Annotated in this window: 51 protein-coding genes, 2 pseudogenes and 2 riboswitches (2 of these 55 cut by a window edge); of the genes and pseudogenes, 40 read left to right on the top strand and 13 right to left on the bottom strand. The window is 43.8% G+C overall.

The window, feature by feature from the left end:
- Positions 1-587, top strand: the 3' portion of a protein-coding gene (locus BGM23_RS18750) for a type-2 restriction-modification system methylase BsuMB (protein ID WP_003242904.1). It extends 583 nt beyond the left edge of the window; the window shows 587 of its 1,170 coding nt (coding positions 584-1,170); its start codon lies beyond the left edge, outside the window; the stop codon is at positions 585-587.
- Positions 588-682: 95 nt separating this feature from the next.
- Here BGM23_RS18750 and BGM23_RS21955 read toward each other — a convergent pair.
- Positions 683-2,223 (bottom strand): annotated as a pseudogene (locus BGM23_RS21955) (phospho-sugar mutase).
- Positions 2,224-2,513: 290 nt separating this feature from the next.
- Between BGM23_RS21955 and ydiR the strand changes: the two are divergent.
- The 5 genes and pseudogenes from ydiR to BGM23_RS21605 all read left to right on the top strand — a co-directional run.
- Positions 2,514-3,455 carry a type-2 restriction-modification system endonuclease BsuRA gene (gene ydiR / locus BGM23_RS18730; protein ID WP_003244216.1) on the top strand — a complete coding sequence of 314 codons (942 nt, stop codon included), beginning with the start codon at positions 2,514-2,516 and terminating at the stop codon, positions 3,453-3,455.
- 31 nt (positions 3,456-3,486) lie between these two features.
- Positions 3,487-4,518: a type-2 restriction-modification system deoxyribonuclease BsuRB gene (gene bsuRB / locus BGM23_RS18725; protein ID WP_003234052.1), complete on the top strand. Its 1,032-nt coding sequence runs from the start codon at positions 3,487-3,489 to the stop codon at positions 4,516-4,518.
- Positions 4,519-4,520: 2 nt separating this feature from the next.
- Positions 4,521-5,918 (top strand): type-2 restriction-modification system enconuclease BsuRC, encoded by a 1,398-nt coding sequence (locus BGM23_RS18720; RefSeq protein ID WP_003234050.1) that lies wholly within the window; start codon positions 4,521-4,523, stop codon positions 5,916-5,918.
- Positions 5,919-6,491: 573 nt separating this feature from the next.
- A complete protein-coding gene (locus BGM23_RS18715; protein WP_010886428.1) occupies positions 6,492-6,827 on the top strand; it encodes a hypothetical protein in 336 nt (111 codons plus the stop codon).
- A 214-nt stretch (positions 6,828-7,041) separates the two neighbouring features.
- Positions 7,042-7,560, top strand: a pseudogene (locus BGM23_RS21605) (alpha/beta hydrolase); the annotation flags it as partial.
- A gap of 105 nt (positions 7,561-7,665) precedes the next feature.
- Here the strand turns inward: BGM23_RS21605 and gutR are convergent.
- Positions 7,666-10,155, bottom strand: a complete 2,490-nt coding sequence (gutR, locus tag BGM23_RS18705) for a glucitol operon transcriptional regulator GutR (protein WP_046664346.1) — start codon at positions 10,153-10,155, stop codon at positions 7,666-7,668.
- Positions 10,156-10,356: 201 nt separating this feature from the next.
- On the opposite strand from gutR, the gene gutB reads away from it, so the two are divergent.
- From gutB to BGM23_RS18670, 7 genes are all read left to right on the top strand, one after another.
- Positions 10,357-11,418, top strand: a complete 1,062-nt coding sequence (gene gutB / locus BGM23_RS18700) for a sorbitol dehydrogenase (RefSeq protein ID WP_015715423.1) — start codon at positions 10,357-10,359, stop codon at positions 11,416-11,418.
- Positions 11,419-11,491: 73 nt separating this feature from the next.
- Complete coding sequence (locus tag BGM23_RS18695) at positions 11,492-12,883, top strand: MFS transporter (RefSeq protein ID WP_029726587.1); 1,392 nt, start codon at positions 11,492-11,494, stop codon at positions 12,881-12,883.
- 94 nt (positions 12,884-12,977) lie between these two features.
- Positions 12,978-13,940, top strand: coding sequence for a carbohydrate kinase family protein (locus tag BGM23_RS18690; protein ID WP_029726586.1), 963 nt, complete (start codon positions 12,978-12,980; stop codon positions 13,938-13,940).
- Between the two features lie 194 nt (positions 13,941-14,134).
- Entirely contained in the window at positions 14,135-14,818 is a 684-nt protein-coding gene (locus BGM23_RS18685; RefSeq protein WP_015252672.1) for a PspA/IM30 family protein, read from the top strand.
- 65 nt (positions 14,819-14,883) lie between these two features.
- Positions 14,884-15,909, top strand: a complete 1,026-nt coding sequence (locus BGM23_RS18680) for a TFIIB-type zinc ribbon-containing protein (RefSeq protein WP_046664345.1) — start codon at positions 14,884-14,886, stop codon at positions 15,907-15,909.
- Complete coding sequence (locus BGM23_RS18675) at positions 15,909-16,673, top strand: TPM domain-containing protein (RefSeq protein ID WP_046664344.1); 765 nt, start codon at positions 15,909-15,911, stop codon at positions 16,671-16,673. The genes BGM23_RS18680 and BGM23_RS18675 overlap by 1 nt, the downstream gene beginning before the upstream one ends.
- A gap of 30 nt (positions 16,674-16,703) precedes the next feature.
- Complete coding sequence (locus BGM23_RS18670) at positions 16,704-17,675, top strand: SPFH domain-containing protein (RefSeq protein ID WP_046664343.1); 972 nt, start codon at positions 16,704-16,706, stop codon at positions 17,673-17,675.
- Positions 17,676-17,722: 47 nt separating this feature from the next.
- Here the strand turns inward: BGM23_RS18670 and BGM23_RS18665 are convergent, their stop codons facing one another.
- Positions 17,723-18,748: a potassium channel family protein gene (locus BGM23_RS18665; RefSeq protein WP_046664342.1), complete on the bottom strand. Its 1,026-nt coding sequence runs from the start codon at positions 18,746-18,748 to the stop codon at positions 17,723-17,725.
- Between the two features lie 584 nt (positions 18,749-19,332).
- Between BGM23_RS18665 and iolT the strand changes: the two genes are divergently transcribed.
- Positions 19,333-20,754, top strand: a complete 1,422-nt coding sequence (iolT, locus tag BGM23_RS18660) for a myo-inositol transporter IolT (protein ID WP_019712787.1) — start codon at positions 19,333-19,335, stop codon at positions 20,752-20,754.
- A 47-nt stretch (positions 20,755-20,801) separates the two neighbouring features.
- On the opposite strand, the gene bdhA is transcribed toward iolT, so the two are convergent.
- The gene (gene bdhA / locus BGM23_RS18655; protein ID WP_003234015.1) at positions 20,802-21,842 is read right to left on the bottom strand and encodes a (R,R)-butanediol dehydrogenase; all 1,041 of its coding nucleotides are present in this window, start codon (positions 21,840-21,842) and stop codon (positions 20,802-20,804) included.
- Between the two features lie 437 nt (positions 21,843-22,279).
- On the opposite strand from bdhA, the gene walM reads away from it, so the two are divergent.
- Together walM and BGM23_RS18645 are read left to right on the top strand one after the other, a co-directional pair.
- The gene (gene walM, locus BGM23_RS18650) at positions 22,280-22,651 is read left to right on the top strand and encodes a cell wall metabolism protein WalM (RefSeq protein ID WP_003234013.1); all 372 of its coding nucleotides are present in this window, start codon (positions 22,280-22,282) and stop codon (positions 22,649-22,651) included.
- Between the two features lie 65 nt (positions 22,652-22,716).
- Positions 22,717-23,763, top strand: a complete 1,047-nt coding sequence (locus BGM23_RS18645; protein ID WP_019712788.1) for a PD40 domain-containing protein — start codon at positions 22,717-22,719, stop codon at positions 23,761-23,763.
- Between the two features lie 33 nt (positions 23,764-23,796).
- Here BGM23_RS18645 and BGM23_RS18640 read toward each other — a convergent pair whose 3' ends face one another.
- The 7 genes from BGM23_RS18640 to BGM23_RS18610 all read right to left on the bottom strand — a co-directional run bounded on the left by BGM23_RS18640 (position 23,797) and on the right by BGM23_RS18610 (position 29,780).
- Positions 23,797-23,955 (bottom strand): hypothetical protein, encoded by a 159-nt coding sequence (locus tag BGM23_RS18640; protein WP_019712789.1) that lies wholly within the window; start codon positions 23,953-23,955, stop codon positions 23,797-23,799.
- A 189-nt stretch (positions 23,956-24,144) separates the two neighbouring features.
- Positions 24,145-24,354: a cold-shock protein gene (locus tag BGM23_RS18635; protein ID WP_003234008.1), complete on the bottom strand. Its 210-nt coding sequence runs from the start codon at positions 24,352-24,354 to the stop codon at positions 24,145-24,147.
- Positions 24,355-24,436: 82 nt separating this feature from the next.
- Positions 24,437-25,252: an alpha/beta fold hydrolase gene (locus tag BGM23_RS18630; protein ID WP_019712790.1), complete on the bottom strand. Its 816-nt coding sequence runs from the start codon at positions 25,250-25,252 to the stop codon at positions 24,437-24,439.
- 12 nt (positions 25,253-25,264) lie between these two features.
- Positions 25,265-26,254 carry a DUF4003 domain-containing protein gene (locus BGM23_RS18625; protein ID WP_026009853.1) on the bottom strand — a complete coding sequence of 330 codons (990 nt, stop codon included), beginning with the start codon at positions 26,252-26,254 and terminating at the stop codon, positions 25,265-25,267.
- A gap of 98 nt (positions 26,255-26,352) precedes the next feature.
- Positions 26,353-27,894, bottom strand: a complete 1,542-nt coding sequence (gene cotA / locus BGM23_RS18620) for an outer spore coat copper-dependent laccase CotA (protein ID WP_014479048.1) — start codon at positions 27,892-27,894, stop codon at positions 26,353-26,355.
- A gap of 151 nt (positions 27,895-28,045) precedes the next feature.
- A complete protein-coding gene (gene gabP / locus BGM23_RS18615; protein WP_014479049.1) occupies positions 28,046-29,455 on the bottom strand; it encodes a GABA permease in 1,410 nt (469 codons plus the stop codon).
- A 37-nt stretch (positions 29,456-29,492) separates the two neighbouring features.
- Complete coding sequence (locus BGM23_RS18610; RefSeq protein WP_032722969.1) at positions 29,493-29,780, bottom strand: hypothetical protein; 288 nt, start codon at positions 29,778-29,780, stop codon at positions 29,493-29,495.
- A gap of 73 nt (positions 29,781-29,853) precedes the next feature.
- On the opposite strand from BGM23_RS18610, the gene mneS reads away from it, so the two are divergent.
- The 22 genes from mneS to purD all read left to right on the top strand — a co-directional run bounded on the left by mneS (position 29,854) and on the right by purD (position 54,302).
- Positions 29,854-30,726, top strand: coding sequence for a manganese transporter MneS (gene mneS / locus BGM23_RS18605; protein ID WP_015382984.1), 873 nt, complete (start codon positions 29,854-29,856; stop codon positions 30,724-30,726).
- Between the two features lie 349 nt (positions 30,727-31,075).
- Positions 31,076-32,038, top strand: a complete 963-nt coding sequence (locus BGM23_RS18600; RefSeq protein WP_003233978.1) for an AAA family ATPase — start codon at positions 31,076-31,078, stop codon at positions 32,036-32,038.
- Complete coding sequence (locus BGM23_RS18595; RefSeq protein WP_046664341.1) at positions 32,038-33,234, top strand: DUF58 domain-containing protein; 1,197 nt, start codon at positions 32,038-32,040, stop codon at positions 33,232-33,234. The genes BGM23_RS18600 and BGM23_RS18595 overlap by 1 nt, the downstream gene beginning before the upstream one ends.
- A gap of 21 nt (positions 33,235-33,255) precedes the next feature.
- Positions 33,256-35,463 carry a DUF4129 domain-containing transglutaminase family protein gene (locus BGM23_RS18590; RefSeq protein ID WP_003233974.1) on the top strand — a complete coding sequence of 736 codons (2,208 nt, stop codon included), beginning with the start codon at positions 33,256-33,258 and terminating at the stop codon, positions 35,461-35,463.
- A gap of 162 nt (positions 35,464-35,625) precedes the next feature.
- Positions 35,626-37,167 carry a glutamine-hydrolyzing GMP synthase gene (guaA, locus tag BGM23_RS18585; RefSeq protein WP_003233970.1) on the top strand — a complete coding sequence of 514 codons (1,542 nt, stop codon included), beginning with the start codon at positions 35,626-35,628 and terminating at the stop codon, positions 37,165-37,167.
- A gap of 143 nt (positions 37,168-37,310) precedes the next feature.
- Positions 37,311-37,412, top strand: a riboswitch (purine riboswitch).
- A gap of 135 nt (positions 37,413-37,547) precedes the next feature.
- Positions 37,548-38,870: a hypoxanthine/guanine permease PbuG gene (gene pbuG / locus BGM23_RS18580; RefSeq protein WP_053581897.1), complete on the top strand. Its 1,323-nt coding sequence runs from the start codon at positions 37,548-37,550 to the stop codon at positions 38,868-38,870.
- Positions 38,871-39,080: 210 nt separating this feature from the next.
- On the top strand, positions 39,081-39,884 hold the full coding sequence (locus tag BGM23_RS18575) for a hypothetical protein (RefSeq protein WP_046664340.1): 804 nt from the start codon (positions 39,081-39,083) through the stop codon (positions 39,882-39,884).
- Between the two features lie 158 nt (positions 39,885-40,042).
- Entirely contained in the window at positions 40,043-40,210 is a 168-nt protein-coding gene (locus BGM23_RS18570) for a Fur-regulated basic protein FbpA (RefSeq protein ID WP_003244066.1), read from the top strand.
- A gap of 213 nt (positions 40,211-40,423) precedes the next feature.
- Positions 40,424-40,978, top strand: a complete 555-nt coding sequence (locus BGM23_RS18565) for a DUF2179 domain-containing protein (protein WP_015482896.1) — start codon at positions 40,424-40,426, stop codon at positions 40,976-40,978.
- Positions 40,978-41,175: an NETI motif-containing protein gene (locus BGM23_RS18560; protein WP_003219403.1), complete on the top strand. Its 198-nt coding sequence runs from the start codon at positions 40,978-40,980 to the stop codon at positions 41,173-41,175. The genes BGM23_RS18565 and BGM23_RS18560 overlap by 1 nt, the downstream gene beginning before the upstream one ends.
- Positions 41,176-41,254: 79 nt before the next feature.
- A riboswitch (purine riboswitch) is annotated at positions 41,255-41,356 on the top strand.
- 141 nt (positions 41,357-41,497) lie between these two features.
- Complete coding sequence (purE, locus tag BGM23_RS18555; RefSeq protein WP_003244134.1) at positions 41,498-41,986, top strand: 5-(carboxyamino)imidazole ribonucleotide mutase; 489 nt, start codon at positions 41,498-41,500, stop codon at positions 41,984-41,986.
- Positions 41,979-43,121 (top strand): 5-(carboxyamino)imidazole ribonucleotide synthase, encoded by a 1,143-nt coding sequence (gene purK, locus BGM23_RS18550; RefSeq protein ID WP_009966735.1) that lies wholly within the window; start codon positions 41,979-41,981, stop codon positions 43,119-43,121. The genes purE and purK overlap by 8 nt, the downstream gene beginning before the upstream one ends.
- Positions 43,118-44,413, top strand: coding sequence for an adenylosuccinate lyase (gene purB, locus BGM23_RS18545; RefSeq protein WP_015715438.1), 1,296 nt, complete (start codon positions 43,118-43,120; stop codon positions 44,411-44,413). The genes purK and purB overlap by 4 nt, the downstream gene beginning before the upstream one ends.
- A gap of 73 nt (positions 44,414-44,486) precedes the next feature.
- The gene (purC, locus tag BGM23_RS18540) at positions 44,487-45,212 is read left to right on the top strand and encodes a phosphoribosylaminoimidazolesuccinocarboxamide synthase (protein ID WP_015715439.1); all 726 of its coding nucleotides are present in this window, start codon (positions 44,487-44,489) and stop codon (positions 45,210-45,212) included.
- A complete protein-coding gene (gene purS, locus BGM23_RS18535) occupies positions 45,205-45,459 on the top strand; it encodes a phosphoribosylformylglycinamidine synthase subunit PurS (protein WP_003219409.1) in 255 nt (84 codons plus the stop codon). The genes purC and purS overlap by 8 nt, the downstream gene beginning before the upstream one ends.
- Positions 45,456-46,139 carry a phosphoribosylformylglycinamidine synthase subunit PurQ gene (purQ, locus tag BGM23_RS18530; RefSeq protein WP_015715440.1) on the top strand — a complete coding sequence of 228 codons (684 nt, stop codon included), beginning with the start codon at positions 45,456-45,458 and terminating at the stop codon, positions 46,137-46,139. The genes purS and purQ overlap by 4 nt, the downstream gene beginning before the upstream one ends.
- Entirely contained in the window at positions 46,123-48,351 is a 2,229-nt protein-coding gene (purL, locus tag BGM23_RS18525; RefSeq protein ID WP_015715441.1) for a phosphoribosylformylglycinamidine synthase subunit PurL, read from the top strand. Before purQ ends, purL begins: the two co-directional genes overlap by 17 nt.
- Positions 48,327-49,757, top strand: coding sequence for an amidophosphoribosyltransferase (purF, locus tag BGM23_RS18520; RefSeq protein WP_003233947.1), 1,431 nt, complete (start codon positions 48,327-48,329; stop codon positions 49,755-49,757). Before purL ends, purF begins: the two co-directional genes overlap by 25 nt.
- Before the next feature lie 101 nt (positions 49,758-49,858).
- On the top strand, positions 49,859-50,899 hold the full coding sequence (purM, locus tag BGM23_RS18515) for a phosphoribosylformylglycinamidine cyclo-ligase (RefSeq protein WP_003233945.1): 1,041 nt from the start codon (positions 49,859-49,861) through the stop codon (positions 50,897-50,899).
- Positions 50,896-51,483 carry a phosphoribosylglycinamide formyltransferase gene (purN, locus tag BGM23_RS18510; protein WP_015252651.1) on the top strand — a complete coding sequence of 196 codons (588 nt, stop codon included), beginning with the start codon at positions 50,896-50,898 and terminating at the stop codon, positions 51,481-51,483. Before purM ends, purN begins: the two co-directional genes overlap by 4 nt.
- Positions 51,480-53,018, top strand: a complete 1,539-nt coding sequence (purH, locus tag BGM23_RS18505; RefSeq protein ID WP_038427478.1) for a bifunctional phosphoribosylaminoimidazolecarboxamide formyltransferase/IMP cyclohydrolase — start codon at positions 51,480-51,482, stop codon at positions 53,016-53,018. Before purN ends, purH begins: the two co-directional genes overlap by 4 nt.
- A 15-nt stretch (positions 53,019-53,033) precedes the next feature.
- Positions 53,034-54,302 carry a phosphoribosylamine--glycine ligase gene (gene purD, locus BGM23_RS18500; RefSeq protein WP_029726602.1) on the top strand — a complete coding sequence of 423 codons (1,269 nt, stop codon included), beginning with the start codon at positions 53,034-53,036 and terminating at the stop codon, positions 54,300-54,302.
- Between the two features lie 39 nt (positions 54,303-54,341).
- On the opposite strand, the gene BGM23_RS18495 is transcribed toward purD, so the two are convergent.
- The gene (locus BGM23_RS18495) at positions 54,342-54,761 is read right to left on the bottom strand and encodes an Lrp/AsnC family transcriptional regulator (protein WP_024572877.1); all 420 of its coding nucleotides are present in this window, start codon (positions 54,759-54,761) and stop codon (positions 54,342-54,344) included.
- A gap of 143 nt (positions 54,762-54,904) precedes the next feature.
- Between BGM23_RS18495 and BGM23_RS18490 the strand changes: the two genes are divergently transcribed.
- Positions 54,905-56,179 carry an APC family permease gene (locus BGM23_RS18490; protein WP_029726603.1) on the top strand — a complete coding sequence of 425 codons (1,275 nt, stop codon included), beginning with the start codon at positions 54,905-54,907 and terminating at the stop codon, positions 56,177-56,179.
- 14 nt (positions 56,180-56,193) lie between these two features.
- Here the strand turns inward: BGM23_RS18490 and BGM23_RS18485 are convergent, their stop codons facing one another.
- Complete coding sequence (locus tag BGM23_RS18485) at positions 56,194-56,421, bottom strand: YgaP family membrane protein (protein ID WP_003233931.1); 228 nt, start codon at positions 56,419-56,421, stop codon at positions 56,194-56,196.
- 128 nt (positions 56,422-56,549) lie between these two features.
- Here BGM23_RS18485 and BGM23_RS18480 point away from each other — a divergent pair, with 128 nt between their 5' ends.
- On the top strand, positions 56,550-57,671 hold the 5' portion of the coding sequence (locus BGM23_RS18480; RefSeq protein WP_003233929.1) for an adenine deaminase. 621 nt of this gene lie beyond the right edge of the window; 1,122 of the gene's 1,743 nt are visible here — the first part of the coding sequence; it begins with the start codon at positions 56,550-56,552; its stop codon lies beyond the right edge, outside the window.

Here is a 57,671-nt window from a genome sequence, read left to right as displayed (position 1 = left end):
ATGGTTTTTATTGGACGGAAGGGTTAAGAGGTGTCGGCTGGGCACGTGAAGCAGTTCCACCTATAAAATGCGGATCGTCTGTAGGTATAGCCTCTCCACCTGCAGTTTGGTCTCCTTACGAGGATATAGTAGGGACCATTAATATAAGGGATGCTGAGCGCCTACAAGGATTCCCGGAAGATTGGACAAATATCACTACTGAAACAGGTAAGGATATAAAAGAAGGTGCCAGATGGAGATTGGTGGGAAATGCTGTTTCGGTAAGGGTTTCTAAATGGATTGGTGAAAACTTAAGTCAGCCAAAAGGGTCGATATCAGATTTTGAAGGTGAATTAGTGACCAAGACTTGGCCAAGTGCAGCATGGGGGTACGGAGATAAAAAGTATAAAGTTCCCGTATCAAAATGGGTTGCAAACACAGAACAAATAGCTATTTCAGAGTTTTTAAATCATCCATTAAAACCTTTATCTGCTAGGGCATTAAACGGTTTTTTAGGTAGAGCAGCCAGGTGTACAAATGTAAATTATTCGGATGAATTTATTAACTCGTTAGAACGTTGTAAGGATAGGCAACTTCAAAAGGTTTAACTTTTCACATTAAAGAGAGCATACTAAAAAGTATCGGAGCTGGATAAAACCAGCTCCGTTTTTTATCTTTAATTTTTTTTGCATTATTCCATCTTTTATTCGACCAGTTCCATAAACTCCTTTTCAATTCTTTGGGGGTTTCGGGTCTCGGCAAGACTTTCATCTACCCTGAAGTAGAATTTGATTTTTGGTTCTGTTCCTGAAAGTCGCAGGCACATCCAGGGATCCGACTTCAAGAAAACATTTAAGAACATTTGACTGTGGAAGGCCCCATGAGTTCCTCAGGGCCTTCCACAGTCTCTCGATTCCGGTCAAGTAATCCTCAACAGTGGTAACCTTGACGGAACCAAAGCTGGCCAAATTCAGAACGGAAGGCAGCGAGGGTCTGCTGAATCAGTTCTGCCCCTTCTTTTCCCTTTAGTGTTAATGAGCGCAGGCCTTCCTGAAAGTAGCCATATTCTTCAATACTAAGGAGAGCTTCGTATAGTGAAATCCTTTTTTCTTATAGTAAGCACATACCTCAACTGCAAGGACATCCGTCTGAACAGCATCCTTGTCTCGGACAAAGTCGCCAATCAGATAGCCATAGCTCTCTTCGTACCCAAAGAGGAAATTATGTTCTCCTGTCTTGTAGTAGCCATTAATCTTTCTGGCAATGAACTTAAATCCCGTTAATACACCGATTGTTTCGACTCTGAAAGAGGTTGCAACTTCCCTCCCAAGCTCCGAGGTAACAATCGTTTTAAGAACGATCCCATTAGATGGAAGTGTTCCTTTCTTTTTTATTTGGGTTAAGATATAGTGGAGCAGAAGTGGCTCGGTTTGATTTCCGGTTAAAACCGTATACTCACCATTTTCATTTTTAACAGCAATTCCAAGCCTGTCTGCATCGGGATCTGTTGCAATTAAATATCGGCGTCAATTTGCTGCCTTCCCTGATGGCCAGCTCAAACGCGGCATGTTCTTCAGCATTTGGACTGGTGATAGTGGAAAACAGAGGGCAGGCTGCTCCTGTTCTTTTCCCACCGCTACATGCTTGTAGTTCATTGCCGCCAAGGCCATTGCAGTAGATTTGCTGTACCATGAAGCGGCGTAAATACAACCTTGATGTCTGTTTCATCTTAAATATTTGAGTTTTCTGAAATAGTTCAAGGTATGCCTTGTCCACCTCTGCGCTATATTTTGATCAGGCCCTTTGCTAGGAGGAAGCTGGCCGCCATCTGGCCCATAAACTTTATATCCATTGTATTCAGGCGGGTTATGGCTCGCAGTCACAACAATACCGGCAAAACCATGAAGGTGACGTACTGCAAACTTAACACGGTTGTAGGCCTTAATGACTCGAAAACGTATGCGCTGGATGCCAGTGTCCTGGCGGCTTCCATTATAAAAGCCGCCAACCCAGCAGAAACTTTCCTTAACGTATAGATGTCATCCGGTTTGTTCCAGCTCCAATTTCCCCGCGCATGCCTCCTGTTCCATATCCCAAATTCCTTATAAAAAGCATCTTCCAGGTCTTTCTCATTCCTTCCTGATTTACCCAACCCCGATTTTAGCTCGGTGCAAGTTGACTAAACTGTAGCCATTTTTCTGTTTTGTTTTTCCAGCCTATGATTGACCTACAATAAAATAACATTATTGTTCATTATAATATAGTCTAGAGGTTTTCGAACGACGACTTTCTGACATAAATCGAGTGCTCTTGTCTGATTATGTCTAGTTATAGTTGGTTTTTTTTATTTTGTCTCTAAATTTGATGAGATCATGGTGGCGAGGAATTTCTTTTTCGACAGCCCCAATCAGTACCAATTCGATATTTGAATTGGTCTCTCAAACAATTCCATCCTCTTTATTTATTATGATACAATTATATTAATTAGAAAATACATACATATTAGCTTGTGTGATTTTATGGGGGTAAAATCAATGACTTTTATAAAAAGATTAGAGGACGCTTATGAAACTCTATTAGGGAATTACCCTGCCGGAGTATCTAGTACCAGTACTAGTAAGTATAACGAAATACGAAAGATTGTTTCAGAAGCCTTCTTGATCGGTGAAAATGAAGTGTATGTAACGGGAACATCAAGAAGGATTAGCAATTTGGACACTCGGTTTGCTCAAGGAAATCAACGGAATAAACATACCCGGATGGCAGTTGCTTTTATTTCTATACCTTCTGTGGACGATTCGGAATTAGATGAACTAATTATAAGAACGAGAAATAGTGCAATTACAACCTCATCTAAATTCTGTAACGGGGAAGAAAGGGGCACGATTTTTGACGGAATATTACTTTTTTTAGTATTTGAGGGTGAAACCAAAGTGTATCCGCTAGCATTCTTAGTTTTCGAGAACGATTTTGAATTAAAGGAAAAGGCTGAGGAATTGATTCCAGGAATTGAACTCAAAGAATACCCGCGAGCTAATCAATCCCCAGCCCAGGAAAATAACAAAAGCGCTAAAAATGAAGATGAGGAAAGTGCAAAGAGCTATGTAGTCTTCCTTGATATTGAGGAAGATGGTTCTATTGTGGAATTTGTAGAAGATAAAGACAAAACCTATAGAATTGGTGATATGATTTGGACGGCTTCACATACTAATGGTTCATCAGCTATCACACGCAGACTGGAAGTAATTGAAGTCGTTGAAAATCTTGTGGTGTGTAAGATAAAACATAAATATAATGAACCTGTTGATAAGAATTCACTGCTTAAGTTTGTAAATATTGAACAAGATTTGATTTCATTTCTAGACTTACATCCAAATGTCCAAAATGGAAGTGAGGGATTTGTATCTGGGGACATTGTTGATGAGAACGCTACTACATCATCGGATGACTTACCGGAAGACTTTGAAAATAACTAAGCGATAAACTTTAAATAGGGGAAATGAACTGATGGAAATATCCAAACAAACTTCAGATTTATTATTGAGCCTAGAAAAGAAAAAAGGCACTTTACCAAAATTCAGCGTTTTACGCAGTATTCCTAGGAATAGGATTATTTATGGTGCACCAGGAACAGGGAAGAGTAATTATCTAGAAAGGGAAGTGGGAAAGATCTTTGGTGATAATCCATATGTATTCACCCGAGTTACTTTTTTCCCTGGTTATACATATGGACAATTTATAGGTGCTTATAAACCGGTTCCTATATATAAAAAATTAAGCGGTGAGGAAGAGATATTTAGTTCAAACTTTAGGGATAAGATGGAAAACTTTGAGCCAATGATTGATTATCAATTTGTTCCTGGCCCATTTATCGATGTATTAATTAAAGCTCTGAAAAATAGATACACTAATTTTATATTAATTATCGAAGAAATTAATCGTGCCAATGCAGCAAGTGTTTTTGGTGATATTTTTCAATTATTAGACAGAAATAAAAACGGTGAAAGTGATTATCCTGTTACATTCGGGCCGGACATTATGAATTATTTAGCGAGAAACGGAATTAAAGATGAAATGATTAAGCTACCATCCAATTTCTTTATTTGGGCAACTATGAATAATGCGGATCAGGGTGTTTTACCGCTCGATACCGCTTTTAAGAGAAGGTGGTCATTTGAATATTTAGAGTTGGAAAAGTATAGAAAGGCAGTGGACTCTTGGAAGCTGAGCCTCAGATATAAAGGTCATAATAAAGTAATTATGTGGAATGATTTCCGAGACATTATTAATAAGCGTCTTAAAGGAAAAGTACCAGAGGATAAGCTGCTTGGACCTTTTTTCCTGAAAGAAAGTGAACTGTGGAATCAGAATGTATTTAAAAATAAACTGCTTTATTATTTGAAGGAAGATGTTTTCAAGCATAATCCAACGATTGATTTTTTAAATGCTAGTACTTTCTCTGAGCTAATTGAAAAATATGATGGCTCGGATAACATTTTTACTTTTGACATAGATGATTCGTCTTTTGTGAGTGATTAACTATGGATAAGTCAAGTAAGTTCTTCTTTGAAGATCAAAAATACAATAAAGAAAGGATTGTACGTGTACTCGGTGGTAATTTAGCTTTACTCAAAAGTAAAGGTATATTATATGAAGATTCTAGTGGGGATTTAATATTTAACTATGTAGGTGTTATATCTAATGGGCGCAATGTAATATTCATTTTGCCTAAATACTGTAACAGGCACTTAGATGAACATTCAAAGCGGACTTTGTTTAATAAGTTGCTGAAGATTTTTAAAAAATATTCAGGTTTAAATAAAAGCCGGGAATCTGATTATTTCGTATCGGAGCTAGATAGTGATGAAGTCTCCGACTTTATGATAGCAGATTATTTGCTTAATGATTTCTCATTGAATGGGTATTATCAAAAAAAATTTACTGAATATGAAATTGATGGAGAAGGAATTATAGATTGGAGTAAGACAGTTAATGAAATTACCCCAGTATTCTCAAAGGGAGTTCCATATTATTTCAGTACTTATAATGAAGTGGTACAAAAAGACGAGTATCACTTGATAGTTAAAATTCATAAATGGGCTTTAAGTAAATATTTTAATGATTTCGGAGTCATTTTAGGTTTTACGGGACTAGAATTTGATAAATCCTGTGATGGTATGAAAATTTTGGACTACGCTGATTTTTTTGGCTCAGTAATAAATAAAGAAATCGTGAACACATATGTTGATCGTGACGTTAAATTGTTAAAGGCATTGAAAACCGCAATTGATAGGGAAGAGAATCAGTTTTCTAAACGACCCACTCTTTCTCTGTATGGAACAAAATACTTTCACAGAGTATGGGAGGAAGTATGTAAGACCGTATTTTCCCATGTTAATGAATACGTAAAAAAGATATCAAGGCCAAATTGGATTAACTTTACGGATATAGAGGTTAATAAAGAGAAAAAAACACTAGAACCCGATATTATTAAGGCTTTCGAATACCGTTCAAAAGAATACTTTTTAATATTAGATGCTAAATATTATAATATAAATTTTGACGGAAAAAAGCTGGAGGGGAATCCTGGGGTTGAAGATATAACTAAGCAGCTGTTATATGATAAGGCACTTGAAAAACTGTCCAGAGGTAAAACAAAACATAATGCTTTTCTGTTTCCTTCCTCTAATTCAACCAATACCTTTAAAGTATTTGGTTCTGTTGATTTTGATTTTCTTGATATAGCCGCTGTAACTCTTGTTTATATTTCTGCTGAACAAGTTTATAACTTATATCTTGAAAATAAAACATTTTCCACTGATGACTTATTTAAATTTGTAAGTGAAATTAATAAGTCAAAAAAACGACATAGCGTTATAACTTCAACATTGTATGGTAATATGTTTTTGTTTACAAAAAGATTAAGTGATAAAAATTAGTTCTAGAAGGTTAAAAGCCGATAACATAATACTTGTCCTCGGTTTTGTCCTCCTATAGTTTTAAAAATATTTATCAGCATTAAATGTTAAGTCTAAAAAACAGTATTTTGAGCTGGTTTTTTTAATACTATTTTCAACTGTTATTAGTCGGAATGAATGGGTTGCATGATGTAAAACCGACAAAAAACTCTTGATAAACAGGGGTTTGTCGGCAACGGACTTTTATTTTTGATGCCCTTTTGGCCATTTGCAAATTTTCAAGGCTTCTCATGAGTTCACCGAACTTGTGAGAAGCTTCTTTTTTGATGTATAAATAAACATGTGTAGTGTGTACAAGCTTACATGGCATTTCATTTATGGACCGCTTCTCTCTCTATTGCAGACAGGATACCCTATTGGTATACTCTCATACGACACAAAAAAGACCCAGTTATCTAAATAAGTAGTGCCACCCACTCTTAGACTGTTTCCCCTAGAAAAGCACTGTCAAAGAGGAATCCTGTTAAATCTTGTGCTTCTTTGCTTTTTTAGCTAAAAGACGATGTTTTCCTTGCAATAAGGAACTCGTCTTTTATGTTAAATATAAAGAGCGACAGAATAATGACATCTGATCCCCAAAAATTCACTGTCGATGGAGTTAGATTCTTCCAACAGTACCTTAATAAAATCCGTCCCGACGCTATGGAGATAGACAACCTAATTATCAACTCTGATATTATCAAGGAGGACTTAATAGTGCATGTCTCAAAAATGATAGATCGTTTGGCTTTATATGATTTACACAGAAAAAGAAGCATAGATAAACATTTTTCTGCTGCTTTTACAGTCGATATCAATGATAGAGAGGAATTTTACAGTGCAAATATAGCTGATGTTTCAATTGATTTGAATGAATCTAGTGGTGTTTAATTGAATCTCATATTCTTCAGAAGAACCATTCAATACTTCTTGAACAATATTTAAAGTATTCATCAGCTTCCTCTACTGAAACAATATCTTCAATGAAATCGGAAAAGTATTCTAGTTCTGTTCTTGTTGGAAGAACTATTCTTAAGTATCCTAAAGGGTCTCTTTTAAATGAATATACCATGATAAATCAGTCTTTCCTTTCTGTTTATTCTTAGTTAATATTGATCGTACAATTGAGTCGACAAGACAGGCTATTGTAGATTTACGGGCGTTCATTCACTGGATAAAAGCAAATAAAAAAGGGCCTGTTATCATAGTCGGAGTAAGCCTTGGGGGATGGGTTACTAATCTAATTGCTACCCTGGAATCGAAAATTGATGTAGTGGTATCTATCTTTTATGCCAATCGCCTTTCTTATTCGATATGGAACACGATCCCAGGTAAATACATAAGAGAAGAATTAGAACAAAATGGTGTGACCTATAATGAGTTAATAAAATATTGGGATATCACAGATCCTAGTCAAGCCTTGCCGAAAGTTAATAAAGATAACGTACTGCTGATTTCTGCTAAACATGATCAATATATTGACTTGAAAGATGCAGATTATTTATGGGAAAGTTGGGGGAGACCTACAAGATATGTCTACAATTGTGGTCATTCCGGTATTGTTCTTTGTCGCAAAAAGCTGGCAAATGATACGCTTTCCTTTATACGAGAAAAACTGGTTTGATACATTTGTAGACTTTAATAAGAAACGAAAGGCCAACTGCGACTTCAGTTGGCCTTTCCTATTTATAATAAAGAAATTGAGTGAGATTGCTGACAGAACTACGTACTACTCGTTTTCTTTAGTTGCCCTTGCTAATCGTTCAACCTCTCCCCGAATCCCAATCGCAGGCTCCCACGAATCAATCAAACGAATCGCCTTCTGATTAGATTCCACCGCTTTCGTTTTCTCTCCTTTACGATACAACAGCTGCGCCATTCCGTAGTGATAGTAGATCAGTTCAACTTGATTGGCGTTATGTTTGTCATAGAGCATTTGCTCAAAGGCTTCTTCCGCTTTTTCAAACTGATCACATTTCACGTAAGCGACACCCAGATTGAAATAGGCTTCTATCGTTTTTTCGCCGCCGTATGTGGAGCTGATTTCATTTGCCGCTTCGTATAATTGAATGGCTTCTACATGATAACCTCTCGCAAAGCTTAAGTCACCGCGAACCAATAGAACTCTGTGTTGAATGGTAGGGGAAATCGGTTGATTTTCGATTTCGTTTAAAATTGTCTCTGCTTTTTCCTGTTGCCCGTCTTTTAAAAACAGCCTTGCTTTGAGTGCATGTCCCCAAACCTTTAGATCATAGGCATCGTGAGCGTCTGATTGTTCAAGAATCTTCAGCCCGGCTTCTATTTGCTGAAGCGCTCCGTCTAAATCATTGACTTCCATCAATGCCCAGCCTGAGGTGTCGATTCGGAAGTACGCTTCTCGTGTGTGTTGGCCTAAGTGATGGGCGGCGTCGGCCGCTTTGCGTCCGTATTCGATTCGCAGGGGCAGGTTGATTCTGCTTAGAAAATGGCTAATGCGGGTGATGAGTTCGATTAGGATTTCTTTTTGTTCAGTTTCACTTGCCCATTGGATGACCTTTAAGATGTTTGGCCATTCTTGTTTCATTTGATCTAAGTTCCGTCCCAGCAGGTAGCTCCAATAGATAGAGTTGGGCTGTTCCCGCTTTAAATGGGTTTCGGCATAATCAATATAATAGTGCGCCCAGCGATTGCGGGCTTCTTTTTCATATTCGTGCTGTTCGGACAAGTGCTGTTCTCCGTAAGCGACAACGGTTTGGTGCGCTAAGTATTGTGTCCTGCCTTGGCTTCGTTCCGGCTGAATCAGCGCATATGACCGCATTTGTTCCATAGCGTAATGAAAACGGCGGGCGTCTAATCCGGCTGCTGCCGCCAGGCTTTTTTCATCAGGCGGCTTGCTGAAAAAGCAAAGCGTCTGCCAGAGCTTTCGCGTATCTTCATTGCATCTATCCCAGGTGCGGCCAAAGAGGAATTCAAACAATTCCAGCAGTGAGTAGCCTGCTTTTCCAAGCTCATGAATCAGCTGCTGAGCGGGGATGTCATCGTCTGACATATAGGCAATGCTGAGTGCCATGGCTTTCGGGTTTCCGGCAGTCGCTGAAATGAATTCGTTTTTCAGGTCAGATGATAGATGTAACAGCTGCTCCAGCTTTTCCCGCTTATGTGGGAGGTTGCATGTTTGTAAGCAGCGGTGCACTTCTTGCTGGAAAAATTTCAAGGCATCTGTTTGGTTAAGGCCGCTCAGCTGAATAGCTGTCATTTCTCCGAAGCTTTCCCGATAAGTTTGCTTTACGTTTTCCCGCGCTGTGAGGAGAACTTTTACGCCTTGCGGAAGGCTGGTGATAAATTCATGAATGTCACGTTCTGCAGTATCAATGCTGTCAACGATCAGCAGGATCGGTTTTTCACTAGTGTAATTGGCTAACGCATTGCGGACGACAAACCGTTTTTCATTGATTGATTTATCGATTTGTTCTGTGCGTCCGAGCTGATAGGCGATCGTATTTAAAAAATCGCTAAAGCTCAATCCTTTCCAATCAGCGCTGACCCAAATGATACTGTTGAACGCCGGCCAATCTGAAGTATCGTCGACACAGGAATAGGCTGCTTCAAGAGCGATTGTGGTTTTACCCATACCAGCCCAGCCGGTGATTAAACAGACTGGTGACGGAGAAAGCATCCATTGCCGTATCGCTTCCATATCAAAGCTGCGTCCGATAAAGCGTCCGGACCAGCGTGAGGGTAAATTATGAGTGATAGGCTGTTCTGTAAGCGCATTCGTTTCATGGCCGGGTCTGTCATGAAACAGCCGTTTTACTACATTTTCAATTTCGTCTTCACTCGGAGCCCCGAATAATCCGTCTTTTCGCAGTATTTTCGCTTTTTTCAAACAGGATGCTGCCCATACAGGCAATGCGGGTTTGATGACTGGGATAGTGGTGGCTTCCAGCAAGTCGGTCAACCACTCGATATCCAAGTCGGTCTTTTCGAGAATGATCCAGATCATTCCGAACAGTTTTCCGTCGTCGATTCTTCCGGGAATGTAGTTTGCTCCCATCTGTCCGATCCAGCTTTTGATCGTGTTTGGGGAGACTCCCAGCTGGAGTGCGATTTTATCTATGTAAGACTGTCCTGTTTTTTCATTCTTTTTCCTTCTGATTTTATAATCAGGATGAAGTTTTAGCGTTTTGACGCCAGGTGCCAGCAGTTGTGCAAATTGTTTTCGGTTTTCAAGTTCAGCCATAAGCCTGCACCTCCTATTAGTACTATTTTATCAATCCAGCGTTTTTTGTATATGAAAAAATAAAAGTACAGTGCCGCTGTCCTTTTATACAGCAGGAAAGGCTGTTGAACGTGTTGAAAAGCAGATAAAATGGGGGCAGTAACAGAGAAAACAAAAATGTATGCACTTACATTTTATTTTCTAAAGAAAGGAACTTGCCAAATGACTCACACAGTACCTCAAAACATGAAAGCGGCTGTTATGCACAACACAAGAGAGATCAAAATTGAAACATTGCCTGTGCCTGATATCAATCATGATGAAGTGTTGATTAAGGTGATGGCTGTCGGAATTTGCGGATCTGATCTGCATTACTATACAAATGGCCGAATAGGCAACTATGTTGTGGAAAAACCATTTATCCTTGGGCATGAATGTGCGGGTGAAATTGCCGCTGTCGGATCATCTGTCGATCAATTCAAGGTGGGAGACCGCGTCGCTGTAGAGCCGGGTGTTACGTGCGGACGCTGTGAAGCGTGCAAAGAAGGGCGCTATAATCTTTGCCCGGATGTACAGTTTTTGGCTACACCGCCGGTAGACGGCGCGTTTGTCCAATATATTAAAATGCGTCAGGACTTTGTTTTTTTAATCCCAGACTCACTTTCTTATGAAGATGCTGCTTTGATCGAGCCGTTTTCTGTCGGCATCCATGCGGCGGCCAGAACGAAGCTACAGCCCGGATCAACGATTGCGATTATGGGGATGGGCCCTGTTGGGTTAATGGCTGTTGCCGCAGCTAAAGCATTTGGGGCAGGCACAATCATTGTCACCGACTTAGAGCCGCTGCGGTTAGAAGCTGCGAAAAAAATGGGAGCGACTCACATTATTAATATACGTGAACAGGATGCACTTGAAGAGATTAAAACGATCACGAATGATAGAGGCGTTGATGTTGCTTGGGAAACAGCAGGGAATCCAGCGGCATTGCAATCCGCACTGGCTTCTGTGCGCCGGGGCGGAAAATTGGCGATTGTCGGTTTGCCTTCACAGAACGAGATTCCGCTCAACGTGCCGTTTATTGCGGATAATGAGATTGATATTTACGGGATCTTCCGTTATGCCAATACGTATCCAAAGGGAATCGAATTTCTTGCTTCAGGCATTGTGGACACGAAGCATCTAGTAACGGACCAATATTCGCTGGAGCAGACGCAAGATGCGATGGAGCGGGCGCTTCAATTTAAGAATGAATGTTTAAAAGTGATGGTGTATCCAAATCGCTGAGTGAACAGGGAGGATCTTCGTATTCTCCCTCTTGTTTACTGGAAATGAAAACGGATTCTTGGGGTGGGAAATGATGATTGAAACAGAAAAAGTAACGGCAATGAAAGTGAAGCATCAGTCAAAATCGAGTACCGGACTGTCCTGGTTTGAACGAATCGGCTATGGATTCGGCGATATGTCGTATAATATTATCTTTCAGTTTGTAAACGCATACTTATTATTCTATTATACAGACGTCGGCGGCATTCAGCCTGCGGTGATCGCAACTTTGTTTCTTGTTGTGCGTGTGCTGGATGCTATTTTTGACCCGATCATGGGATTGATTTTAGATAAAACGAATACAAGGTGGGGAAAAGCAAGGCCCTATTTGCTGTGGGTGGCATTTCCTTTTGCGCTATTCACATTCTTATGTTTCACGACGCCTCATTTCGGTGAGACCGGAAATATGGTATATGCGTATGTCACTTATATTCTGCTTGGGATGTCCTTTAGTATGCAAACGATCCCGGTGAACAGCTTAACGGGGCGGATGACGAATTCGGTGGAGGAACGGACGGTTCTAACCACAACCCGGATGATTTTGGTGTATATCGGCATTCTTTTATCCATTTCCTGTGCGACACCGCTTGCAACTGCTATCGGAGGAGAGGATCAGGCGTTTGGATTTCAGATGACGGCGCTCATCTATGCGGCTGTCAGCATCGTTTTGAATCTATTTAGTTTCTTTACTGTACGGGAGCGAATTCAGCCTAAAAAGAGAAAAAAACAAGGGATCAAAAAGACGTTATCCGTTTTATTCCGAAATAAACCCTTGCTTATGTTAATTTCATCATTTTTGGCTTTTGCGATCGGGTTTAATATTAAGCTCAGCACGATGGTGTATTATTTTACGTATAACGTCAACCATAAAGAGTTCGTGTTTATGGGCACCGTTTTATTTTTCGGGGCAGCGCTGATCAGTAATTTGTTTATTCCTTTCTTTTCTGAGAAGTGGGGCAGAAAACAAGTCATGATCATCACGGCAGCTCTATCGCTTATTTCTTATGCCGGCCTGCATTTTACGCCGTATTCTTCAATTCCACTCATTTTCATTTGGCTTTTCGCTTCGGGATTTTTCACAACGCCTTTAAATACGCTTGCTTGGGGAATGGTTGCGGATTGTGTCGATTATGCGGAATGGAAAACCGGAATTCGCGCGGATGGTGTGGTGATTTCGAGCATGAGCTTTATCAATAAGCTGGGTGTGGCGTTGGCCGGGTCATTTTCGGCCATCTATTTAGGAATCGCCGGGTATGTGGCGAATACAGACCAGACAGTTGCGTCATTGAATGCGATTAAAAATATGAATGCTTTGATTCCGGGATTTTTCATTTTGCTTTCTATTATTCTTATCGCCTTCTATCCTTTAACGGAAAAAAGATATAAACACATCATCTCTGAGCTGGAGCAAAGGTCTGCGAGATAAATATATGTAAAATTTTTAATATTCAATGTTGTATTTATGGCAGAAAGTAATATACTGAGACTGTAATCTAGACTTTATAAATGAGTGTGATAATATGCGTAGTCATTCTGTAGTTTGTATTGGAGAATTGTTAATTGATTTCTTTTGTACCGATGTCGACGTTGATTTAAAGGAAGGGCGCCATTTCTTGAAAAGTGCCGGGGGTGCACCGGCGAATGTGTCAGCAGCGATTGCCAAGCTGGGCGGAGACGCCGCTTTCAGCGGAAAAGTAGGCAAGGATCCGTTTGGGTATTTTCTCAAGCAAACATTGGACGCTGTACAGGTGGATACCTCAATGCTTGTCATGGATGAGAAAGCGCCTACAACGCTTGCTTTTGTTTCATTAAAACAAAATGGAGAGCGTGACTTTGTTTTTAATAGAGGCGCGGACGCTTTGTTTACGCTGGAGGATATTGACCAGGAAAAACTAAACGAAGCGAAAATTCTTCATTTCGGCTCTGCGACGGCACTGTTATCGGATCCGTTTTGCTCAGCCTATTTACGGCTGATGTCGATTGCGAAAGACAATGGACAGTTTATTTCGTTTGACCCTAACTACCGTGAAGATTTATGGAGGGGAAGAGTCTCAGAGTTTGTAAGTGTTGCGAAAAAAGCGATCGCTGTAAGTGATTTTGTGAAAGTCAGTGACGAGGAGCTTGAGATTATAAGCGGTGTGAAGGATCATGAAAAGGGAGTTGCGATCCTTCATGAGATCGGAGCCAACATTGTCGCTGTGACACTTGGGAAAAGCGGAACGCTTCTTTCCAATGGAAAAGACCGTGAAATCATTCCAAGCATTCCTGTGACATCAATTGACTCAACAGGGGCGGGAGATGCTTTTGTCGGTGCGGCTTTATATCAATTGGCAAACACGGATCAGATTCAATCTGTAGATGCTGATTTTGTGAAACTGCGTGAGATTGTGGCGTTTGCCAATAAGGTCGGAGCTCTTGTCTGCACTAAAATTGGAGCGATTGATGCACTGCCAAGCATGGATGAGATTGAAGTTTCTTTGTAAATCATTGAAGATGTCTCTTGAAAGTCTTTGGACTTTTGGGGGCATCTTTTTTTATTACTTACATTTTTGTTCAGGTAAAAAGTTGTATATTTTTCGTTTGAAATGTCATTTTTTATTAAAAAAGTGAAACTTTTAACGATAATAAATAGTATATGTAACAAGGGTTACCGAATAGCTTTAGGAGGAACGATATGATGAGTATAATTGGAAGATTTAAAGATATTATGTCTGCGAATATCAATGCTTTATTGGACAAGGCTGAAAATCCGGAGAAAATGGCAGATCAATATTTAAGAAACATGAATAGCGATTTGGCTAAGGTTAAGGCAGAAACAGCAGCTGTTATGGCCGAGGAGCAGAGAGCAAAAAGAGAATATCACGAATGCCAGGCGGATATGGAAAAGATGGAAAGCTATGCAATGAAGGCGCTGCAAGCCGGGAATGAGGGCGATGCGAGAAAGTTCCTTGAAAGAAAAACATCTTTGGAATCAAAGCTTTCTGAGCTGCAGGCGGCGAATCAAATTGCTGCAACCAATGCCGCACAGATGCGAAAGATGCATGACAAATTGGTATCTGACATTGGAGAGCTGGAAGCACGCAAAAATATGATCAAGGCGAAGTGGGCAGTAGCGAAAACGCAAGAAAGAATGAACAAACTAGGCGGTTCTGTTTCAAGTACAAGCCAATCAATGTCTGCATTCGGCCGAATGGAGGACAAAGTAAATAAGGCACTTGATCAGGCCAATGCAATGGCTGAACTGAACAGCGCTCCGCAGGATGATATGGCTGATCTGACTGCAAAGTATGACACTGGCGGTTCAAGCCAGGTTGATGATGAACTTGCGGCGTTAAAAGCGAAAATGATGCTCGATAAGTAATACATAGGAGGCCGCAGCTTTCGGCTGCGGCGTTATTTTATCATAAGATGTGAGAGGGAACGGTAATGATAATATCTTATAAGTGTCCGAACTGCGGCAGTGATATGGCATTTGACAGTGAAACCGGCTCGTTATCCTGCAGCAGCTGCGGAAGACAGGACAATATTGAAAGCCTTCCGAAAGAAAACATTGCGGCACGGTTTTCTGATGATGAAGCAAAAGAATATCAATGTGAAAACTGCGGTGCCATTTTGATCACGGAAGCTGAAACGACAGCAACGACGTGCAGCTTCTGCGGAGGTGCTGCAATACTTGCCGATCGTTTATCAGGACATTTGGCGCCGGCGAAGGTCATTCCATTTACAATCAGCAAGCAAGAAGCGGAGCAGGCATTTCGAAAGTGGTGCAAAAAAGGCCTTCTGACACCAAGAGGTTTCATGTCTGCTGATCGTATCAAAAGCATCACCGGCATGTATATTCCATTTTGGATGTTTGATTTAAATAGTGAAGTACAGGTGAGAGCAAACTGTACCAGAGTCCATCAATATGAAGAAGGGGATTATATTTGCACGGAAACAGAGCACTTTGAAGCGTTTCGTGATATCAATCTCGATTATTTGAAAATCCCTGTCGATGCCTCTGAAAAAATGAAAGACGAATTAATGGACAAATTGGAGCCTTATTCATACGAAGAGCTGAAGGACTTTCAAATGGCATATTTGGCCGGTTATATTGCGGAAAAGTACAATTATACCGATGAGGAGCTTTTTCCGAGGGCAAAAGAGAAAATCAGCAGTTATATAGATTCATACATCCATTCTACTTTTTCCGGATATACGTCAGTCAATGTGAAGGACAAACATATTCACACGAAAAATGTGAACAGCTTTTACGTTTTGCTTCCTGTTTGGATGGTCAGTTACGATTATGAAAGAGCGGAGCATATCTTTGCGATGAACGGGCAAACAGGAAAGGTTGTTGGAAAGCCGCCGATCAGTCGAGGAAAAGTGGCGGCATGGTTTAGCGGAATAGCAGGCGGGACATTTCTTGCGTTGAAGCTCGTCTCATTGATGATGGGAGGCGGATTTTGATGCGTAGATTTTTTGGAAAAGCGATCTTTGTTGTGCTGGCTGTTTTCATCATGATGCCTTTACTGGGTATCGAAGCGGCAAGAGCCACTGAATCACAGCAGCATGTGTACGATCGCGCTCATCTATTGTCAAAAACGGAGATCGGAAAACTTGAATCTCTCTCGACAGAGCTGGGTGCAAAGAGAGACACTGATTTCATCATTATTACGACCAAAAGCACAAACGGTGAAGATATTGCAGACTATACCGGCAATTTTTATGATCGTTACGGAAAAGGCAGTACAGCTATTCTGACGATTGATATGACAAACAGAGAAGTGTTTATCGCAGGCTTCAAAAAAGCCGAACAGTGTTTGGACAACAGCAGGCTCAATAGCATCAGAAATACGATTTCATCTGATTTATCCAATGAAAATTATTTTAAAGCTTTTGAGACATATATTCAGCTTTCCTATAAAGATATGGGCATAAAACCGGGAGTAAACCCCGACAACATATTCTTTACATGGTGGTTTCAGCTGATTGCTGCCATCGCAGTCGGGGGAATTGCGGTTTCAATCATGCTTTATCATGCAGGCGGCAAAGTAACGGTTAATGGAAATACATATATGGATCAGCGTACGTCTGATGTGATTGATCAATACGACACTTATATTAGAACGACTGTAACAAGAGAAAGAAAACCATCAGATAAAGACAGCGGCAGCGATGGCGGTGTTACGAAAGGCGGCACGTCATACAGTGGGAGCCGGGGCAGTTTTTAAATGTAAGAAATAGAGAAAGGGAGAGGCGTAATGTCGTTTTTCAGAAATCAATTAGCGAATGTAGTAGAGTGGGAAGAATTTAGAGATGATATGATTTTTTATAAATGGAACAATCGTGAAATCAAAAAAGGGAGCCGTTTAATCATTCGTCCCGGACAGGATGCTGTCTTTTTGAACAATGGGCGGGTTGAAGGAGTCTTTCAAGATGATGGCGATTATGATATTGAATCAGAAATTATTCCATTCCTTTCAACGTTAAAGGGCTTTAAGTTTGGCTTTAACAGCGGCATGCGAGCTGAGGTGCTGTTTGTCAATACGAAGGAATTTACCGTAAGATGGGGAACAAAACAGGCGATAAATATTCCGGCAGCGGGAATGCCAGGCGGGATGCCCATTCGCGCAAACGGCACATTTAATTTCAAGGTGCAGGACTATATCAGCCTGATTGATAAAATCGCTGGCGTGAAAGATCAATATTTTGTAGAGGATATTAAAACCCGTATCATTTCTATTCTGGATCAGCTTCTCATGAAGTGGATCACAAGAGAAGGGAAAGATATGTTTAATCTTCAAGCAAACGCTTTTGATATTGCCAAGGGAATTCAAGAGGACTTAGATATGCAATTAATAAGCGACGGGATGACGGTCACTGGTTTTCAAATCATGAGCTTTAATTATCCTCAAGAGGTTCAAGATATGATTACAAAGAACGCTTCCTACGGTATGGTTGGGGATGTGAACAGATACCAGCAAATATCAATGACGGATGGAATGGCATCCGGAAAGATGAGCGGAGGCGGAGCGGCTTCGGATATGGCTGGAATGATGATGGGAATGAATATGGCCAATCAGATGATGAGCCAAATGAATCAGAATCAGCAGGCACAGTCATCAGGCCCACAGTCAACTGGCAGCGGAAGCAAACCGAATTTCTGTCCAAACTGCGGAATAAAAACGGGTGAAGCCAATTTTTGTCCGAATTGCGGCCAGAAGCTTGTATAAGAATCATACAGTGAAAAGTCCGGAGTGATCAGACACTCCGGACTTTTTTATTTAGGAGAATAAGCGTTACCTATTGCTTGCTCCTGAACAGGCCATTTTCGAGCACCCGCTTGGATAATTCCCAGCAGCAATTGACGACGTTCCTTTATTGAATTGACGGCAATTTGAAATGTTTGCTTTGATAAAGCCGGTATGCCTGATTGTTGAAGCTTTGAGATGTCTGGTTCCGGCGGCGCTTGTTCTGCAGGATGGATATAGGCAGTATGAACGGTATCCAGATAGTTTTTGATACTTGAGCGCGCTTCTTTGATATGAAGCTGATTCGGCTGATATTGTTCAGGAATACCGTATTTGAAAATGGTTAGAGCCTCATCCAATACAGCAACAGCTATAATGGATGATTCCTGATGCTGCGTGCTGTGGTAAAAATGAAGGATGGGGAAGGCGTTATGCTGAGCGGTCAGCTTTCCCAGTTCTGATGAGGCAGCGACAAGAAGAATATCAATGTCGTGAAAATCTTTGCCATTCCATGCATTATGGACGATTTCTGTTCCGTCATGCCCTAGACTTAATACACTTTGGGCAAAGGAGCGTTTTTGATTAACCGCACTCAAGACGGAAATCAAATACGTGACAGAAAACGTGATGGTAAGCAGTCCTTGAGCTGTTTCAATAATCGTGACAAGCTTCCATAGGCCTCCGTTCGGAGCGAGGTCGCCATTTCCTAATGTAAACATGACATAGCCGGAAAAATAAATTCGGTCTGACCAGGAAGCCGGTTCTTTTGATTGAGTTTCCATAAGTGAGTGAGGGTCACTCGAGTAAATCAAAACCCACCCGCCCCAAAACAGACTGATCCATATCACTAACGTCAGGCATAACAGCAGAGGACCAGCCATACTTAGAACCTTTGCGTGGTCACCGCTGATTTTGCGGCAGCCCTTCCACAGCCAGGCAGACAGGCATCTTGTGATCGGGCCTGCACCGCTCTCTAACCATAACGTGGTCCATAAAAAATCAATCATCCCCGCTGTCAATAATAAAAGGCCTGCAATGATATAACCCTCATTCATTTTGGTTGCCTCCCTTAAGCCAGCCTTCTTTTATTTTTCTTTTCTATTTCCTTTTATCTTGAGTCTGAAACAATTGAACGAATGTTTGATTTTACAGAGAAAAACAGGTGAAGTTACCCAAAACTTACTCATTTATCGATATGAATAGAAAATCACAGGATTTTTGACTTGATTCACACACTTTCATGAAGAAAAACGTCCATTTTCCCCTTGAATTGGTGATTTTCCTTTTATAGAGTAAAAAATTTTCAGAAATTTATATTGACTGAAAGCGTTTTTATAATTATGATAATATCAGATATAACAAAAATGTCACTATCATATCACTACAATTGAACTATCAAGTGACTATTAAATGCCAAATTTACAAGGTTATGCACAAAGAAATGACCATTGCTCTTTTAGCTAGAAATGAAATCGCTTCCATTGGGACTGACATGCTAAGAAGAAGGGAAGGTTATGAGGTTATTGGATAAAAACATGAATAACTATTTTCTGAAGCCTGCTTACGAAATGTGAGGAAGGCAGCAGCCCTGGAATAAGTTTTTGACATACGCATTTTGAAAAAGACTGGGGGAAACAGTATGAATAAACAAGGCAATCAAATGTCATTTTTACGTACAATTATTTTAGTCTCCACTTTCGGCGGGCTTCTTTTTGGCTATGATACCGGTGTGCTCAATGGAGCTTTGCCGTATATGGGAGAGCCGGATCAGCTTAATCTCAATGCCTTCACAGAGGGCCTTGTCACCAGTTCACTTCTTTTTGGAGCGGCACTGGGTGCTGTGTTTGGCGGCAGGATGTCTGATTTTAACGGCCGCCGCAAAAATATTTTGTTCCTCGCTGTTATATTTTTTATTTCAACGATTGGGTGTACGTTTGCTCCAAATGTTACGGTCATGATTATTTCCCGTTTTGTGCTCGGTATTGCGGTTGGGGGTGCATCCGTAACGGTGCCTGCCTATTTAGCAGAGATGTCTCCTGTGGAAAGCAGGGGACGGATGGTGACGCAGAACGAATTGATGATTGTATCAGGACAGCTTTTGGCCTTTGTTTTTAATGCGATCCTTGGAACAACAATGGGAGACAACTCCCATGTGTGGAGGTTTATGCTGGTCATTGCGTCACTTCCAGCCTTGTTCCTGTTTTTCGGCATGATCAGAATGCCCGAGAGTCCCCGCTGGCTTGTTTCTAAAGGAAGAAAAGAAGATGCTTTACGTGTATTGAAAAAAATCAGGGATGAAAAACGGGCAGCAGCTGAGCTGCAAGAAATTGAATTCGCTTTCAAAAAAGAAGATCAGCTTGAAAAAGCGACATTTAAAGATCTTTCAGTCCCATGGGTGCGCCGTATTGTGTTTATTGGATTAGGGATTGCGATTGTACAGCAAATTACAGGTGTAAATTCGATTATGTATTATGGGACTGAAATTCTAAGAAATTCCGGTTTCCAAACGGAAGCCGCTTTAATCGGAAATATTGCGAATGGCGTGATTTCGGTATTGGCAACATTCGTCGGAATCTGGCTGCTGGGAAGAGTGGGGCGCCGGCCGATGCTGATGACAGGCTTGATCGGTACGACAACAGCATTATTGCTAATCGGGATATTCTCACTTGTACTTGAAGGATCACCGGCACTTCCGTATGTAGTCCTGTCATTAACGGTCACATTTCTTGCTTTTCAGCAGGGCGCCATTTCACCAGTGACTTGGCTGATGCTATCTGAAATTTTCCCGCTTCGCCTTCGCGGACTGGGAATGGGTGTTACGGTATTCTGTCTGTGGATGGTGAATTTTGCAGTCAGTTTCACGTTTCCGATATTGCTGGCAGCTATCGGGCTGTCCACAACGTTCTTTATCTTCGTTGGATTAGGAATTTGCTCAGTCCTGTTTGTGAAGAAGTTTTTACCGGAAACGAAAGGTCTTTCGCTTGAGCAGCTGGAGGAAAACTTCCGCGCTTATGATCACGGCGGGGCAAAGAAGGATTCTGGGGCTGAAGTGATTGGATAATTAAAAAAAGAATCCGCACCCGAGTGCGGATTCTTTTTGGTTTCAAATTAGTTAGGTCTGACAAGGATTTTGACTTGGCTTTTCTCTTTAATAAGAGCCCCGAAGCCTTCCTCGATCAAATCATCTAGTACGATTTTTTTCGTTACGAGTTTGTCGGCTGAGAAATAGCCTTCTTTCATTAATGACAATACAGCCGGGAAGATGTCGCGGTATCCGATAATTCCTTTTACTGTACGTTCTTTGATTACGATATCGTTCGGATGGATTTCAGCACCTTTTTCCCAAATGCTGACGATGACGGTTTCACCGGCAATTGTAGTGGACTGGATGGCTTGTCGTAACACCACTGGGACACCAGTGACTTCGAATGCTACGTCAACACCGCCTCCTGTACGTTCTGCAATCTCAGCGACTACATCGTCTGTTTTAGACGGATCAACGATGATCGCGCCAAGCTCCTCAGCTTTTTGCTGGCGTTCAGGAGAAAGCTCAACAGCGTAAATATCAGTTGCACCGGCAGCCTTCAGCGCTTCAATGACAAGAAGTCCGATCGGGCCGCAGCCGAATACAGCCGCTTTGTCGCCTGCTTTGAGTTTGCTTGAGCGGACAGCGTATAGAGCAACTGCAGAAGGTTCAACGAGCGCGCCTTGTTCATATGATAATTCATCAGGAAGTTTGAACAAAAGCTCTTCATCCACAGAGACGTATTCAGAGAAACCGCCGCCTCCGCCGGCTAAGCCGAGGAATCCCATTTGTTCATCAAGGTTGTAGGCGCCTTGGTGGCCGTGTGTAGCAAAAATCGGCTCGACTACAACGCGGTCTCCAACCTTATAATTTTCAACGCCTTCTCCGACTTCGACAACTTCACCGGAGAATTCATGCCCCATTGTGACTGGTGCCGTTTCATTTGTTAATGGGTGCGGTTTGTCAACCGGAATAAAGATCGGGCCGCCCAGATATTCGTGTAAATCACTTCCGCAGATGCCGCACCATTTGACTTTGATCTTTACTTTTCCCGGCTCCGTTTTTGGCTCTTCGATATGTTCAATACGGATATCCTTTTGGTTATGCCATCTTGCTGCCTTCATGGATTACCACTCCTATAACTTTTGATGTGAGTAATTCCGCACCGGTCAATATGAACTGTTCACAAAATCGCCATTTTTAAAACCAAAAAAGAAATGAAATTTTTATATAATATAATCTACGTTTTTTTGAAAAAAAGAAACTTTAAAGAAAAAAGGGTCTCGCACACTCTTTTTTCTTTATATGAGAGTATCAATCGTTTACATAGCTATGAATTTGGTTTGAACAATACGGTAATGGTTCGTTCATATTGAATGCGACAACTACTCTATCAATAATTATAACGCTAATACCGCTATTATAATAGGATAATCTTCCATGGTTTAATTTAGCAGAGGTAACTTTTTGACTTTGTAACATTACTGTAAGGATATTGAAATAAAAAATAGCTGGTTGATCGTGTATAATCTTCCTAGATGTTAACAAACAGGGGGACGAAATGTTGAAGAAAGTCATTTTAGCCGCTTTTATCTTAGTAGGAAGTACTTTGGGAGCTTTTAGTTTTTCATCAGATGCCAGTGCGAAACATGTGAACGGAAATATTACTTGGTATAATGGAGTCGGGAAAAAAGGCTCTTCAGGTAAGAAACTTGGACATTGGGATTGTGCGACCAAAATCGGATTTGATGTTCCTAGAAACGGGACAAAAATCAGAGCTTATGCAAAAGCGAAGCCTAAAAAGGTGATTACGGTTTATAAAAATGATGTTGGCAGAATGCCTAATGCAGTGCTGGATGTTAGCCCTAAAGCGTTTAAAGCGCTTGGATATCCATTAAGCAAAGGTAAAGTAGCGGGGCATTACAGCTATTAATGTACATATATAATCTGGAAAGCAAGAAGTCACATTCTTGCTTTTTCTATTGGTGGAGATAAAAGATGAAAAAAAGAATCATATTATTGTTAGCAGTGATAATAGCGGCAGCTGCCGCGGGGGTTGCGTTTTATGTTGCAAAGGATAAAGGCCATGAGAAGGCTGCTGATGTTTCAGTCAATACCGAAAGCGGTGATGAGCTGCTGGTTTCAATTACAGATACGGATCTGCTGACAAAGTATTATGAAAATGACAAGGTGATCCATGAGGAGAAGCTGACCAGCTATCCGGCATTTGCCTTGGATCAAAAACAGCAGGTGCTCTATTATACGGGCAATAATGAACAGAATGAAATGAGGCTTTTTAAATTGGATCTGAAGTCTCATAAAAAAACGATGCTTTATAAAGGCGCGGAGAGTGCGGACAGTTTATTTTTATCAAAGGACCGTTCAACCATCTATTTCCGCTTAGGAAAAGCGGACCAAAGCAATTTTCGGATCGCCGCTTTTGATCTGAAGACGAAAAAGTATAAAAATCTTTATCCTGCCGCTAATGATCAGGATGACACCGTCAGCAGCTTCTTTTATAACCAAAAAAACGATTCATTTGCATTGCTTCATTATTCTGTAGAAGAAGACTACAAGAAAACAGATGAAGCAAACGAAAAGGGCATCGACCCTGAACCGACAACGATTCATTTTGCGGAAGGCCGTCAACATAAATTTAATGAGCTGAAAAGCCTGAACCAATTTATCAGCGATATTGCTGTTTCTGATGATGATAAACGTATTTTATTCACATCATATACGCAGAAAGGAACGGAGCAAACCGCTTCTATTCAGATGCTCAATGCGGATACGAAAAAGTATGAAAGCATCATCTCAAATCAAAAATCATTTAAGCTGTTAATTGACGCACAGCCTCAGTTCTCTAAGGATGGAAAGAACATTTATTTTCTTGCCGAAGCTAAGGGGGCTAAAAAGCTGAAGGACGAAACAGGGCGTGAAGCTAAGGTGCGGACGATTTATTCCTATAGCCTTGAAAATAAGACCTTCAAAAAAGTATGGGAAAATCCAAACGGCATCATCAACAGCTTTTCTGTGATTAACTAATAAAAACCACTCGGCATGAGCTGAGTGGCTTTTTTAATGGATGAGGTGCAGAGCTAATGATCCGAGCCATTTAACGATATGAATCAGAGGTACCGACAAAAACAGAAGTTCAACATATGAGTTCATTGCAACATTCAGCTTTTTGAACGCAGCTCTTTTTTTCAAGTCTTTTTGCTGCTGGTTTGAGATCACGTTATCACTCCTCTTATATCCATATTATACCATTAAAACAGACAAAAAAGCCCTAAACGTTTACAGTTTTGGGCTTCTTTCTTCGTATTTGGCCTCTTGCAATGAGAGGTTTTTATTCTGAAATATAGAATTTTGTCTCCGTTCGGAGTTTGTTTGCTTGCAGGAGACTGCATTTGTTATAGGGAAGAACTAGCTTGTTTTCGTTTGGCTGTTGTTTTGGAGATTCACTAATGAACGGATGCCGTCGACCATTTTACTTCCGCACAAAGGGCACAATGGCGTATCACTGCTGGCGAAGTTTTTTCGGGTCCAGCCATTACAGTCTTCTTTTGTGCATTCCCAAGTACTCACATCTTCTTTTGGCAGCGGTTCTTGATTTCGTTTGTTATAGTAAGACATAAAGTCACTTCTTCCCTCATGTATTTTACTGCACATTTCTTATTGTCTCATACTTTTCCCTAATCTCCTAATTCCTTTTTCTTTATGACTTTCCAATAACCCCATCTAAAAAGGAGAGGAGTGTGCTGTTAAAAGCATCTGGCTCTTCTAAAAACGGGCAATGGCTGCTTTTAGGAAAGGTAACGAGTGTCGCGTTTGGAATATTGCTCCGCAAGTGTTCCCCAGCTGCTGTAGAGAAAAATTTCTTGTCTTCCCCGAAGCACATCAATGTCGGCACATTGATGTTTTGGAGGGTGCCCCGGTAATCAGCGGCCGTTTGGTTAAATAAAATCGTGCTAGAAATGGCAGCCGGCTGTTTGAGGATTTCTGCCAGCATCCATTCTGTTTCGGTCTCGGCAGGCGGTTCTGCGAACATATTTTGGATGAAGCTTTCGTAGAAAGGCAGCGGGTCAGTTTGAATGGCGTGCATCGCTGTTTTTAAGCCGTCAAAATCAAATGGACCGTGTTCCCAGCCCTCCCATTGATAGTCGGAAGCGGATTGATCGATGATCACAGCGGCTTGAATATTATCATTCCCAAATTGATTGAGATAATCCCATACGACAAAAGCGCCCATTGACCAGCCGGCAAGAACGACATGGTCAAGCTCCATTGCATTTAGAAATTCCCTTATGTCACGTGCATATTGGGAAATGGTGTGGCCGTGAAGCACTTTGTCAGATTCGCCGTGTCCTCTAAGATCAAGACGAATACATTGATAATTGGCAGAAAGTGCCGAAAATTGTTTGTGGAAAAATTGTCCGCTCATCAGCACCCCATGTATAAACAGGATCGGCGTCCCTCTCCCGTGTGTTTCATAGTAAAGGCGTGTCTGATCTTCTAATGTGATGTATGGCATGTTTCTCCTCCTTTAGTTTCCATCATGAGTATGGCTGGCTGCTGTTGAGCTGATGATGACAGCTGTCGCGGCTGCCTGCTGCGCTTGAATGGCTGTTTCGATAGCGGTGTATAGTCCTGATTCCATCAGCAGATTTTTCTCCATATGCTCACTGAGATAGAGGCTGACAGCAATTTTAAAATTCATTTCCTTTTGCCATTTAAAAGCTTTTTCCTGGTTTAATTCGTCAGTGATGCACAAAACCGTTTTGATATCTGGCTCTTCCAGAAATGTGAGGAGAGCAAGGTCTGGATAATGATAATCCTTTGGTTTTTTGACAGATTCAGTGATCGATTGATATATCTGTTTGCAAGCGGAAACAAGCATTTCGGGCTCTTTTTCACTTTGCAAGGCCAGAATATGGCTGACCTGATGTAAGTACTGTCCTTTTTTAAAGCCGTTGGCTGCCAGCAGCTGATAGCATGTTTCCGCCTTCTGTAGCGCCTGCAAACCTTTTTCGTTTTCTCCAAGCAGTATGGCAAGCGGAACATTCTGAGTTGAAGTGAGGAAATAATGATTTTTCTTCATCTGCTGATAAACTGCTAGCCCCATGTTCATCTGTTCTTTTTGGTTTGTCGTTTCAGATTTGCCGGTGAGCAAGATCAGAGCGGAAAGGTATGTGAACATATCCCGCTTATATCCTAGCTTCACCATTTCATTGTATACATCGATGAAAGTATGAAATGTTTGTTTTGCCTTATGCTGAAAATGAATGTCCAGAATAGATGCAACAGTAAAGCGGTGGTGTGAATTGAGTGTTGAGAAGCTGCCGATGTTTGATTTGATATAGCTGCTCAAATCATAAAAGCGCTGAAAATCAAACTCTCTTTTATTCACAATATATGCAGAAGAAATGAGCATTAATATCTGATCGTGTGAAACTTTCCATTTTAATTTTGATTTTAATTCAGCATAAATGGAAATGTATTGCTTTATTTTTTCATGTAGGTCGTGTGTCAGCATAAAAAGCAGCTCCTTTTTGCTGTTTTTACGTAATACGATAAATAGGGCCAAAGGTTTCACAAAGAAAAAACTTGCCTGCTAGAGGCAAGTTTGTCGGGTTATTTATGGGGATCAGTTATATCCATCGGTCTCATCATGTCATAGTCTTCATGCTCTAGAATATGGCAATGCCATACGTATCGTCCGCTGTACGGACCGAATGTCGCCGCGATTCTCAGGACTTCACCTGCATGCGCTTGAATGGTGTCTTTCCAGCCCTTTTCACTTGGCGGCGGCGGGACAGCCGGACCGGTATAGGACAATTCCCCGCTTTCTTGATAACGGGCGATATCAAACGGCCGACGGTCTAATACACGGAAGGAGACTAGATGCAGGTGAATCGGATGTGTTCCGCGTGTCGGGTTGATAATGGACCATATTTCAGTTGTGCCCACTTTTGGTGCTTCTGTGACGGGATCGTGCCAGCGTTTGTTATTAAGCAGAAGGACGGGTCTGCCGTATTCGTCCTGGGTGCCTGCCAGTTTTAACGTTCTGATGTTTTGTATTCTTTCATGCTGTACCGAAGGGTATGAGGCGAGGTACTTCGGCTTTCTGCTTTCGTCTTTTTGTGCCAATGGTTTTGTGACTCTGAATTGCATGATATTCGCATCTGTTTCAGGATTGACGTCACCGCCGCAGCCCGCGCTGTTTGCCAAAATGATTGATTCTCCTTCATATGCTGTGAAGTCAATGATGATATCATAACGTTCAGCAGGCGCAAGGCTGAAAGAATTCAGTTTAACAGATCGCGGCAGGAGCCCTCCATCTGAACCAATCTGAATAAACTCTCCGCCATTATCGAGTGACAGGTTATAGGTTCTTGTATTGGAGGCGTTGATGACACGGAATCGGTATTTCCTTGGCTCGACTTCCAAGTATGGCCATACCTTCCCGTTGACGAGTATGGTTTCTCCGCAAAAAGCCGGAACGATTGAAGGATTAGGCAGTGACGGAGAAGGGTTTTCCGGTGCGCTCGGATAAAACAAAGAACCATCCTCATTGATCGTGCGGTCTGTGATAAGAAGCGGCACATCGTATTCGTCTGAAGGCAGTTTTAAGCGTTTTTCCTTTGGGTCATGAATGATATAAGCACCGACAAGTCCGGCATAGACATTTAGCCTGGTGAGCGCCATGGCGTGATCGTGATACCACAATATAGCCCCGCGCTGCTGGTTCGGATAATGATAAACCTCTCTTTTGAAATAAGGTCCTGTTTGTTCAAAGTCTTTGGAAAACCAAGCCTCCGGATACCCGTCACTATCATCTGGCGTGACGCCGCCGTGTAAATGAACAACAGTCTTTACCTCGGGCTCTTCATGCTGGCTGTCACTGTGATGAATGGTATGATCAATCGGAAGGAAATGCGTGGAAGGAAGGTTATTCATCCATTTTACATATACGTTTTCATTTCTTTTAACCTCAATGGTCGGTCCCGGAAATAAGCCGTTGTAGCCCCACAGGCGGGTTGGAGGGAGATCGCGATGGAGCTGATGAGTGCATTCCTCCATGGTGACTTCGTAGTATGTTTTTTCTTTTGATTGCTGTACTGGCTTTAGTGTATCTGGGATTGGGAGAGCATCCACAAATTTTTCAAGTGTCATTTTCATCTGTCCTTATCTAAATTTTCCAAATTGGTACTATAGTTAATGACAATAAGGACGTGATGGTTACAAAAAATCTTCGTGTTGCAGACTGCCCGAGAAAGAAAATAACAAAATCCTAAACGGCAGTCCGTTTAGGATTTGATCAGCATTAAGGCAGGATATCGGGTTGCTGCTGTGTGACTGGGTTGGCAGCCGCTTTCTCGCTCACCTTGCGTTTTCTGAACACAAGGTAAGAAATCAAAACGATTCCCGTAATGACGCCTGTCAGCAGCAGCTCGTCTCTCATGGAATCAATAAACGCCATGGACACTAAAATTCCGCAAATGGCGAGGATGGTCAAGTAGGTTAGGAAAGGGAAGAGCCACATTTTGATCTTCAATGCTTCTGGGTTTGTTTTTTCGAGTTTTTTCCGCATTTTCAGCTGGGAAACGGCGATGACAAGATAGACGAGTAAAGCGATTGCGCCTGATGAGTTGACTAAGAATAAAAAGACGGTATCCGGTGAAAAATAGTTCATTACGACCGCGATATAAGAGAAAAATGTCCCGGCCACAATGGCTTGTACGGGAACGCCTTTTTTGCTCAATTTCATAAAACGGCGCGGCGCTTCGTTTCTTTCTGCAAGTGAATACAGCATTCTGGATGTGGTATACAAACCTGAATTCAGGCAAGAGAGTACGGCTGTGAGGACGATAAAGTTCATAATCTGTGCGGCTGCGGGCACTCCTATATGCTCAAGTACAGCGACGAAAGGGCTTTCTAAAATATTTGCTGAATTCCATGGCAACAGCGCCACGACAATGGCGATTGAGCCCACGTAAAAGACGATGATGCGCCATACAACGGATCTGGTGGCTTTTGTCACAGATTCGATCGGGTTGGATGTTTCCCCTGCTGCAATGGCAACGATTTCAGTTCCCATAAAAGAGAAGATGACAACGACAATGCCGAGCAATACGGAGCTGATGCCCTCCGGGAAAAATCCGCCTTTGCCTGTAAGATTCGAAAAACCGACTGGCTCACTGCCCGGTGCAAAGCCAAAAATAAAGGCAAAACCAACGATTAGAAAAGCAATGATAGTCACAACTTTAATGAGGGAGAACCAATATTCAAACTCACCGAAAGACTTAACAGAGTAGACGTTTGTCAGGGTGAGCACAATGGTCAAGATCAAACTTGTCAGCCACAGCGGAATATCATGGAACCAGTATTGAATAATGCCAGCACCGGCAATGGCTTCGATCGCTATGACGATCACCCAGAAAAACCAGTACAGCCAGCCGATTGTAAATCCTGCCCACGGTCCGATGGCGTCGTGAGCGTATTGAGAAAACGATCCGCTCGTCGGGTTTACGGCAGACATCTCACCGAGCATTCTCATAATAAAAATCACCAATAATCCGGCTAACGCGTAAGAAACAACGGCACCCGGACCGGTCGAGTGAATCACTGAACCGCTGCCTACAAATAGGCCGGCTCCGATTACACCGGCAATCGAAATCATTGTCATATGGCGGGTCTTTAATTCCTTTTTTAATCCTGATTGAGACTGGTTCATAAGTTACCTCCTTTTAAAATGCAATCATTACTGAATATTATGATAATTGAAACTCTATCATAAATATACAGTTTGTCGAAAATTCGTGTAAGAAAATATACCAGCTTATTTCAAATTTGTAGTGTTTTGTTTGCGCTTTCAGCGAATGTGTGGAAAAAATGTTTCGTTTTTTATTCGCTGTGTAATTTTGTGTACTATTTACAATTCGATAGAATGCGAGAAGCGCTGGTGTCATTGGATTTGATGGGCTTTTTGGCGGAGCAAATAAATTGGATGGGAGAAAAAGTGTTCCATCATCACTATTTTTCTGTGGCGGGTGAATCATGTTTCTGTAGACCCACTGCGGTTCAGCTTTGTAAGATAATAATAGGAAAATGTGAGCGGGGAGGAGGTTTTGTATGGAGAGATATGATGAACTGAAAAAGGGAGAATCCGGAGCGCTGGTCAGCATTGCCGCGTATCTAGTTCTTTCCGCAATTAAACTGATCATCGGTTATCTTTTTCACTCGGAAGCACTTACGGCAGACGGGTTAAATAACACAACTGACATTATTGCTTCTGTTGCTGTGCTGATTGGCCTGCGCATCTCTCAAAAGCCTCCTGACGAAGATCATCCATACGGCCACTTTCGAGCGGAAACGATTGCATCGCTTATCGCATCGTTTATTATGATGGTTGTCGGACTGCAAGTGCTGTTCAGCGCGGGAGAATCTATTTTTTCTGCTAAACAAGAGACGCCGGATATGATTGCGGCTTGGACGGCAGCGGGCGGGGCAGTCCTGATGCTGATCGTTTATCGGTACAATAAAAGGCTGGCCAAAAAGGTGAAGAGCCAGGCGCTCCTTGCTGCGGCTGCTGATAATAAATCAGACGCATTCGTCAGTATCGGCACATTTATCGGCATTGTGGCTGCTCAATTCCATCTTGCTTGGATTGATACGGTCACTGCGTTTGTGATCGGTCTGCTTATTTGCAAGACCGCATGGGATATTTTTAAAGAGTCATCTCACTCTTTGACAGATGGATTCGACATAAAGGACATTTCCGCTTATAAACAGACAATCGAAAAAATCTCCGGTGTGAGCCGTTTAAAAGACATAAAAGCAAGATACTTGGGCAGCACGGTTCATGTTGATGTGGTGGTTGAGGTATCAGCAGATTTAAATATTACGGAAAGCCACGATATAGCCAATGAAATTGAGCGGAGAATGAAGGAGGAGCATGCGATTGATTATTCGCATGTTCATATGGAGCCTTTAGAACACAAATAATTGAGCTTCCTGCCACAGGAAGCTTCAGCGTGTCGACAAACCCTCGCATTCGTTGTCAGGTCTGCGCTTCGGTGCTCACGAATTAGAACATTCGCTCCGCTCCTATGCTCGTCCTTCCTAGACTTCAAGGGTTTTCAATCACGCTGAAAAGATGACAAAACCCTAAAATGAAAGCCATTTTAGGATTTTGTCAACAATCTGGAGCTTCCTGTCACAGGAAGCTTTTTTGTGTGTTTTGGCCAGCTTTATTGGAAACAATTTGCTAGAATCGTTTTTTTATACAGATTGCTTTTTGTGGTAAAGTTAGGTTACATTATGATGAATTTTGTAGATGACTAGGAGGAAAAGAATGGCATATCAAGAAGACCTGCATCCTTTGCTGGGGAAAGCAGTTGAACATATTAATAGAGTAATGGTTGGAAAACGAGACATCGCCATACTCAGCTTAGCAGCCCTTCTTGCCAAAGGGCATGTGCTGCTTGAGGATGTACCCGGAGTCGGAAAAACGATGATGGTCCGCGCGCTGGCAAAGTCAATCGGCGCCGATTTCAAAAGAATCCAATTCACTCCGGATTTGCTGCCATCTGATGTAACAGGGGTATCTATCTATAATGCGAAAACGATGGAGTTTGAATATCGTCCCGGCCCAATTATGGGAAATATCGTGCTGGCAGATGAAATCAACCGTACCTCTCCGAAGACACAGTCGGCTTTGCTCGAAGCGATGGAAGAGGGGAGCGTCACGGTAGATGGCCATACGATGCAGCTTGCCGATCCGTTTTTTGTGATGGCAACGCAAAACCCGGTCGAATATGAAGGGACCTATCCTTTGCCGGAAGCTCAGCTTGACCGTTTTTTATTCAAACTTCGGATGGGTTATCCGTCCTTTAATGAAGAGCTTGACGTCTTATCTCTTCAGGAAAAAAGCCATCCGATTGAGACGCTTGAGCCGGTTATTGCAAAAGAAGACTTCATCTGTTTACAGAGGGAAGTGCAAAATGTCCGTGCTGATGACAGCATTAAGGAATATATCGTTGAAATTGTGCAGAAAACGAGACAGCATCCTTCTGTTCAATTAGGCGTCAGTCCGCGCGGCTCAATCGCCCTCATGAAAGCGGCACAGGCATACGCGCTGCTGCATCATCGCGACTATGTCATACCGGATGATATTCAATATTTAGCTCCTTTCACGCTGCCGCACCGGATGATGCTTCATCCTGAGGCAAAATTTGAAGGGATTCAGGCAGAAGCGATCGTAAGGGAGATCATGTCAGCTGTGAAGGTGCCGGTTCAAAGGTCGTCGGTCCGCTGATGAATAAGAAATGGCAATGGCTCATATATGGTTGGAAGCTGATTATATTAACTTTATTGACGGCTGCTGTTTTTTCTTATGCGATGTTTCAGGGCGGCTTTGTCAGCTGGTTTTTGTTTTACGCGTTTCTCCCTTTTGTCTTGTATGCCGGGCTGTTGGCCTTGTATCCGCTCCGTTCTTTTCAGGCTTCAAGGCAAATGGATAAAACACAATTGCATGCGGGGGACAGGCTGGGCGTAACGGTTACGCTGAGAAGAAAGCTGCCATTTCCGCTGATGTATATGGTGATTGAAGATTGCCTGCCAGAAGGTATCGAGTCATTAAATCGAGACGGAGCCGCGGCCAAACGGCTCGTTTTTCCTTGGTTTAAACGGAGCATGACGATGTCGTATGAATTAGCTCGGGTACCGCGCGGAGAGCATCACTTTCATTCTGTCAGGGTGCGAACCGGGGATGTTCTTGGCTTAATTGAAAAAACTGCATTTTTTGAGCTGGATGATACCCTGTTTGTTTATCCATTCTATCAGCGTTTTTCCTATCAGGTGAATGAGAGGCATCAGGAAGACGGTGTAAGCGGTTCTTCTCCAATTCATCAGCACCATTCCTCAGTCGCAGCAAGTGTGCGGAATTATCAGCCGGGAGACCGGTTTGCTGCGTTAGATTGGAAGACATCTGCACGGCGGAGCCAGCTGATGACGAAGGAATTTGAGCCTTCTCGCAGCAAAAATCTGTTTCTGCTGATGGACCGTTTTTCCTCAGACGCATTCGAAGAGGTCGTTTCAGTGACAGCTTCGATTCTTCATTCTGTTTTAAAAAACGGCGCGGGTGCTGGCTTGGCTTCCATCGGAAAGGAAAAAAACATTTTCCCTATTCAGGAAGGGGATCAGCATTTTAAGCACATGCTTCGGCATTTAGCCATCGCTCATTGTGATGCGGCAGACCCGATAAGCCGATATGCACGGGAAGAGCTGGGAAAGCCATCTGTTCGCCAAGCTGATCAAGTTGTTGTCACGGGACAGTTAACGGAAGATATGCTGCACCTCGCAGAAATAGGAGGCGGCCGGGTTACGGTGATACTGGCAAAAGAGAAAGATGCTGAGCTCTCTCAAGCTGAAAATGTCATGATTGAACGCATGATGAAACGCCAAATCAGAGTTCGGGTCATGAGGGGCGGGCGAGTTTCGCGTGTTGTTTAGAAAGAGAGGTGACTGGTTCACATGCCGCACGATGATCACAAGGGAAGCCGTTTGAGCTTGCTGTTATTTTATTTTCTGGCTTTTTTATTGCTGTGGGAGTGGCTCAGGCCGCTTGACAGTTTTACTGAAACGAAACATACAGGCTTTTTTAGTATCTTTATCGGCTTGACGTTTCTGCTGACTTTTTTCAGGATGAGGTGGTTTGTCACCGTTCCTTTTTGTGTCATATTTACATTGGTCTCGATACACATCCTGTTTTATCAAGGATCTATATTCGACTTGAGCTGGGTCAGCTCTTTTTTGCAGGATGTCTATCTGAATATCACGCTGATTCAATCAGGGCAATGGAATGACATGATTCCTTCATTTCGGACCCTGCTGTTTTTTGTGCTACTGTGGCTGCTGGTCTATCTCCTGCATTATTGGGTGATTTACCAGAGAAGAATTTTGTTTTTCTTTTTGATGACAGTAGCGTATATTACGATTCTTGATACCTTTACGCCATATGATGCCACTTTTGCCGTCATCCGTATCGTGCTGATCGGCTTCTTTATGCTGGGCCTTTTATACTTGGAACGCATTAAGCTGATGGAAAGAATCACACTGCCAAAAACATCTGTCCTGAAATGGTTTCTTCCTTTATCTGTATTGGTTTTGGCTGCAACGGGATTCGGACTCGCCGCTCCAAAATCAGAGCCGGCCTGGCCTGATCCGGTGCCTTTTCTTAAAAAAATCACTCATCAAGACCGCGTGTCTGCAGGGGAAAGCAAAATCGGATACGGGAATCATGATGAATCACTCGGCGGCCCGTTCCAGCAGGATGCTACACCTGTTTTTACATGGCAGGGAAAAGAGCGTACGTATTTCCGTGTGGAAACGAAGGACACGTATACCGGAAAAGGCTGGATTGAAACAGACACAGGCATGTCGTATCAGCTTAGCAATGGAAAAGTTGAAAATCTGTGGTTTGACCATAAGGTTGCGACAGAGCGCCGCACCGTCCGTGTAAAAGTCGATAAGCACTACGGGTATAACCATCTGATGTATCCGATTGGTGCGGAAACCATTCAGCCAAAGCAGGCTGTCTCACTTGAAATGAACGGCAACACGGAGCAAATTTCTCCGATCAGTGAACAAGCCGGTGAAATCAGAAATATGGGAAATTATACTGTAACGTACAATTCCCCGGTCTATAAGCTGGATGAACTGAGAAAGGTAAAAGTGAGAAAAAACAGTGAGGAGTACACATTCAGCGATCGCTACATGCAGCTTCCAGATTCACTGCCAGAGCGGGTGAGAACCCTTGCGATCAAACTGACTCAGGATCACGACAATATGTTTGATAAGGTGAAAGCGGTTGAGGACTATTTAGGGTCAAATGCGTTCACATATGAAACAGAAAACGTGACCATTCCTAAGAATGATGAAGATTATGTCGATCAATTTCTCTTTGAAACGAAAATGGGTTATTGTGATAACTTTTCTTCCGCCATGGTGGTGCTCTTGCGCTCGGCCGGGATTCCGGCCCGCTGGGTAAAGGGTTATACGTCCGGCGAATACAAAGAAGCAGGAAACAAAAATGGCAACATCTACGAAGTGACAAATAACAATGCCCATTCCTGGGTAGAGGTGTATTTCCCGGAACAGGGCTGGGTTACATTTGAGCCGACTAAAGGGTTTACAAATCCGGCTGAATTTACTTCTTCTGAAACAAAGGACTCTGGCAGCGATAACAGCAGCTCGCCGAAGAAAGCAAAACAGAAAGAAGAGAAAAAACAGCCGCAAAAAGAGGAAAAACAAAAGGAAAAGCGGGAGCCAGCTGTTTCTAAAAAGCCGTCCGCTTCGCATACCAATGCCGGTGCGGGCTTGTATGCAGCGCTTGCGGTTCTTGCAGTCCTCCTGGTGGCAGCTGTATTGCTGTATGTTTTCCGCTCGTTATGGATTCCTGTTTTCGCCGTGAGGAAATTGAAGCGGCGCAGCGATCAGCACGCGTTTTTTGAGGCATATGGCGCGCTGCTGAAACAACTGAAGAGAAAAGGACTGCCGAAACGAGACAGTGAAACGCTGCGTGATTATGCAAAACGAATCGATGAAAAATACGACATAGAAGACATGTCAAAGCTGACATTAAGCTATGAAAGGGCGCTTTACAGAAATGAAGATTCTTCGGCGCTATGGAATGATTCGAGAGAGTTATGGGAAAATTTAATTAAAAGAAGATGGTCTTGACCGCTTATCGACGTGTTGTTAGAATTAGTGAATATTATCGGAGTCTGGGAGCGAGTTGGCCTGACTCCGGCAAACGGCCTTGCCAAAGAGGGCGGAGCGAGCTTCATATCTGTCCTCGTTTTTTTCTGTGTCAAAAAACTTAGAGGAGATTAGGTGACAACCATGACAAAGTTAGTGAATGAAATGATTCTTGTCCTTGATTTCGGCAGTCAGTATAACCAGCTGATTACACGCCGTATCCGTGAATTCGGTGTTTACAGCGAGCTGCATCCACATACATTGACGGCTGAAGAAATTAAAAAAATGAATCCAAAAGGAATTATTTTATCCGGCGGTCCAAACAGTGTGTATGATGAAAACTCTTTCCGCTGTGACGAGAAAATCTTCGAGCTTGATATTCCTGTTTTGGGAATTTGCTACGGCATGCAGCTGATGACTCATTACCTTGGCGGTAAAGTTGAAGCGGCAAGCCAGCGTGAATACGGAAAAGCAAACATCCGCATCGAAGGCACACCTGATTTGTTCAAAGATCTTCCAAACGAACAAGTGGTTTGGATGAGCCACGGCGATTTGGTTGTAGAAGTTCCTGAAGGCTTCACTGTTGACGCGACAAGCCATCATTGCCCGAACTCAGCGATGAGCAAAGCGGACAAAAAATGGTATGGCGTTCAGTTCCACCCGGAAGTGCGCCACTCTGAATACGGCAATGATCTTCTGAAAAACTTTGTATTCGGTGTTTGCGAATGCGAAGGCGAATGGTCAATGGAGAACTTTATCGAAATCGAAATGCAAAAAATCCGTGAAACGGTCGGAGACAAACAGGTTCTTTGCGCGCTAAGCGGCGGCGTTGATTCCTCTGTTGTTGCTGTTTTGATTCATAAAGCGATCGGCGACCAGCTGACTTGTATCTTTGTAGACCATGGTCTTCTCCGTAAAGGCGAAGCTGAGGGTGTTATGAAAACATTCAGCGAAGGCTTTAACATGAATGTGATTAAAGTAGACGCAAAAGATCGATTCTTAAACAAACTAAAAGGCGTTTCTGATCCTGAGCAAAAACGCAAAATCATCGGTAATGAATTCATTTACGTGTTTGATGATGAAGCGGACAAGCTCAAAGGCATCGACTACCTTGCACAAGGTACGCTTTACACAGATATCATCGAGAGCGGTACAGCAACGGCACAAACGATCAAATCTCACCACAATGTCGGCGGACTTCCTGAAGACATGCAGTTTGAGCTGATCGAGCCGTTAAACACGCTTTTCAAAGACGAAGTGCGCGCGCTTGGCACAGAGCTCGGCATTCCGGATGAAATCGTATGGCGTCAGCCGTTCCCAGGACCGGGACTCGGAATCCGTGTTCTTGGCGAAGTAACAGAAGAAAAACTTGAAATCGTTCGTGAATCAGATGCAATCTTGCGTGAGGAAATTGCAAATCACGGCTTAGAGCGTGATATCTGGCAATACTTCACTGTTCTACCTGACATCCGCAGCGTTGGTGTTATGGGTGACGCAAGAACATATGATTACACAATCGGAATCCGCGCCGTTACATCAATCGACGGCATGACATCTGACTGGGCGCGTATCCCGTGGGATGTGCTTGAAGTTATTTCGACACGTATCGTAAACGAAGTGAAGCACATTAACCGCGTGGTGTACGATATTACAAGTAAGCCGCCTGCGACGATTGAGTGGGAATAAGAATCAATTAATGGAAACCATCTTTTTGGCAATTTTGCCGGGAAGATGGTTTTATTTGTTTATTACGAACAAAATCCGATTTTGTGTGACTATTGTTCGCTTTTTGTATTGTTTTTTCAAAATGAAGTTGGTACAATAGACACAGAAATCAAATAAGATGAATTCGTATAATCGCGGGAATATGGCTCGCAAGTCTCTACCAAGCTACCGTAAATGGCTTGACTACGTAAACATTTCTTTCGTTTGATATAAATAAAACACGTTTATTTATTCGAACTGAAATCTGTCTGTAGTCAAGCGTCCCAAAATGTATTGGGGCGTTTTTTATTTGGCGTTTTCAGGACAGAATAAATAGCAAAGAGTGAAGGGAGTCAAATAGCTTGAAAACGTTTTTTCAGTTTGATGAGCTGGGCACCAGCTATCGCAATGAAATCATTGGCGGATTAACGACTTTTTTATCTATGGCATATATTTTGTTCGTCAATCCGATTACGCTTGCTTTGGAGAGCGTGAAAGATTTTCCGGAGGCGCTGAGAATTGACCAGGGTGCGGTCTTTACGGCGACAGCGCTGGCGTCTGCAGCAGGCTGTATCTTAATGGGATTAATAGCGAGATATCCGATTGCCATTGCGCCTGGTATGGGGCTGAACGCGTTTTTTGCGTTTTCTGTTGTCCTTGGTATGGGTATTTCATGGCAGGCAGCTTTGTCCGGTGTTTTTATTTCAGGTCTTATTTTCGTTGCTCTTTCTTTAACAGGTTTTCGTGAAAAAATCATCAACGCCATTCCGCCTGAGCTGAAATTGGCAGTCGGTGCGGGGATCGGCCTGTTTATTACATTCGTTGGCTTACAAGGCTCAGGAATCATTACTGCAAATCCTTCTACGCTCGTCACGATCGGAAACATTCACAGCGGACCTGTGCTGTTAACGATTTTCGGTGTGATTGTCACGGTTATTTTAATGGTGCTTCGCGTGAACGCAGGCGTGTTTATCGGGATGCTATTAACAGCGGTAGCCGGCATGATTTTCGGTTTGGTTCCGGTTCCGACTCAAATTATAGGCAGTGTGCCAAGCCTTGCGCCGACTTTCGGACAAGCGTGGATTCACCTCCCGGATATTTTCTCTGTACAAATGCTGATCGTTATTTTAACATTCTTGTTTGTCGGATTTTTTGATACAGCTGGTACACTTGTTGCTGTGGCAACACAAGCTGGTTTAATGAGGGAAAACAAATTGCCGCGTGCGGGCCGTGCGCTTTTAGCTGATTCATCTTCTATTGTGATCGGTGCCGTGCTTGGTACGTCTACAACAACTTCTTACGTGGAATCAAGCTCAGGTGTCGCTGCGGGTGCCCGTTCAGGATTTGCCGCAATTGTAACAGGGATTCTCTTTTTACTGGCTACGTTTTTCTCTCCGCTTCTATCAGTCGTTACGTCAAATGTAACAGCGCCGGCGCTTATTATTGTGGGTGCATTGATGGTGGCGCCGCTTGGCAAAATCGCTTGGGATAAGTTCGAGGTGGCCGTTCCTGCTTTCCTTACCATGATCATGATGCCGTTAACGTACAGCATCGCGACTGGTATTGCCATCGGGTTTATTTTCTATCCGATTACAATGGTGTGCAAAGGAAAAGCCAAAGAGGTTCATCCAATCATGTACGGGCTGTTTATCGTATTTATCCTGTACTTTATCTTCTTAAAATAAGAATTGAAAAACCAGCTGCACCGGCAGCTGGTTTTTTTGTTGCAAAAGATAAAACCATTTCATACGATATACCGTCATGTAGATGTGCCGCCATGCTTTACTTAAATGGAAATGACTTGACTGTTCAGGAAGGCTTCGGTACCTTATATAAGTGTTTTATTTTCTTGCTGAATGGTATTCCGCCGTATTTTTTTGATAGGAGTTGCTGACATGACGGAAGAAAGAAAAGAAATGTTTGAAGAAGAAATTAACCAGAGTGAAAGAATAGATGCAGATGAAGAACCGCTATCGAGAATGTCCAGAAAGGCGAGCCGGCAAAGCAAGCAGAAGCAAAAACAAAAGCAGAAACCGCGCCAGGAACGCGGTGAATCAACTGTTAAAGACAAGCTTGCGTCTGTTTGGGCAGCCATCAACAGATATTGCGGTTTTGCGTTCTCGATTTTAAAATCTCCGGCGAAAACTGTCGTAACGGATGGTTTTTCTCATTATAAGTACGGTCTGATTTCAATGCTTATATTCAGTATCATTTTTTCAATTGGGAATTGGTTTCAGTTAAAGGCAAGCTGGAATCGGCCGCTCGGTTTCGGAGAACGCCATCATGCTTTCTATGACGGGTTTTTAGTTGTTCTTGTGTATTTGCTGATCTTTTTCGCGGTAATGGTCTTTGCTATATGGGCTGTCTCCCGCTATATGATGAAGCAGAAGGTGACGTTCAGAGAAGCGGCTGCCGTATTGGGTTCATTGCTTGTACCGGTAATTGCTGTTTCAATCCTTTGGCTGATCTTTGCGATCGTAAATATCCCAATGCTGACAGTACTGTTTACGGTGCTGATCTTGTTTTCCATCTTTTTTATCATCGCGCTGTATGTACAGCGTGTGTACCAGGCGGCACAAGATGCACCAATTGATTATATCTATTGTGTATTTGCAGTGGTTGCGATAGCGCTGCTGTTTACGGCAGTGACTTGGCCGTTTATTTCTGAATATTTTACGGCGTCGCTGATTCCGCTTTAATGAAAAAACCGGCTAATCCTAGCCGGTTTTTTTATGTCACACTTTTTACAAATATATCTAAAAAACATAGTTGATTTGTAGGATTAACCCGTGTATGATGGGGAAAATGCTGAAAACGTCCAGCGCAAAAACCTTTATGTTTAAGGAGGATGATGGACATGGCTGATGTGCTTCGCCGAGCAATTAACCAAAAGAAGCAATTTTTAAAAACCAAATTACTGCTCTCGGAATTTTATCAAGGAAGAGGGGAACAGCTTGCTGACTACACGCTGAGTGAGCTTGAGAAAGAATACAAGTCCCTTCAGAAAATGAAAAAAGAGATCTGACAATAGATATAAAGAGGTGAGTCTGCTGAAAAGCGGGCTTTTTTGTTTTGATTTTGAAAAGGCGAGAAAGAGGGTAAACTACTACTGTTCAACGCATAAAAGCATGTCGAAATATTTTGCTTAAGCTTACGGGCGAAGCTGATTGTAAACGGCTCATTTCTCTAGTAGAATATGAATGCTTTGTGCAAGCTGAAGAGTAGGGGGATGAATAAAATGATGCAAACCATCTTATCAAATGGGATAGCCATGGTTCTCATAATTCTCATTATTAATATTGTCTATGTGTCATTTTTTACGATAAGAATGATTTTAACGCTGAAAGGACAGCGTTATTTAGCGGCCGGCATCAGTACGATTGAAATACTGGTTTATGTGACAGGGCTGAGTCTGGTGCTCGATAACTTAGACCAGATTCAAAATGTGATCGCGTACGCGCTCGGTTACGGTCTTGGCGTAATTGTCGGCATGAAAATAGAAGAAAAATTGGCGCTTGGCTATATTATGGTCAATGTGATTACGAAGGAGCTCGATCTTGATCTTCCGAAGCAGCTCCGCGAAAAAGGCTACGGCGTGACAAATTGGGTGGCAGGCGGGCTTGAAGGCGACCGCACAGCCCTTCAGATCCTGACGCCGAGAAAATATGAACTCCAGCTATATGATACGATTAAAACACTTGATTCAAAAGCCTTTATTATTGCGTACGAACCAAAAACAATCCACGGCGGCTTCTGGGTCAAAGCAGTGAAGAAGAGGAGAATTAAAGAATAATGGCAAAGCCGAAGAAGAAAAAGTTTGAAGTGACAGAGCAGCAAACGATTGATGCGGTGCTTCAGCAAATGAAAGAAGAAGGATATCTGCCTGTAAGGCGAATGGAAGAGCCTATTTTTATGGAAAAAAAGGAAAATGGGTCAATTCAGATCGTTCCGTGCGGGAAAAAAATCGTATTTGAAGGGAAATTGATCTAAAACACGAACATTAGTAGAATGAATTTTTGTATCGTTCGATAATATCGTTGACATTATCCATGTCCGTTGTTAAGATAAACATGAAATCAAAACACGACCTCATATAATCTTGGGAATATGGCCCATAAGTTTCTACCCGGCAACCGTAAATTGCCGGACTATGCAGGAAAGTGATCGATAAAACTGACATGGATATATCGCAGAAGCGAACGACTGACGATACATGTACCATGCCCGGTTTGTATTGCTTCCTCATAAGTGCAATGCAGAGCGGGTATTTTTTATTTTCTGAAAACAAAAGCATTAGAAGGTGGGGAACAGAATGCAGCCGCTAGTAGGAATCATCATGGGAAGCACTTCCGATTGGGAGACAATGAAACACGCATGCGACATACTTGACGAACTCAATGTTCCGTACGAAAAAAAGGTCGTTTCCGCTCACCGGACGCCTGATTTCATGTTTGAATATGCTGAAACTGCTAGAGAAAGAGGCATCAAGGTGATTATTGCCGGTGCCGGAGGAGCGGCGCATCTGCCAGGGATGACGGCTGCGAAAACAACACTGCCAGTCATTGGAGTTCCGGTTCAGTCCAAGGCGCTGAACGGAATGGATTCACTTCTTTCCATCGTCCAAATGCCTGGAGGCGTGCCTGTTGCGACAACATCCATCGGCAAAGCGGGTGCTGTGAACGCAGGCCTGTTAGCGGCGCAAATTTTGTCAGCATTTGACGAAGACCTTGCCCGTAAGCTGGATGAGAGAAGAGAAAATACAAAACAGACAGTGTTAGAAAGCAGTGATCAGCTTGTCTAAACAAATCATCTATCCGGGAGCTGTAATCGGCATTATCGGCGGCGGCCAGCTTGGGAAAATGATGGCTGTGTCCGCCAAACAAATGGGGTATAAAGTCGCGGTCGTTGATCCGGTGAAAGATTCGCCGTGCGGGCAGGTTGCGGATGTCGAAATTACCGCTCATTATAATGACCGTGAAGCGATTCGAAAATTGGCTGAAATCAGCGATATCATCACATATGAGTTTGAAAACATCGACTATGATGCGCTGCATTGGCTAAAAGATCATGCGTATCTCCCGCAAGGAAGTGAGCTGCTGCTTATTACCCAAAACCGTGAAACAGAGAAAAAAGCAATTCAATCCGCGGGCTGTGAAGTCGCACCGTACAGCATCGTCAAAACAAAGAATGAATTGAAACAGGCAGTACAGGAGCTCAGGCTTCCGGCAGTGCTGAAAACATGCCGCGGCGGGTACGACGGCAAAGGCCAATTTGTGATAAAAGAAGAGGCGCAAATGGAGCAGGCAGCCGCTCTGTTAGAACACGGAACTTGCATTCTTGAAAGCTGGGTTTCTTTTAAAATGGAACTGTCGGTGATCGTCGTTAGATCGGTAAACGGTGAAATTTCAACATTTCCGACAGCTGAAAACATTCACCACAACAATATTCTTTTCCAAAGCATCGTGCCCGCACGGGTAGAGAAAGGGATTCAGCAGAAGGCTGCTGATCTCGCAGTTAAGCTTGCAGATGAGCTTAACCTTGTCGGACCGCTTGCTGTTGAGATGTTCCTGACAGAGGACGGAGAGCTTTTGGTCAATGAACTGGCGCCAAGACCGCACAATTCAGGGCATTATACGCTGGACCTTTGCGAGACGAGCCAGTTTGAGCAGCATATCAGAGCGGTATGCGGGCTTCCGCTTGGGAAGACAGATTTGCTGAAGCCGGGCATGATGGTGAATCTTCTCGGCGATGAAGTGAAGCTTGTTGAGGAAGACCCGGAGCTTTTAAAAGAGGCAAAGCTATATATATACGGAAAACATGAAATCAAAAAAGGCCGCAAAATGGGGCATATTACATTTATGAAGCAGCCTGAAGACGAATGGATTCAGGAGATCACAAATAAATGGATGAATAGAGACGGAGGACAAGCAGAATGATCGAACGTTATTCAAGACCTGAAATGTCCGCGATTTGGACGGATGAAAACAGATTTCAAGCATGGTTAGAGGTTGAAATTCTTGCCTGTGAAGCGTGGGCGGAGCTTGGCGTTATTCCAAAAGAAGACGTAAAGCTGATGCGCGAAAATGCGTCATTTGACATCAACCGCATTTTAGAAATCGAAAAGGACACGCGCCATGACGTTGTCGCTTTTACGCGCGCTGTATCCGAATCACTGGGCGAAGAAAGAAAATGGGTGCATTACGGCTTAACGTCAACTGACGTTGTTGATACGGCTCTTTCCTACTTATTAAAACAGGCAAACGATATTTTGCTCAAGGATCTTGAGAGATTTGTTGACATTATAAAAGAAAAAGCGAAAGAACATAAATACACAGTCATGATGGGGCGCACACACGGCGTACACGCTGAGCCTACAACATTCGGCTTAAAACTTGCGCTTTGGCATGAAGAAATGAAACGTAATCTTGAGCGCTTCAAACAAGCGAAAGCAGGCATCGAGGTTGGAAAGATTTCCGGTGCTGTCGGCACATATGCGAACATTGATCCATTTGTTGAACAATATGTCTGTGAGAAGCTCGGATTGAAAGCAGCACCGATTTCCACTCAAACCCTTCAGCGTGACCGCCATGCTGACTATATGGCAACACTTGCTTTGATCGCGACAAGCATCGAGAAATTCGCTGTGGAAATCCGCGGACTGCAAAAGAGTGAAACACGTGAAGTAGAGGAATTTTTCGCGAAAGGGCAAAAGGGTTCATCTGCAATGCCGCATAAACGAAATCCGATTGGCTCTGAAAACATGACAGGCATGGCGCGCGTGATCCGGGGCTACATGATGACAGCTTACGAAAATGTTCCATTATGGCATGAGCGCGATATTTCTCATTCTTCAGCAGAACGGATTATTCTTCCGGATGCGACAATTGCGCTGAACTACATGCTGAACCGCTTCTCCAACATCGTGAAGAACTTAACGGTCTTCCCGGAAAACATGAAGCGCAACATGGACCGCACTCTCGGCCTTATCTATTCTCAGCGTGTGCTGCTTGCTTTGATTGACACAGGCCTTACACGTGAAGAAGCCTATGATACAGTTCAGCCGAAAGCAATGGAAGCGTGGGAAAAACAAGTGCCGTTCCGCGAGCTTGTGGAAGCGGAAGAGAAAATCACGTCACGCCTTTCTCCGGAAAAAATTGCTGACTGCTTTGATTACAATTACCATCTGAAAAATGTTGATCTGATCTTTGAACGTTTAGGTTTAGCATAGAAGAAGCTTTTAGCGGCTTCTTCTAAGCCGCCGAAGTTTGAAAATTCCCAACATTCGGGTTAGGAGGCCTTCCGTGAATATTGTGAAGAATGAACTTTTATACGAAGGAAAAGCAAAAAAGATCTACAAAACCGATGACGAAAACACGCTGTATGTCGTGTATAAAGACTCCGCCACTGCCTTTAACGGCGAGAAAAAAGCAGAAATCAGCGGAAAAGGGCGCTTAAATAATGAAATTTCAAGCCTCATTTTCAAACACCTTCATGCTAAGGGCATTAACAATCATTTTATCGAGCGCATTTCGGAAACGGAGCAGCTCATTAAAAAGGTAACGATTGTGCCGCTTGAAGTCGTGGTAAGAAATGTTGTGGCAGGAAGCATGTCCAAACGTCTCGGCATTCCAGAAGGCACGGAGCTTGAGCAGCCGATTATCGAGTTTTACTACAAGGATGACGCGCTGGGTGATCCGCTCATCACAGAAGATCATATTTGGCTTTTGAAAGCAGCGACTCCTGAGCAGGTAGAAACCATTAAGTCCATTACAAAAACAGTAAATGAAGAGCTTCAAAGCATTTTCGGCGATTGTCATGTCAGATTAATAGATTTCAAGCTTGAATTCGGATTAGATGCAGAAGGGCAAGTGCTTTTGGCGGATGAAATTTCTCCTGACACATGCCGCTTGTGGGATAAAGACACGAACGAAAAGCTGGATAAAGATTTATTCAGACGCAATCTGGGAAGCTTAACCGACGCATACGAAGAGATTTTCAAAAGACTGGGAGGCATTCATCATGTATAAAGTAAAAGTTTATGTCAGCTTAAAAGAAAGTGTACTAGATCCACAAGGGAGCGCTGTCCAGCATGCCTTGCACAGTATGACTTACAACGAAGTTCAAGATGTGCGCATCGGGAAATACATGGAGCTTACCATTGAAAAATCTGACCGTGATCTTGACGTGCTAGTGAAAGAAATGTGCGAAAAACTTCTTGCGAACACAGTAATTGAAGATTACAGATACGAGGTTGAGGAGGTAGTCGCACAGTGAAATTTGCGGTGATTGTGTTACCCGGCTCCAACTGTGATATCGATATGTATCATGCTGTAAAGGATGAGCTCGGCCATGAAGTGGAATACGTCTGGCATGAGGAAACAAGTCTTGACGGCTTCGACGGCGTGTTAATTCCGGGAGGATTTTCTTACGGCGATTACTTAAGATGCGGCGCCATCGCCCGATTTGCGAATATTATGCCAGCTGTCAAACAAGCAGCGGCTGAAGGAAAACCTGTTCTTGGCGTCTGTAACGGATTCCAGATTTTACAGGAGCTTGGGCTGCTGCCAGGCGCAATGAGACGCAACAAAGATCTGAAGTTCATTTGCCGTCCGGTTGAATTGATTGTTCAGAACGACGAAACCTTATTCACAGCTTCCTACGAAAAGGGAGAATCGATTACAATCCCGGTTGCCCATGGTGAAGGGAATTTCTACTGTGATGACGAGACGCTTGCTTCATTAAAGGAAAACAATCAAATTGCTTTCACATACGGCTCTAATATTAATGGAAGTGTCAGCGACATTGCCGGTGTCGTGAATGAGAAAGGCAATGTATTAGGCATGATGCCTCACCCTGAGCGCGCGGTCGATGAACTGCTTGGAAGCGCCGACGGTCTTAAATTGTTCCAGTCTATCGTGAAAAATTGGAGGGAAACTCATGTCACTACTGCTTGAACCAAGTAAAGAACAAATAAAAGAAGAGAAACTGTATCAGCAAATGGGTGTCAGTGATGATGAGTTTGCATTGATAGAATCCATTCTTGGAAGATTGCCGAACTACACAGAAATCGGAATTTTTTCTGTCATGTGGTCTGAGCATTGCAGCTATAAAAACTCAAAGCCGATTCTGCGTAAATTCCCGACAAGCGGCGAGCGTGTGCTGCAGGGGCCGGGGGAAGGCGCCGGAATCGTTGATATCGGTGATAACCAAGCGGTTGTGTTCAAAATTGAATCACATAACCACCCATCAGCTCTAGAGCCTTACCAAGGCGCTGCGACTGGCGTAGGCGGAATTATCCGTGATGTATTCTCAATGGGTGCACGCCCAATCGCTGTATTGAACTCTCTTCGATTTGGTGAACTGACTTCACCCCGCGTGAAGTACTTGTTTGAAGAAGTAGTAGCGGGTATCGCCGGATACGGCAACTGTATCGGCATCCCGACAGTCGGCGGAGAGGTGCAGTTTGACAGCAGCTATGAAGGAAATCCGCTCGTCAACGCCATGTGCGTCGGTTTAATCAACCATGAAGACATCAAAAAAGGTCAGGCGAAGGGTGTCGGCAACACAGTAATGTACGTAGGAGCGAAAACAGGGCGTGATGGCATCCACGGCGCTACGTTTGCTTCTGAAGAAATGTCAGACTCGTCTGAAGAAAAGCGTTCTGCTGTCCAAGTCGGCGATCCGTTTATGGAGAAGCTTTTGCTTGAAGCATGTCTGGAAGTCATCCAATGCGACGCCTTAGTCGGCATTCAGGATATGGGAGCTGCCGGTTTAACAAGCTCAAGTGCAGAAATGGCAAGTAAAGCCGGTTCTGGCATTGAAATGAACCTTGACCTGATTCCTCAGCGCGAAACAGGCATGACCGCGTATGAAATGATGCTTTCTGAATCACAAGAACGGATGCTTTTGGTTATTGAGCGCGGACGTGAGCAGGAAATCATCGATATTTTTGACAAGTACGATCTTGAAGCGGTTTCTGTCGGACGTGTGACAGATGATAAAATGCTTCGCCTGACACACAAAGGAGAGGTTGTGTGCGAGCTGCCTGTTGATGCCTTGGCAGAAGAAGCACCGGTTTACCATAAGCCTTCTCAAGAGCCTGCTTACTATCGCGAGTTTTTGGAAACGGACGTTCCGGCTCCGCAAATTGAAGATGCGAATGAAACGCTGAAGGCCCTTCTTCAGCAGCCGACGATTGCGAGTAAAGAGTGGGTTTATGATCAGTATGACTACATGGTGCGCACGAATACAGTTGTCGCTCCTGGGTCTGATGCTGGTGTTCTCAGAATCCGCGGAACGAAAAAGGCGCTGGCGATGACGACAGACTGTAACGCGCGTTATCTCTATCTTGATCCTGAAGTCGGCGGAAAAATTGCTGTTGCTGAAGCGGCACGCAACATCATTTGTTCAGGCGCAGAACCGCTTGCGGTCACAGATAACCTTAACTTCGGAAACCCGGAGAAGCCGGAAATCTTCTGGCAGATCGAAAAAGCGGCAGACGGCATAAGCGAAGCATGCAATGTTCTCAGCACACCGGTTATTGGCGGTAACGTATCGCTTTATAACGAATCAAACGGCACGGCGATCTATCCGACACCAGTTATCGGCATGGTTGGCTTAATTGAAGATACAGCGCACATTACAACACAGCATTTCAAACAAGCAGGAGATCTCGTATACGTGATCGGCGAAACAAAACCAGAGTTTGCGGGAAGCGAGCTGCAAAAAATGACAGAAGGCCGTATTTACGGCAAAGCGCCGCAAATCGATCTTGATGTAGAGCTGTCTCGTCAAAAAGCACTGCTTGACGCGATTAAAAAAGGCTTCGTTCAATCTGCGCATGATGTGTCTGAAGGCGGCTTAGGCGTAGCGATTGCGGAAAGTGTCATGACGACGGAAAACCTTGGCGCTAATGTGACTGTAGAAGGGGAAGCGGCGTTATTATTCTCTGAATCTCAATCCCGCTTCGTCGTTTCAGTGAAAAAAGAACATCAAGCTGCGTTTGAAGCAACTGTCAAAGATGCGGTTCATATTGGTGAGGTAACAGCTGACGGAATTCTGGCGATTCAAAACCAAGACGGACAACAAATGATTCATGCGCAAACGAAAGAGCTTGAACGCGTATGGAAAGGAGCTATCCCATGCTTGCTGAAATCAAAGGCTTAAATGAAGAATGCGGCGTTTTTGGGATTTGGGGACATGAAGAAGCCCCGCAAATCACGTATTACGGTCTCCACAGCCTTCAGCACCGAGGACAGGAGGGTGCGGGCATCGTAGCGACTGATGGTGAAAAGCTGACGGCTCACAAAGGCCAAGGTCTGATCACTGAAGTATTTCAAAACGGCGAACTCAGCAAAGTAAAGGGAAAAGGCGCTATCGGGCACGTTCGGTACGCAACGGCTGGAGGCGGCGGATACGAAAATGTTCAGCCGCTCCTCTTCCGTTCCCAAAACAACGGCAGCCTGGCGCTTGCTCATAACGGAAATCTTGTCAATGCCACTCAGCTGAAGCAGCAGCTTGAAAATCAAGGGAGCATCTTTCAAACCTCTTCGGATACAGAGGTTTTGGCTCACCTGATCAAAAGAAGCGGACACTTCACGCTGAAGGATCAAATTAAAAACTCGCTTTCTATGCTGAAAGGCGCCTACGCGTTCCTGATCATGACCGAAACAGAAATGATTGTCGCACTTGATCCAAACGGGCTGAGACCGCTATCCATCGGCATGATGGGCGACGCTTATGTGGTCGCATCAGAAACATGCGCATTTGACGTCGTCGGCGCAACGTACCTTCGCGAGGTAGAGCCGGGAGAAATGCTGATCATTAATGATGAAGGCATGAAATCAGAGCGTTTTTCCATGAATATCAACCGTTCCATTTGCAGCATGGAGTACATTTATTTCTCCAGACCAGACAGCAATATTGACGGTATTAACGTACACAGTGCCCGTAAAAACCTTGGAAAAATGCTGGCTCAGGAATCCGCAGTTGAAGCTGACGTCGTAACCGGGGTTCCGGATTCCAGTATTTCAGCGGCGATCGGCTATGCAGAGGCAACAGGCATTCCGTATGAGCTCGGTTTAATCAAAAACCGCTATGTCGGCAGAACGTTTATTCAGCCGTCCCAGGCTCTGCGTGAGCAAGGCGTCAGAATGAAGCTGTCTGCGGTGCGCGGGGTTGTAGAAGGCAAACGCGTCGTGATGGTGGATGACTCTATCGTACGCGGAACAACTAGCCGCCGGATTGTCACGATGCTTAGAGAAGCGGGTGCGACAGAGGTGCATGTGAAAATCAGTTCACCGCCGATCGCTCATCCGTGCTTTTACGGCATTGATACTTCCACACATGAAGAATTAATCGCGTCTTCGCATTCTGTTGAAGAAATCCGTCAGGAAATCGGAGCCGATACCCTCTCATTTTTGAGTGTGGAAGGGCTGCTGAAAGGCATCGGCAGAAAATACGATGACTCGAATTGCGGACAGTGTCTCGCTTGCTTTACAGGAAAATATCCGACTGAAATTTACCAGGATACAGTGCTTCCTCACGTAAAAGAAGCAGTATTAACCAAATAAAACTTGAAAAATGACATAAAGGCAGCGCAGTTCGGCTGCCTTTCTCTTTCTGCCCTCGTTCGGGGAGATATTTTGAAAAGCGCCTTAAAGGAGTGAATAGGATGTCTGAAGCATATAAAAACGCAGGAGTTGACATCGAAGCCGGATATGAAGCTGTAAAACGAATGAAAAAACACGTGGAGCGCACGAAACGGCTTGGAGTTATGGGCAGCCTTGGCGGTTTTGGCGGCATGTTTGACCTGTCTGAGCTTTCTTATCAAAAACCAGTTCTCATTTCGGGAACGGACGGTGTCGGTACAAAATTAAAGCTCGCTTTTTCCATGGATAAGCATGACACGATTGGCGTGGACGCTGTTGCAATGTGTGTCAATGACGTGCTGGCACAAGGTGCAGAGCCGCTGTTTTTCCTTGATTATTTAGCGGTCGGCAAAGCGGACCCAGTGAAAATTGAACAGATTGTACAAGGTGTTGCGGAAGGCTGTGAGCAGTCAGGTTCAGCCTTAGTCGGCGGTGAAACGGCTGAAATGCCGGGACTCTATACAGCTGATGAATACGATATTGCCGGTTTCTCAGTCGGAGTGGCAGAAAAGGACGAAATCGTGACTGGAGAAAACATCGAAGAGGGCCATCTGTTGATCGGCCTCAGCTCCAGCGGCCTTCACAGCAACGGCTTTTCCCTTGTCAGAAAAGTGCTTCTGGATGATGCGGAGCTGGACCTTGATACAACATATGAGCCGTTTGAACGCCCGCTTGGCGAGGAATTGCTTGAACCGACAAGGATTTACGTGAAGCCTGTGCTTGCCGCTGTCAAAAGCGGAAAAATCGACGGCATGGCGCACGTGACAGGCGGAGGATTTATTGAAAATATTCCGCGTATGCTTCCGGAAGGCTTAAGTGCGGAAATTGATCATGGCTCATGGCCGATCCCGCCGATTTTCTCTTTCCTGCAAGAGTACGGCAAGCTGAAGGAAGAAGACATGTTCAACGTCTTTAATATGGGGATCGGTTTTGTTTTGGCTGTCAAAGAAGAGCATCTGACAGATGTGATCGGAACGCTTGAAAGCCATGGTGAAAAAGCCTATTTAATCGGGCGTGTGAAAAAAGGTGAAGGCGTCACATTCGGCGGTGCGGCACTTTCATGAAAAAGTTTGCGGTATTTGCATCAGGAAACGGTTCCAACTTCGAAGCCATTGTCACGCGTTTGAAGGAGGAGAACTGGGATGCGTCAGCAGCGCTCCTCGTTTGCGACAAACCGCAGGCGAAAGTCATCGAACGGGCGGAAGCATTCCACATTCCATCCTTTGCATTTGAGCCGAAGTCTTATGAAAACAAGGCCGCATTTGAACAAGCCATCATTGAACAGCTTCGTCTTCACGAGGTTGAATTGATTGTTCTTGCCGGCTATATGAGGCTGATCGGTGATACGCTCCTTCAAGCATATGGAGGAAAAATCATTAACATTCACCCGTCGCTTCTTCCGGCGTTTCCTGGGATCGACGCAGTCGGACAGGCGTTCCGGGCGGGTGTGAAGGTGGCCGGAATCACCGTGCATTATGTCGATGAAGGAATGGATACAGGTCCGATCATCGCTCAAAAGGCAATCGAAATTGATGAACATGATACATTGGAAACAATCGAACAGCGGATTCACAAGCTTGAGCATAAATGGTATCCGAGTGTGATTAAACAGCTATTAGGATTAAATAACAGAGGTGAAAAGGCATGACCATTAAACGTGCGTTAATCAGTGTTTCAGATAAAACAAATCTCGTTCCTTTCGTAAAAGAACTGACAGAGCTTGGCATTGAAGTCATCTCCACAGGCGGAACGAAAAAGCTTCTTCAAGAAAACGGTGTGGATGTGATCGGAATTTCTGAAGTGACAGGCTTCCCTGAAATTATGGACGGCCGGTTAAAAACCCTTCACCCGAATATTCACGGCGGCCTTCTGGCGGTTCGCGGCAATGAAGAGCATATGGCGCAGATCAATGAACACGGGATTCAGCCGATTGACCTCGTTGTCGTCAACCTCTATCCATTTAAAGAAACGATTTCTAAGGAAGACGTCACATATGAAGAAGCGATCGAAAATATCGACATCGGCGGACCTGGCATGCTGCGTGCGGCATCAAAGAACCATCAGGATGTCACGGTTATCGTCGATCCGGCCGATTACAGCCCAGTGCTGAATCAAATCAAAGAAGAAGGCAGCGTATCTCTTCAGAAAAAACGCGAGCTCGCGGCAAAGGTATTCCGTCATACTGCGGCATATGATGCACTGATCGCTGACTATCTGACAAATGTTGTCGGTGAAAAAGAACCAGAGCAATTCACTGTGACATTTGAGAAAAAACAATCGCTTCGCTATGGAGAAAACCCGCATCAGGAAGCAACTTTCTATCAAACAGCTCTTCCTGTCAAAGGCTCCATTGCGCAAGCAGAACAGCTTCACGGAAAAGAGCTTTCTTACAACAACATTAAAGACGCGGATGCGGCAGTTCAAATCGTTCGTGAATTCACTGAACCGGCTGCGGTTGCCGTGAAGCATATGAACCCGTGCGGCGTGGGAACAGGAAAAACGATCACCGAAGCGTTTGACAGAGCGTTTGAAGCGGATAAAACATCTATCTTCGGCGGCATTATCGCGTTGAACCGTGAAGTGGACAAGACAACTGCCGAATCGCTTCATAACATTTTCTTAGAAATCATCATTGCGCCTTCATTCAGCCAAGAAGCGCTCGACGTCCTGACTGCGAAGAAAAATCTCCGCCTGCTGACGCTTGACGTATCTGCTGCTGTTCAAAAGGAAAAACAGCTGACATCCGTTCAAGGCGGGCTGCTGATTCAAGATTTAGATATGCACGGCTTCGATGATGCTAAGATTAGCATTCCGACAAAAAGAGAGCCGAACGAGCAAGAGTGGGAAGACTTGAAGCTTGCTTGGAAAGTCGTGAAGCATGTGAAATCAAATGCGATTGTTCTCGCGAAGGAGAACATGACAGTCGGCGTGGGAGCAGGCCAAATGAACCGCGTCGGATCGGCAAAAATCGCAATCGAGCAAGCAGGGGAAAAAGCGAAGGGCAGCGCGCTCGGTTCGGATGCATATTTCCCAATGCCAGATACTGTCGAAGAAGCGGCAAAAGCGGGCGTTACAGCCATCATTCAGCCAGGCGGATCGATCCGAGATGAGGATTCCATCAAAAAAGCGGATGAATACGGCATTGCCATGGTATTCACCGGCATCAGACACTTCAAACATTAAGGGGATGAAAACGACGTGAATGTATTAATTATCGGTAAAGGCGGAAGAGAACATACGCTGGCGTGGAAGGCAGCGCAAAGCAGCCTCGTCGAGAATGTATTTGCAGCTCCTGGAAATGACGGCATGGAAGCTTCCGCACAGCTTGTAAACATTGAGGAAAGCGACCACGCAGGGCTTGTCTCGTTTGCAAAAGAAAACCAGGTCGGCCTAACCATTGTCGGCCCTGAGGTTCCTTTGATTGAAGGTCTGGTGGATGAATTTGAAAAAGCGGGTCTGCGCGTGTTCGGCCCGTCAAAAGCCGCGGCGATCATCGAAGGAAGCAAACAGTTCGCTAAGGATTTAATGAAGAAATACGACATTCCGACCGCAGAATACGACACGTTTACATCCTTTGATGAGGCGAAGGCATATGTGCAGGAAAAAGGTGCTCCGATTGTGATAAAAGCAGATGGACTTGCAGCTGGAAAAGGCGTTACTGTGGCTATGACAGAGGAAGAAGCAATTGCATGTCTGCATGACTTTCTTGAAGATGAAAAGTTCGGTGATGCGAGCGCGTCCGTTGTCATTGAAGAATATCTTTCTGGTGAAGAATTTTCTCTGATGGCCTTTGTCAAAGGGGAAAAGGTGTATCCGATGGTGATTGCCCAGGATCACAAGCGTGCGTTTGACGGAGACAAAGGTCCGAATACAGGCGGAATGGGCGCTTACTCTCCAGTTCCGCAAATTTCGGAAGAAACGGTTCGCCATGCTGTAGAAACCATCGTGAAGCCGGCCGCAAAAGCAATGGTACAAGAAGGCCGTTCCTTCACTGGCGTTTTGTACGCTGGATTGATGCTTACTGAAAACGGCTCGAAGGTCATTGAATTTAATGCCCGTTTCGGCGATCCGGAAACACAGGTCGTGCTTCCGCGCATGGAATCTGATCTGGTACAGGTGCTTCTTGATCTTTTAGATGATAAGGAAGTTGACTTAAGATGGAAGGATACCGCGGCAGTGAGTGTTGTGCTTGCATCAGAAGGGTATCCGGAAAGCTATGCAAAAGGCACGCCGATCGGCAGCCTTGCAGCAGAAACTGAGCAGGTCGTGGTCTTCCATGCCGGAACGAAAGCAGAAGATGGAGAGTTCGTTACAAACGGGGGGCGCGTCGCCAATGTGACGGCTTTTGATGAAACGTTTGAAGCGGCTAGAGACCGAGTGTACAAAGCGGTTGATGAAATATTCAAACCGGGACTCTTTTTCAGAAAAGACATTGGGGCACGCGCTTTAAAGGCTGCCCAAAAATAAGTGAGGAAAACCCGCAGAATAGCTGCGGGTTTTTTGTTATCAAAAAGCGGGATGGCAGCTGGAAGAAGAAAGGACAACGAGCGTGGTTGGTTTTCCATGGGCCATCGAGGCGTCAATAAAATCCTCAAGCGTATGTACCGATTCAGTCACGACCTTTGTCACATAGCTGTACATCCCTGTGATGCGGTGGTTTTCTGCTACATCAGGGTGCGCTTTTGCAAAGGCGGCGTAGTGCTTGCAGCTTTTCGGCTCCATGAGAATGAAAGCGGTGACATGCTTGTTTAGTTTTTCATAACAGATATTCGCGCTGTACCCGGTAATCACTCCTTTGTCTTCAAGCTTCCTGACACGCTCCGCCGCGCTTGGCGAACTGAGTCCGACAAGCTTTCCCAGCTCAACCATCGTTAATCTGCCGTTTCGCTGCAAATGCGAGAGAATCTGAAGGTCTGTATCGTCCATTTGTCCGGCTCCTTTACATATTTAGGCGAATGAATGAAAATTCCTTTGATCGTAAGGTAATGCTGTTGATTTAACTTCATTGTAGCATATGGATGCCGTCTTATTTTTTCTATAATAAAGCCATCAATCAGAGAGGAGGCATCATGTTGCCAGAATTACAGCGCTCTATTACTTGGATACAAGGGACGGCGTTAACGATTGGGGCGGTTTTAGGATGCGGGATATTAATCCTGCCGTCTGTCACTGCGGATACGGCCGGTCCGGCTTCTTTATTTGTCTGGGTATTCATGTCTTTTTTATCTTTTCTTCTCGTCGGCACGCTGGCACGGCTTGTGAAAATTGCGCCCAGCGCGGGAGGAATCACTGCTTATGTGCAGCTGGCCTTTCAGAAAAAAGCCGGGGCTATTTTGGGCTGGATCATGTTAGGTTCCGTTCCGATTGGCGTTCCCATCATCGCTTTGACTGGCGCGCATTACGTCAGTTACATCACAGAGGCGGCCGATTGGCAGATTACATTGATTGCTGGTTGCATGCTGGCTATATCTATTTTGCTTCATATGAGAGGCATTCAACTATCAGCAAACATCAGTACAATCGTTATTTGTGTCATCGTATTTCTGCTTGTCACTTCTATTGCTGTGTCATTGCCACACGTCACGATAGCAGAATTCAAGCCGTTTCTTCCGCATGGCTGGTCTGCCGCTGGATCTGTTTCAGTTATGATTTTTTTCTCTTTTGTAGGCTGGGAAATGATTACCCCGTTGGCTGAGGAATTTCATCGCCCTGAAAAAGATGTCCCGCTCAGCTTGTTTTTGGCAGCGTCTTGTGTGGCAGGGCTGTATATCATGCTGTCATTTGTGACGGTGGGGACTCATTCATATGGAGAGAATGGAGAAATTGCATCGCTTGCCATGCTCATTTCAAAAGGAGCAGGAGAAAGCGGTGTATATGTCACGGTATGTTTAGCGCTGTTTATTACATTCGCCACCATCCATGCCAATATTGCCGGTTTTTCAAGAATGGTGTACGCATTGGCGAGAGAGGGGCACATACCCGTATTTTTTGGAAAACTCAGTGCGACAAAACGTACGCCTATTCGCGTTTTGACAGCGATGGCCGCAGTGTTTGGCTTAGTGCTTGCAGCGCATGGTCTGTTTCAAATCGATTTGACGACTCTGTTGAAAGGGCCGAGCGCGGCTTTTATCGCATCTTACATATGTACAATGGCGGCAGCACTGAAACTGCTGGGCAGGAGAGATATAGGCTGGTGGATGGCGCTCGGGGCATTTGTGGCGTGCGCGGTGATTTATTCATTCAGCGGCTGGGCACTGCTTTATCCGGCAGTGCTGGCAGCTGCAGGATATTTCTATATGAAAACAAAGGGTGGGCATAAAAAAAAGCTTGATCACGTTTTGTGATCAAGCTTTTCCATTTATCCGTTTTGATGCTCGTTATTTCCAGAATCGCTGTGTTGAAACATGTAGGTCACAGGACAGAAGCGCAAGATTCCCGAACCCGCTTTCATGGCCCCCATAAAGATGTAAAAGAGATGCATTCTGCACCAAGGTTTTTTCGTAAACTTTGCACTGGCGGCTGACATAATCGTCAATCCGCAGGCGATTCTGAACACGGCATTGATGAGACTGATGTTTGGCTTCAAGGAAATCCGCTCCTTTTACTTAAAAAAGTTTTTTAATCGAACCTTCAAAAATTTGTAACGTTTTTATCGTGCGTGATGAGGAAGGATGTGATACCATGAGTCTAATACATGTAAAGGAGAGTATGTGAATGTCCGAACGCACCTTTAACTGGAAAAACAAAGACATCAGGGCACAGGTTGATGTTGTAGACTCAAAGCTGCTTCCAACGCTCCTTTTACGGAATGCTCTCGTCTTAAATCCATATGTAAAACAATGGCTGAAAAAAAACATTTGGATTTATCAGGACCGCATTGTTTATGTGGGTCATGAACTTCCGAATAGAGCCGAAGAAATTCATACGATTGATTGTGAAGGAAAATACATTGTGCCAGGTTATATTGAACCGCACGCACATCCTTTTCAAATATATAATCCCCAAACACTGGCGGAATATGTGTCTCAATACGGAACAACGACATTCGTGAATGATAACTTATTTTTGCTTTTGCAAAGCGGAAAAAAGAAAGCGCTTACGATTTTGAATGAACTCAAAAAGCAGCCTGTCCAGTATTTTTGGTGGTCACGCTATGACCTCCAGACCGAGGTTCTGAACGAGGACCACGTCCTTCCATTTGACGTCAGAAAACAGTGGATTGAACATCCGGATGTGATTCAAGGCGGAGAAATGACCGGATGGCCTCGCCTGGTAGATGGTGATGATTTAATGCTCCACTGTATGCAAGCTACAAAGAAACAGAGAAAACGTATTGAAGGGCATTTTCCCGGCGCTTCTGATAAAACGCTTACAAAAATGAAGCTGTTCGGTGCGGATTGTGATCATGAAGCGATGACAGGTGATGAAGTGATGAGAAGGCTGGAACTGGGCTATTATGTTTCCCTTCGGAACTCTTCCATTCGCCCCGATGTAAGAAAAATCTTGCAAGAGCTGCATGAGAAGGGCTTCCGCTATTATGACCACTTCTTTTACACGACAGATGGCGCAACCCCGAATTTCTATAAAGGCGGCATGACAAACGAGCTGATTCGCATTGCGTTAGAAGAAGGCGTACCTGCAATCGACGCCTACAATATGGCATCATTTAATATCGCAAAGTATTACCAAATGGATGATTATTTAGGAGTTGTCGGACCGGGCAGACTGGCATCGCTAAACATACTGGAAGATCCGTTAAATCCGAATCCAGTGACTGTTCTGTCAAAAGGGACCATTCTGCGTGAAAACGGCTGTGATTTGAAGGCGTTTACAAAG

This window comes from Bacillus sp. FJAT-14266 (genome assembly GCF_001719225.1).
GTDB classification, from domain to species: domain Bacteria; phylum Bacillota; class Bacilli; order Bacillales; family Bacillaceae; genus Bacillus; species Bacillus subtilis.
This window is presented reverse-complemented; position numbering and strand designations above follow the sequence as displayed.

What these genes read in the sequence shown, in the direction of transcription:
- BGM23_RS18695 (WP_029726587.1), top strand. Translation starts at nt 11,492, where the DNA reads ATGATTGAAACAGAAAAAGTAACGGCAATGAAAGTGAAGCATCAGTCA.
- purF (WP_003233947.1), top strand. Translation starts at nt 48,327, where the DNA reads ATGCTTGCTGAAATCAAAGGCTTAAATGAAGAATGCGGCGTTTTTGGG.
- bsuRB (WP_003234052.1), top strand. Translation starts at nt 3,487, where the DNA reads ATGGAAATATCCAAACAAACTTCAGATTTATTATTGAGCCTAGAAAAG.
- mneS (WP_015382984.1), top strand. Translation starts at nt 29,854, where the DNA reads ATGGAGAGATATGATGAACTGAAAAAGGGAGAATCCGGAGCGCTGGTC.
- BGM23_RS18715 (WP_010886428.1), top strand. Translation starts at nt 6,492, where the DNA reads ATGTTAAATATAAAGAGCGACAGAATAATGACATCTGATCCCCAAAAA.
- BGM23_RS18665 (WP_046664342.1), bottom strand. Translation starts at nt 18,748, where the DNA reads ATGAATGAGGGTTATATCATTGCAGGCCTTTTATTATTGACAGCGGGG.
- BGM23_RS18610 (WP_032722969.1), bottom strand. Translation starts at nt 29,780, where the DNA reads ATGATTCACCCGCCACAGAAAAATAGTGATGATGGAACACTTTTTCTC.
- purN (WP_015252651.1), top strand. Translation starts at nt 50,896, where the DNA reads ATGAAAAAGTTTGCGGTATTTGCATCAGGAAACGGTTCCAACTTCGAA.
- BGM23_RS18490 (WP_029726603.1), top strand. Translation starts at nt 54,905, where the DNA reads ATGTTGCCAGAATTACAGCGCTCTATTACTTGGATACAAGGGACGGCG.
- gutR (WP_046664346.1), bottom strand. Translation starts at nt 10,155, where the DNA reads ATGGCTGAACTTGAAAACCGAAAACAATTTGCACAACTGCTGGCACCT.
- purE (WP_003244134.1), top strand. Translation starts at nt 41,498, where the DNA reads ATGCAGCCGCTAGTAGGAATCATCATGGGAAGCACTTCCGATTGGGAG.
- BGM23_RS18685 (WP_015252672.1), top strand. Translation starts at nt 14,135, where the DNA reads ATGAGTATAATTGGAAGATTTAAAGATATTATGTCTGCGAATATCAAT.
- purM (WP_003233945.1), top strand. Translation starts at nt 49,859, where the DNA reads ATGTCTGAAGCATATAAAAACGCAGGAGTTGACATCGAAGCCGGATAT.
- BGM23_RS18625 (WP_026009853.1), bottom strand. Translation starts at nt 26,254, where the DNA reads ATGCTGACACACGACCTACATGAAAAAATAAAGCAATACATTTCCATT.
- iolT (WP_019712787.1), top strand. Translation starts at nt 19,333, where the DNA reads ATGAATAAACAAGGCAATCAAATGTCATTTTTACGTACAATTATTTTA.
- BGM23_RS18670 (WP_046664343.1), top strand. Translation starts at nt 16,704, where the DNA reads ATGTCGTTTTTCAGAAATCAATTAGCGAATGTAGTAGAGTGGGAAGAA.
- BGM23_RS18630 (WP_019712790.1), bottom strand. Translation starts at nt 25,252, where the DNA reads ATGCCATACATCACATTAGAAGATCAGACACGCCTTTACTATGAAACA.
- walM (WP_003234013.1), top strand. Translation starts at nt 22,280, where the DNA reads ATGTTGAAGAAAGTCATTTTAGCCGCTTTTATCTTAGTAGGAAGTACT.
- BGM23_RS18635 (WP_003234008.1), bottom strand. Translation starts at nt 24,354, where the DNA reads ATGTCTTACTATAACAAACGAAATCAAGAACCGCTGCCAAAAGAAGAT.
- purH (WP_038427478.1), top strand. Translation starts at nt 51,480, where the DNA reads ATGACCATTAAACGTGCGTTAATCAGTGTTTCAGATAAAACAAATCTC.
- BGM23_RS18720 (WP_003234050.1), top strand. Translation starts at nt 4,521, where the DNA reads ATGGATAAGTCAAGTAAGTTCTTCTTTGAAGATCAAAAATACAATAAA.
- purB (WP_015715438.1), top strand. Translation starts at nt 43,118, where the DNA reads ATGATCGAACGTTATTCAAGACCTGAAATGTCCGCGATTTGGACGGAT.
- BGM23_RS18560 (WP_003219403.1), top strand. Translation starts at nt 40,978, where the DNA reads ATGGCAAAGCCGAAGAAGAAAAAGTTTGAAGTGACAGAGCAGCAAACG.
- BGM23_RS18675 (WP_046664344.1), top strand. Translation starts at nt 15,909, where the DNA reads ATGCGTAGATTTTTTGGAAAAGCGATCTTTGTTGTGCTGGCTGTTTTC.
- BGM23_RS18565 (WP_015482896.1), top strand. Translation starts at nt 40,424, where the DNA reads ATGATGCAAACCATCTTATCAAATGGGATAGCCATGGTTCTCATAATT.
- BGM23_RS18570 (WP_003244066.1), top strand. Translation starts at nt 40,043, where the DNA reads ATGGCTGATGTGCTTCGCCGAGCAATTAACCAAAAGAAGCAATTTTTA.
- BGM23_RS18690 (WP_029726586.1), top strand. Translation starts at nt 12,978, where the DNA reads ATGCGTAGTCATTCTGTAGTTTGTATTGGAGAATTGTTAATTGATTTC.
- BGM23_RS18645 (WP_019712788.1), top strand. Translation starts at nt 22,717, where the DNA reads ATGAAAAAAAGAATCATATTATTGTTAGCAGTGATAATAGCGGCAGCT.
- BGM23_RS18590 (WP_003233974.1), top strand. Translation starts at nt 33,256, where the DNA reads ATGCCGCACGATGATCACAAGGGAAGCCGTTTGAGCTTGCTGTTATTT.
- BGM23_RS18575 (WP_046664340.1), top strand. Translation starts at nt 39,081, where the DNA reads ATGACGGAAGAAAGAAAAGAAATGTTTGAAGAAGAAATTAACCAGAGT.
- cotA (WP_014479048.1), bottom strand. Translation starts at nt 27,894, where the DNA reads ATGACACTTGAAAAATTTGTGGATGCTCTCCCAATCCCAGATACACTA.
- BGM23_RS18680 (WP_046664345.1), top strand. Translation starts at nt 14,884, where the DNA reads ATGATAATATCTTATAAGTGTCCGAACTGCGGCAGTGATATGGCATTT.
- purS (WP_003219409.1), top strand. Translation starts at nt 45,205, where the DNA reads ATGTATAAAGTAAAAGTTTATGTCAGCTTAAAAGAAAGTGTACTAGAT.
- ydiR (WP_003244216.1), top strand. Translation starts at nt 2,514, where the DNA reads ATGACTTTTATAAAAAGATTAGAGGACGCTTATGAAACTCTATTAGGG.
- guaA (WP_003233970.1), top strand. Translation starts at nt 35,626, where the DNA reads ATGACAAAGTTAGTGAATGAAATGATTCTTGTCCTTGATTTCGGCAGT.
- purL (WP_015715441.1), top strand. Translation starts at nt 46,123, where the DNA reads ATGTCACTACTGCTTGAACCAAGTAAAGAACAAATAAAAGAAGAGAAA.
- BGM23_RS18600 (WP_003233978.1), top strand. Translation starts at nt 31,076, where the DNA reads ATGGCATATCAAGAAGACCTGCATCCTTTGCTGGGGAAAGCAGTTGAA.
- bdhA (WP_003234015.1), bottom strand. Translation starts at nt 21,842, where the DNA reads ATGAAGGCAGCAAGATGGCATAACCAAAAGGATATCCGTATTGAACAT.
- gabP (WP_014479049.1), bottom strand. Translation starts at nt 29,455, where the DNA reads ATGAACCAGTCTCAATCAGGATTAAAAAAGGAATTAAAGACCCGCCAT.
- gutB (WP_015715423.1), top strand. Translation starts at nt 10,357, where the DNA reads ATGACTCACACAGTACCTCAAAACATGAAAGCGGCTGTTATGCACAAC.
- BGM23_RS18595 (WP_046664341.1), top strand. Translation starts at nt 32,038, where the DNA reads ATGAATAAGAAATGGCAATGGCTCATATATGGTTGGAAGCTGATTATA.
- BGM23_RS18495 (WP_024572877.1), bottom strand. Translation starts at nt 54,761, where the DNA reads ATGGACGATACAGACCTTCAGATTCTCTCGCATTTGCAGCGAAACGGC.